50 protein-coding genes and 5 pseudogenes (2 of these 55 only partly in view) are annotated in these 55,611 nt (G+C 68.0%); 31 read left to right on the top strand and 24 right to left on the bottom strand.

Annotation, left to right across the window (positions count from 1 at the left end):
- Together BG90_RS27125 and BG90_RS27120 are read right to left on the bottom strand one after the other, a co-directional pair.
- Positions 1-105, bottom strand: partial view of a fumarylacetoacetate hydrolase family protein gene (locus BG90_RS27125; RefSeq protein ID WP_010118640.1) — the 5' end (the start) only. Its footprint begins 600 nt before the window's first position; the window shows 105 of its 705 coding nt (coding positions 1-105); its start codon is at positions 103-105; its stop codon lies beyond the left edge, outside the window.
- Positions 106-265: 160 nt separating this feature from the next.
- Positions 266-1,234 (bottom strand): helix-turn-helix transcriptional regulator, encoded by a 969-nt coding sequence (locus BG90_RS27120; RefSeq protein ID WP_025990219.1) that lies wholly within the window; start codon positions 1,232-1,234, stop codon positions 266-268.
- Between the two features lie 53 nt (positions 1,235-1,287).
- Between BG90_RS27120 and BG90_RS36545 the strand changes: the two genes are divergently transcribed.
- The 10 genes from BG90_RS36545 to BG90_RS27070 all read left to right on the top strand — a co-directional run bounded on the left by BG90_RS36545 (position 1,288) and on the right by BG90_RS27070 (position 10,169).
- Positions 1,288-1,620, top strand: coding sequence for a hypothetical protein (locus tag BG90_RS36545; protein WP_162486583.1), 333 nt, complete (start codon positions 1,288-1,290; stop codon positions 1,618-1,620).
- A 320-nt stretch (positions 1,621-1,940) separates the two neighbouring features.
- The gene (locus BG90_RS36885) at positions 1,941-2,093 is read left to right on the top strand and encodes a hypothetical protein (protein ID WP_010118645.1); all 153 of its coding nucleotides are present in this window, start codon (positions 1,941-1,943) and stop codon (positions 2,091-2,093) included.
- 14 nt (positions 2,094-2,107) lie between these two features.
- A complete protein-coding gene (locus BG90_RS27105) occupies positions 2,108-2,629 on the top strand; it encodes a sigma-70 family RNA polymerase sigma factor (RefSeq protein WP_010118648.1) in 522 nt (173 codons plus the stop codon).
- Positions 2,626-3,426 (top strand): anti-sigma factor family protein, encoded by an 801-nt coding sequence (locus BG90_RS27100; RefSeq protein ID WP_041282051.1) that lies wholly within the window; start codon positions 2,626-2,628, stop codon positions 3,424-3,426. The genes BG90_RS27105 and BG90_RS27100 overlap by 4 nt, the downstream gene beginning before the upstream one ends.
- A 42-nt stretch (positions 3,427-3,468) precedes the next feature.
- Entirely contained in the window at positions 3,469-4,266 is a 798-nt protein-coding gene (locus tag BG90_RS27095) for a YceI family protein (RefSeq protein WP_010118656.1), read from the top strand.
- Positions 4,267-4,303: 37 nt separating this feature from the next.
- Positions 4,304-4,663 (top strand): COG4315 family predicted lipoprotein, encoded by a 360-nt coding sequence (locus tag BG90_RS27090; RefSeq protein ID WP_010108897.1) that lies wholly within the window; start codon positions 4,304-4,306, stop codon positions 4,661-4,663.
- 429 nt (positions 4,664-5,092) lie between these two features.
- The gene (locus BG90_RS27085) at positions 5,093-5,602 is read left to right on the top strand and encodes a sigma-70 family RNA polymerase sigma factor (protein WP_010108899.1); all 510 of its coding nucleotides are present in this window, start codon (positions 5,093-5,095) and stop codon (positions 5,600-5,602) included.
- Positions 5,599-6,603, top strand: coding sequence for a FecR domain-containing protein (locus tag BG90_RS27080; protein WP_045568472.1), 1,005 nt, complete (start codon positions 5,599-5,601; stop codon positions 6,601-6,603). Before BG90_RS27085 ends, BG90_RS27080 begins: the two co-directional genes overlap by 4 nt.
- A 54-nt stretch (positions 6,604-6,657) precedes the next feature.
- Positions 6,658-9,288 (top strand): TonB-dependent siderophore receptor, encoded by a 2,631-nt coding sequence (locus BG90_RS27075; protein WP_045568471.1) that lies wholly within the window; start codon positions 6,658-6,660, stop codon positions 9,286-9,288.
- 92 nt (positions 9,289-9,380) lie between these two features.
- Positions 9,381-10,169, top strand: a complete 789-nt coding sequence (locus BG90_RS27070) for a hypothetical protein (protein WP_025990220.1) — start codon at positions 9,381-9,383, stop codon at positions 10,167-10,169.
- 326 nt (positions 10,170-10,495) lie between these two features.
- Here BG90_RS27070 and BG90_RS27060 read toward each other — a convergent pair whose 3' ends face one another.
- The 4 genes from BG90_RS27060 to BG90_RS27045 are packed head-to-tail and all read right to left on the bottom strand — an operon-like array spanning position 10,496 to position 15,264.
- Positions 10,496-11,467 carry an ABC transporter permease gene (locus tag BG90_RS27060; RefSeq protein WP_045568470.1) on the bottom strand — a complete coding sequence of 324 codons (972 nt, stop codon included), beginning with the start codon at positions 11,465-11,467 and terminating at the stop codon, positions 10,496-10,498.
- Positions 11,460-12,527 (bottom strand): ABC transporter permease, encoded by a 1,068-nt coding sequence (locus tag BG90_RS27055; RefSeq protein WP_010118676.1) that lies wholly within the window; start codon positions 12,525-12,527, stop codon positions 11,460-11,462. The genes BG90_RS27060 and BG90_RS27055 overlap by 8 nt, the downstream gene beginning before the upstream one ends.
- A 26-nt stretch (positions 12,528-12,553) precedes the next feature.
- A complete protein-coding gene (locus BG90_RS27050) occupies positions 12,554-14,233 on the bottom strand; it encodes a sugar ABC transporter ATP-binding protein (protein ID WP_045568469.1) in 1,680 nt (559 codons plus the stop codon).
- On the bottom strand, positions 14,230-15,264 hold the full coding sequence (locus BG90_RS27045) for a sugar ABC transporter substrate-binding protein (RefSeq protein ID WP_010118685.1): 1,035 nt from the start codon (positions 15,262-15,264) through the stop codon (positions 14,230-14,232). Before BG90_RS27045 ends, BG90_RS27050 begins: the two co-directional genes overlap by 4 nt.
- Positions 15,265-15,492: 228 nt before the next feature.
- On the opposite strand from BG90_RS27045, the gene BG90_RS35770 reads away from it, so the two are divergent.
- The 3 genes from BG90_RS35770 to BG90_RS34045 all read left to right on the top strand — a co-directional run bounded on the left by BG90_RS35770 (position 15,493) and on the right by BG90_RS34045 (position 17,245).
- Entirely contained in the window at positions 15,493-15,678 is a 186-nt protein-coding gene (locus BG90_RS35770) for a hypothetical protein (protein WP_124072338.1), read from the top strand.
- Between the two features lie 242 nt (positions 15,679-15,920).
- Entirely contained in the window at positions 15,921-16,613 is a 693-nt protein-coding gene (locus BG90_RS27040) for a methyltransferase family protein (RefSeq protein WP_010118688.1), read from the top strand.
- 308 nt (positions 16,614-16,921) lie between these two features.
- Complete coding sequence (locus BG90_RS34045) at positions 16,922-17,245, top strand: hypothetical protein (protein ID WP_010108917.1); 324 nt, start codon at positions 16,922-16,924, stop codon at positions 17,243-17,245.
- A gap of 84 nt (positions 17,246-17,329) precedes the next feature.
- Here the strand turns inward: BG90_RS34045 and BG90_RS27030 are convergent, their stop codons facing one another.
- From BG90_RS27030 to BG90_RS37600, 3 genes are all read right to left on the bottom strand, one after another.
- On the bottom strand, positions 17,330-18,583 hold the full coding sequence (locus tag BG90_RS27030) for an acyl-CoA dehydrogenase family protein (protein ID WP_010108918.1): 1,254 nt from the start codon (positions 18,581-18,583) through the stop codon (positions 17,330-17,332).
- Between the two features lie 424 nt (positions 18,584-19,007).
- Positions 19,008-20,483, bottom strand: a complete 1,476-nt coding sequence (locus BG90_RS27025) for an MFS transporter (RefSeq protein WP_010118692.1) — start codon at positions 20,481-20,483, stop codon at positions 19,008-19,010.
- 315 nt (positions 20,484-20,798) lie between these two features.
- Positions 20,799-21,047 carry a hypothetical protein gene (locus tag BG90_RS37600; RefSeq protein WP_010108920.1) on the bottom strand — a complete coding sequence of 83 codons (249 nt, stop codon included), beginning with the start codon at positions 21,045-21,047 and terminating at the stop codon, positions 20,799-20,801.
- Between BG90_RS37600 and BG90_RS36305 the strand changes: the two genes are divergently transcribed.
- Positions 21,013-21,420 (top strand): hypothetical protein, encoded by a 408-nt coding sequence (locus tag BG90_RS36305; RefSeq protein WP_158335922.1) that lies wholly within the window; start codon positions 21,013-21,015, stop codon positions 21,418-21,420. The genes BG90_RS37600 and BG90_RS36305 overlap by 35 nt on opposite strands.
- 283 nt (positions 21,421-21,703) lie before the next feature.
- Positions 21,704-21,973 (top strand): DUF4148 domain-containing protein, encoded by a 270-nt coding sequence (locus tag BG90_RS27015; protein WP_010108923.1) that lies wholly within the window; start codon positions 21,704-21,706, stop codon positions 21,971-21,973.
- 93 nt (positions 21,974-22,066) lie between these two features.
- Here the strand turns inward: BG90_RS27015 and irlS are convergent, their stop codons facing one another.
- The 6 genes from irlS to BG90_RS26985 form a co-directional block, all read right to left on the bottom strand.
- Complete coding sequence (gene irlS, locus BG90_RS27010) at positions 22,067-23,434, bottom strand: heavy metal sensor histidine kinase IrlS (RefSeq protein ID WP_010118694.1); 1,368 nt, start codon at positions 23,432-23,434, stop codon at positions 22,067-22,069.
- Complete coding sequence (gene irlR / locus BG90_RS27005) at positions 23,431-24,114, bottom strand: heavy metal response regulator transcription factor IrlR (protein WP_010108925.1); 684 nt, start codon at positions 24,112-24,114, stop codon at positions 23,431-23,433. The genes irlS and irlR overlap by 4 nt, the downstream gene beginning before the upstream one ends.
- Before the next feature lie 6 nt (positions 24,115-24,120).
- A complete protein-coding gene (locus BG90_RS27000) occupies positions 24,121-27,363 on the bottom strand; it encodes an efflux RND transporter permease subunit (protein WP_010118696.1) in 3,243 nt (1,080 codons plus the stop codon).
- Between the two features lie 67 nt (positions 27,364-27,430).
- Positions 27,431-28,897: an efflux RND transporter periplasmic adaptor subunit gene (locus BG90_RS26995; RefSeq protein WP_010118698.1), complete on the bottom strand. Its 1,467-nt coding sequence runs from the start codon at positions 28,895-28,897 to the stop codon at positions 27,431-27,433.
- Between the two features lie 10 nt (positions 28,898-28,907).
- Positions 28,908-30,266 (bottom strand): TolC family protein, encoded by a 1,359-nt coding sequence (locus tag BG90_RS26990; RefSeq protein WP_010118700.1) that lies wholly within the window; start codon positions 30,264-30,266, stop codon positions 28,908-28,910.
- 258 nt (positions 30,267-30,524) lie between these two features.
- Positions 30,525-30,809, bottom strand: a complete 285-nt coding sequence (locus BG90_RS26985) for a hypothetical protein (RefSeq protein ID WP_025990559.1) — start codon at positions 30,807-30,809, stop codon at positions 30,525-30,527.
- 241 nt (positions 30,810-31,050) lie between these two features.
- On the opposite strand from BG90_RS26985, the gene BG90_RS36540 reads away from it, so the two are divergent.
- Together BG90_RS36540 and lepB are read left to right on the top strand one after the other, a co-directional pair.
- A complete protein-coding gene (locus BG90_RS36540) occupies positions 31,051-31,377 on the top strand; it encodes a hypothetical protein (RefSeq protein ID WP_162486582.1) in 327 nt (108 codons plus the stop codon).
- 356 nt (positions 31,378-31,733) lie between these two features.
- Complete coding sequence (lepB, locus tag BG90_RS26975; protein WP_025990560.1) at positions 31,734-32,420, top strand: signal peptidase I; 687 nt, start codon at positions 31,734-31,736, stop codon at positions 32,418-32,420.
- Positions 32,421-32,550: 130 nt separating this feature from the next.
- On the opposite strand, the gene BG90_RS26970 is transcribed toward lepB, so the two are convergent.
- Positions 32,551-33,039 (bottom strand): adenosine-specific kinase, encoded by a 489-nt coding sequence (locus BG90_RS26970; RefSeq protein WP_010112690.1) that lies wholly within the window; start codon positions 33,037-33,039, stop codon positions 32,551-32,553.
- 196 nt (positions 33,040-33,235) lie between these two features.
- Between BG90_RS26970 and BG90_RS26965 the strand changes: the two genes are divergently transcribed.
- From BG90_RS26965 to BG90_RS26945, 5 genes are all read left to right on the top strand, one after another.
- The gene (locus BG90_RS26965) at positions 33,236-34,210 is read left to right on the top strand and encodes a cysteine synthase A (protein WP_010122559.1); all 975 of its coding nucleotides are present in this window, start codon (positions 33,236-33,238) and stop codon (positions 34,208-34,210) included.
- A gap of 99 nt (positions 34,211-34,309) precedes the next feature.
- Complete coding sequence (locus BG90_RS26960; RefSeq protein ID WP_010112694.1) at positions 34,310-34,795, top strand: aminoacyl-tRNA deacylase; 486 nt, start codon at positions 34,310-34,312, stop codon at positions 34,793-34,795.
- Positions 34,796-35,037: 242 nt separating this feature from the next.
- A complete protein-coding gene (locus BG90_RS37595) occupies positions 35,038-35,601 on the top strand; it encodes a helix-turn-helix transcriptional regulator (RefSeq protein WP_232289004.1) in 564 nt (187 codons plus the stop codon).
- Positions 35,602-35,649: 48 nt separating this feature from the next.
- Entirely contained in the window at positions 35,650-36,426 is a 777-nt protein-coding gene (locus BG90_RS26950; RefSeq protein WP_010122563.1) for a crotonase/enoyl-CoA hydratase family protein, read from the top strand.
- A 91-nt stretch (positions 36,427-36,517) separates the two neighbouring features.
- Positions 36,518-37,564, top strand: a complete 1,047-nt coding sequence (locus tag BG90_RS26945; RefSeq protein ID WP_010122565.1) for a Vgb family protein — start codon at positions 36,518-36,520, stop codon at positions 37,562-37,564.
- Between the two features lie 252 nt (positions 37,565-37,816).
- Here BG90_RS26945 and BG90_RS37590 read toward each other — a convergent pair.
- From BG90_RS37590 to BG90_RS26930, 4 genes and pseudogenes are all read right to left on the bottom strand, one after another.
- A pseudogene (locus BG90_RS37590) lies at positions 37,817-37,921 on the bottom strand (LysR family transcriptional regulator); the annotation flags it as partial.
- Positions 37,922-38,083: 162 nt separating this feature from the next.
- Positions 38,084-38,548 (bottom strand): YaiI/YqxD family protein, encoded by a 465-nt coding sequence (locus BG90_RS26940; protein ID WP_010122567.1) that lies wholly within the window; start codon positions 38,546-38,548, stop codon positions 38,084-38,086.
- 461 nt (positions 38,549-39,009) lie between these two features.
- Positions 39,010-39,480, bottom strand: a complete 471-nt coding sequence (locus BG90_RS26935; RefSeq protein WP_025990563.1) for a YbhB/YbcL family Raf kinase inhibitor-like protein — start codon at positions 39,478-39,480, stop codon at positions 39,010-39,012.
- Positions 39,481-40,132: 652 nt separating this feature from the next.
- Positions 40,133-40,552 carry a DUF1810 domain-containing protein gene (locus tag BG90_RS26930; RefSeq protein ID WP_025990564.1) on the bottom strand — a complete coding sequence of 140 codons (420 nt, stop codon included), beginning with the start codon at positions 40,550-40,552 and terminating at the stop codon, positions 40,133-40,135.
- Between the two features lie 313 nt (positions 40,553-40,865).
- Between BG90_RS26930 and BG90_RS26925 the strand changes: the two genes are divergently transcribed.
- Together BG90_RS26925 and BG90_RS37930 are read left to right on the top strand one after the other, a co-directional pair.
- Positions 40,866-43,634, top strand: a complete 2,769-nt coding sequence (locus BG90_RS26925; RefSeq protein ID WP_045568582.1) for a UPF0182 family membrane protein — start codon at positions 40,866-40,868, stop codon at positions 43,632-43,634.
- Between the two features lie 231 nt (positions 43,635-43,865).
- Positions 43,866-43,982, top strand: a pseudogene (locus BG90_RS37930) (non-ribosomal peptide synthetase); the annotation flags it as partial.
- 541 nt (positions 43,983-44,523) lie between these two features.
- On the opposite strand, the pseudogene BG90_RS34025 reads toward BG90_RS37930, so the two are convergent.
- Positions 44,524-44,961, bottom strand: a pseudogene (locus BG90_RS34025) (IS110 family RNA-guided transposase); the annotation flags it as partial.
- Positions 44,962-45,020: 59 nt separating this feature from the next.
- Between BG90_RS34025 and BG90_RS36300 the strand changes: the two are divergent.
- Both BG90_RS36300 and BG90_RS35755 read left to right on the top strand, forming a co-directional pair.
- Positions 45,021-45,188, top strand: a complete 168-nt coding sequence (locus BG90_RS36300) for a hypothetical protein (protein WP_158335920.1) — start codon at positions 45,021-45,023, stop codon at positions 45,186-45,188.
- 520 nt (positions 45,189-45,708) lie between these two features.
- The gene (locus tag BG90_RS35755; RefSeq protein WP_124072339.1) at positions 45,709-46,110 is read left to right on the top strand and encodes an activator protein; all 402 of its coding nucleotides are present in this window, start codon (positions 45,709-45,711) and stop codon (positions 46,108-46,110) included.
- A gap of 102 nt (positions 46,111-46,212) precedes the next feature.
- On the opposite strand, the pseudogene BG90_RS26920 reads toward BG90_RS35755, so the two are convergent.
- The 3 genes and pseudogenes from BG90_RS26920 to BG90_RS26910 all read right to left on the bottom strand — a co-directional run.
- Positions 46,213-46,548, bottom strand: a pseudogene (locus BG90_RS26920) (transposase domain-containing protein); the annotation flags it as partial.
- 273 nt (positions 46,549-46,821) lie between these two features.
- On the bottom strand, positions 46,822-47,151 hold the full coding sequence (locus BG90_RS26915) for an H-NS histone family protein (protein WP_010111305.1): 330 nt from the start codon (positions 47,149-47,151) through the stop codon (positions 46,822-46,824).
- A 15-nt stretch (positions 47,152-47,166) separates the two neighbouring features.
- Positions 47,167-47,678 (bottom strand): annotated as a pseudogene (locus BG90_RS26910) (ProQ/FinO family protein); the annotation flags it as partial.
- Positions 47,679-48,203: 525 nt separating this feature from the next.
- Between BG90_RS26910 and BG90_RS26905 the strand changes: the two are divergent.
- The 5 genes from BG90_RS26905 to BG90_RS26885 form a co-directional block, all read left to right on the top strand.
- Positions 48,204-48,977 carry a 2-keto-4-pentenoate hydratase gene (locus tag BG90_RS26905; protein ID WP_010118704.1) on the top strand — a complete coding sequence of 258 codons (774 nt, stop codon included), beginning with the start codon at positions 48,204-48,206 and terminating at the stop codon, positions 48,975-48,977.
- A 416-nt stretch (positions 48,978-49,393) separates the two neighbouring features.
- Entirely contained in the window at positions 49,394-49,969 is a 576-nt protein-coding gene (locus BG90_RS26900) for a DUF2760 domain-containing protein (RefSeq protein WP_010118706.1), read from the top strand.
- The gene (locus BG90_RS26895) at positions 49,966-51,813 is read left to right on the top strand and encodes an Hsp70 family protein (protein WP_010118708.1); all 1,848 of its coding nucleotides are present in this window, start codon (positions 49,966-49,968) and stop codon (positions 51,811-51,813) included. The genes BG90_RS26900 and BG90_RS26895 overlap by 4 nt, the downstream gene beginning before the upstream one ends.
- A 3-nt stretch (positions 51,814-51,816) precedes the next feature.
- The gene (locus tag BG90_RS26890; protein WP_010118710.1) at positions 51,817-54,597 is read left to right on the top strand and encodes an Hsp70 family protein; all 2,781 of its coding nucleotides are present in this window, start codon (positions 51,817-51,819) and stop codon (positions 54,595-54,597) included.
- 407 nt (positions 54,598-55,004) lie between these two features.
- On the top strand, positions 55,005-55,611 hold the 5' portion of the coding sequence (locus BG90_RS26885) for a hypothetical protein (protein ID WP_010118712.1). 707 nt of this gene lie beyond the right edge of the window; the window shows 607 of its 1,314 coding nt (coding positions 1-607); it begins with the start codon at positions 55,005-55,007; the stop codon falls past the right edge of the window.

The following is a 55,611-nucleotide window of genomic DNA, read 5'->3' as shown; positions in this document are numbered from 1 at the left end:
GTAGTTGCGGCCGACGCAGAACACGCGGCGCACCGGAAAGCGCGCGGCGGAGCCGGCGATCCCGACGGACGGAACGGCAGGCGGCGCGAAAACGTAATCGGTCATCTTCTGGTCTCTGAAAGGGTTTCGGAAAGCGAAAACGGAAGCTGCGGTCTTCGGAAGCGGGACGCCCGGCCGCGCATCGCGGCGGGCGTCGGCGACACGTCGACGATAGCAATGCGGCGCGCGCGCCGATGCGACGGATGTGTCGTCTTCATGGACAAAACTACGCGCGCGGCTTCGCGGCCGCCCGGACCGCGCCGTTTGCGCGGGCAGCGCCAGCGGCGTCCTTCGCATCCTCGGCGGCTGGCGCGACGGCGGCGTCGGGCGCGCCGTTCGCGTCGCGGTAGTCTTTCGGCGACACGCCGACGCACGCGCGAAAGCGCCGCGAGAAATAGCCTTCGTCGCGAAAGCCGACCGCGTGCGCGATGTCGGCGATCCGCCGTGTCGTGTGCGCGAGCAGCGACTGCGCGAGCGCGATCCGCCGCTCGGTGACGAGATCGGTGAACGTGCTGCCGGTTTCCTTGCGGATCAGGTGCGCGAGGTAGTTCGGCGACAGGAACGCCGCGCGCGCGGTGCCCGCGAGCGTCAGCTCTTCGTTCGTCAGGTTCGCGCGCACGTGGCGCAGCACGCGCGCGAACGCGTCGCGGCGGCCCGCGCGGTGCGCGCCGTTCTGCGCGAGCTTCGTGAGCGGCCCCGCATACCGCGTGCAGACGAGCCCGATCAGTTGCAGCAGGAAGCCGCGCAACAGCGGCGCCGAGCCGAACGTGCGCGCGCGGTCGGTTTCGAGCATCCGCTGCGCGAGGCGGCGCGCGTCGTCGAACGCCGCGCCCGTCAGGATGAAATCGAGGTGCTCCTGGAAGCGGAACGGCGCGAGCTCGGGCGCGCGCTGCGCGGACACGTCTTCGAGGTCGAGCGGATCGACATCGAGGTCGGCGCGCAGGAACGCCAGCGAAAAGTTGATCACGACGAAGTGTGCACCCGGCGGATGCGGAATCAGATGCTCGCGGTACGGCAGCACGAACGCGAGCGCGCCGCGCGGGAACGGACGCGTGACGCCGCCGATTTGCTGCTCGGTGTCGCCGCCCAGGTTGAACTGGATCTGAAAGTACGCGTGCCGGTGCGGCTCGGTGATCGCCCGGCGGGTGGCCTCGTCGCGGATATAGAAGTCGAGGCGGTCGCTGCGCTCGGGCATGCCGTACGTGCGCGGCTTGACGGTGGATGGCATGGGCGGTCGGGGCTGTCGTGATGCGTGTCTTGCAATCGGCCGCGCGCGGCGGCGCGGCGGGAAATCATCAGATTGTCGCTAAAAATGCGGGAGCGCGGGGGCGGGCCGGTTGCGGCGCGGCGTCCGCAGCCGACGCCGCTGCCGGCTGTCGCTTCGGCATGGCGGCTTGCGCCGCTTCCGCGCACGCGCGGGGCGGCGTCGCCGGGCCCAATGCGACGGGCGACGCAGTCGCGGAAACCGCCATGCTCGTCGATGGCCGGATCGGCGATTTTTGCCTTGCTTCCGGGGGCCGCTTGCATGCGGCCGACGAAACCGCCGCCGGAATCGGCATGCGTATCGCGCCGGGCGGATGATCGCGCGCCGCTATTTTGACAGACATCACAATGGCCGCCCGCAACGCGCAACGCGCAATCGGCAACCCGCTCGCCACCACTCGGCGGGCGCGCACCCGCGGCCAGGGGGGCGTCGACGCGTGCCGCCCGGCTCCCGAAACGGTTCCACCACGTTTTCCTGCACGTGTCCCCGCCACGATCCGGCCTATCTTTGTGGTTACGTACGTCCGGAGGCGGCGGAATAAAGCGCTCCCGACAAACGTTCTTGTACACATGGGCGCCGCACGCTGCGGCGTGCGAGCGGCGCCCGAACGCAACAGGCGCGCCGCCGGGAGGCGGAAATGAAATCGACACGGGTTCTTTCGGCCGTATTCGCGCTGCTCGCGCTGATGCTGTCCGCAGGCTGCGCGTCGTCGGACGACATGTCGTCGTCCGGCCATGCCGCGCCGACGAGCGGCTATGGCAGAGGCAGCGGCGGCGGTGGCGGCTATTGACGACGGCGCTGCGCGTGAGCTTCGAAACGGACGTCGTCGGCTGGCTGCCGCAGCTGCGCCGCTACGCGCGCGCGCTGACGGGCGATCCCGCGTGGGCCGACGACCTGGTGCAGGACACCGCCGAGCGCGCGCTCGCGCGGATGCGTGCGTTTCGCCCTGACAGCAACCTGCGCGCATGGCTGTTGACGATCCTGCGCCATCTGTACATCGACCAGTTGCGCGCGCGCCGCGAATTCGCCGTCGACGAAGACGACGGCCCGTGGCGCACGCTCGAGGCGCCGACCGGTCAGGTCGATGCGCTCGTGTTGCGCGACGTGCAGCGGATGCTGTACCGGCTGCCGCTCGAGCAGCGCGAAGTGCTGCTGCTCGTGTGCGTCGAGGAATTGAGCTATCAGGAGGCGTCGGCGGTGCTCGGCGTGCCGGTCGGCACGGTGATGTCGCGGCTGTCGCGCGCGCGGGAGCACATGCGCGCGCTTTTGACCGACGCGCCGCATCGACGACCGTTGTCCTTCACCGCAGCGAGAAATCAACGATGAGCGACGATCTCGATCCCACTGTCGCGCCGGAATCCGACGAACCGGGGCTGCTCGCGCTGTCGGCGTTCGTCGACGGCGAGCTGCCGGAAGCGGAGCGTCGCGCGGTCGCCGAGCGGCTCGCCGACGATGCGCACGCGGCGGACGTCGCGTCGCACTATCGCGCGCAGCGCGCGGCGTTGCGCGCGCTGTTCGCCGATCCCGCCGCGCAGAGCGGCGGCCCGTGCGTCGTGCTGCGCGTGCGCACGCCTTGGTGGCGGCGCGCCGCGTTCGCGGGCGGCGCGCTGGCGGCGGGCGTCGCGCTCGGGTGGCTGAGCGGCGCGGTCGCGCCGCAATTTGCGGCGCCCGCCGCCGCGCAGACGGCTTTCGCGCGCCAGGCGAATCTCGCATACGCGGTCTACGCGCCCGACGCGCGGCACCCGGTCGAGGTCGCCGCCGGCCGCGACGGCGCGCTCGCCGCGTGGCTGTCGGCGCGGATCGGCCGGCGAATCGTCGCGCCGTCGCTCGACGAATACGGCTTCGCGCTGCTCGGCGGCCGGCTGCTGCCGGGCGCGGCCGGCCCCGCCGCGCAGTTCATGTACGAGAGCCCGGCGGGGGGGCGGCTCGCGCTCTACGCGAGCGCGTCCGCGCAACGCGAGACGGCGGTCAAGCTGCTGCGCGACGGCGACCGGCGCACGTTCTACTGGGTCAGCGACCACACTGCGTACGCGCTGTCCGGCCAGCTCGCCGAAGACCGGCTGCGCGCGATCGCGGTCGACGTCTGCGGCGAGCTCGGCGGCCATCCTGAACGATGGCGGTAGGCGCGAGCCGGGGCGCGACGTCGATGCGGCGAAGAGGCGATCATGGATGCGGCCGGCTCATGCGGGAAAGCAGTCGCGACGCTCGCGTGCGTCGTGTGCGCGTGGCTCGCGCCGGGCGTGGGTGTGGGCGCGGGCGGCGCGGCAGGCGCAGCGGATGCCGAACCGGCCGTCGCGCTCGACGCGTCGCTGCAAGCGGCGCCGCGCTACCGGCTCGATCCGCGGCGCTCCGGCGTCACGTTCCGCGTCGACAATTTCTGGCACGCGCATCTGACGATGCGCTTCACGCGGATGCGCGCGGAGCTTGCCAGCGCCGACGACGATCTCGTCGCGAGCCGTGTCGACGTGACGATCGATGCGGCAAGCCTCGGCGCGAACGTGCCGTTCGTCGCCGCGCTCGTCAAGGGTTCGGCGATGCTCGACGTCGCCCGCTATCCGGAGATCCGCTTCGTCGGCACGCGCTTCGTGCGCACGGGCGCGGCGACGGGCCTCTTGACCGGCGACCTGACGATCCGCGCGACGACGCGGCCGATCACGCTTGCCGTCGCGTTCGACGCTGGTCCGCGCGACGCCAATCCGCACGACGCCGGGCAGCGCGACGCGGTTCGGCGGGACATCAGTCCGCGCGATGCCGTTCAGCGCGACGCTGATCCGCGCGACGCTAGTCCGCGCGACGCCAATCTACGCGACGCGACCCCGCGCGCCGCACACACGCTCGCGTTCGTCGCCGACGGCCACTTCAGCCGGACGGCGTTCGGGCTGTCGCGCTGGCTGCCCGCCGTCGGCGACGACGTGCGGATGCGGATCCAGGCCGAATTCGTCAGGGAGCGCGCGGATCCGTAACCGGCGCGCCCGTTTTCTTCGTTCAAGGAGAGTCATCATGATCAAGATCCTGCTGGTCGCGATCGCATGCGCGGTGCCGGCCGCGGCGCTCGCGGAGCCGCCGAAGGCGTCGAACGGCATCGTCGTCGACGACGACGGCATGACGCTTTACACATTCGACCGGGATACGATGCCCGGCAAGAGCGCGTGCATGGGCGGCTGCGCGGCGAACTGGCCGGCGGCGCTCGCCGATCCGTACGACAAGCCGGGCGGCGGCCTCGGCCTCATTGCCGCGGAGGGCGGCAAGCGTCAATGGACGTACAAGGGGCATCCGCTGTATCGCTTTTCGGGCGACAGGAAGCCGGGGCAGCACAACGGCGACGGCTTCGGCGGCATGTGGCATGTCGCGAAGCCTTGACGGGCGCGGCCCCATCGCCGGCAGGGCGGACGACGGCGGGTGAGCGCGTGCGCCGCGCGCTGCCCGGGACGGCTGGTCACGGCGGCGCGCGGTGAAAACGGGAGAAGTTGCAGCCGCGGCCGCTGGACAACGCCGATCGTTCGAGGCGCGAATGCGGTCGCGCTTGCGTTTGCGACCGTGACCGTGATCGTGACCGGAAGCGGCGGCCGCGAGCGAAGAGCCGTGCAGCGGGGCGAGCGAGCGCATCGGCGGACGCGCGTTCGGACGCTGCAGGCGGTCACGACGAGCGAAGACGAACGGAAAGTGGAAAGTGGCGGCCGCCCCACAGATCGCGACGACACGCTCGCAGCGCGGTTGCAAGCTTGTATATAATAATCATTCTCATTTACAAAATAGCATCCCGGCGCGACGGTCCGGGGGATCATGTCCATGCCGGCCAACACTCTGCCTTTGCAGCGGGAGATCGCTGCGCTCTACACCGGTCATCGCGGCTGGCTGCACGGCTGGCTGTCGAAGAAGCTCGGCTGCGGCGAACGCGCGGCCGATCTCGTCCACGACACGTTCATCCGCCTCCTCGCACGCGACGAGCCGATCGACGCGGCCGAGCCGCGCGCGTTCCTGACGACGGTCGCGCAGCGCGTGCTGTACAACCACTGGCGGCGCGAGCGGCTCGAGCGCGCATATCTCGACGCGCTTGCGCAATTGCCGGAGGCGGTCGCGCCTTCGCCGGAGACGCGCGCGATCCTGTTCGAGACGCTGCTCGAGATCGAGCGAATGCTCGACGGGCTGCCCGCCGCGGTCAAGCGCGCGTTCCTGCTCGCGCAGCTCGACGGGATGACGCACGCGCAGATCGCGGCCGAGCTGCGCGTGTCGCTCGCGACCGTCAAGCGCTACCTCGTGAAGGCGGGCGCGCAGTGCTACTTCGCGATTGCCGCATGAGCGGGGCGGAGCGCTTCGGCGGGCCGCCTGCGGTGCCCGCGGCCGTCGCGCGGCGCGCGGTCGAGTGGTGGATCGAGCTCGGCTCGGGCCGCGCGACCGACGCGATGCGCGCGCGCCTCGCGCGCTGGCGCGCGGAGGATCCGGCGCACGACGCCGCATGGCGGCACATCGAGGCGGTCAACGGACGGCTCGGCCGCGTCGCCGACACGCTGAGCGCGCAGGCGGCCCGCGCCGCGCTGCTGCCGTCGCGTTCGCGCGGGCGGCGCGCGGCGGTCAAGTCGCTCGCGGTCCTGCTGTTCGCGGGCGGCGCCGCGTGGACCGCCGGCATCTGTGCGCCATGGCGCGCGTGGGGCGCGGACGTGCGCACGGCGGTCGGCGAGCGGCGCACGGTCACGCTCGCGGACGGCACGACGGTCGTCCTCAACACCGACAGCGCGATCGACGTCCGCTTCGACGACACGACGCGCAGCGTGCGCCTGCTGCGCGGCGAGATCATGGTGACGAGCGGCCGCGACGCGGCGCGCGCGGTCGCGCGGCCGCTCGTGATCGCGACCGCGCACGGCGATGTGCGGCCGGTCGGCACACGCTTCTCGGTGCGCGAGCGCGGCGATGCGACGCGCGTCGACGTGTTCGAAGGCGCGGTGCGGGTCGCGCCGCTGCGCCCGGCCGGCGAGCCGCGCGTGATCGCGGCCGGGCAGGGCGCGGACTTCACGCGCGATGCGCTCGCCGGGCCGCCGCGCGCGATCGGCGGCGATGCGGGCGCGTGGGCCGACGGGATGCTCGTCGCGTCGAACCTGCGCCTGGCCGACCTGCTCGCCGAGATCGACCGCTACCGCCCGGGCCGCGTGCGCTGCGACGCGGCGGTCGCGAACCTCCGCGTGTCGGGCACGTACCCGCTCGACGACCCCGACCGCATCCTCGATACGCTGCGCGAGACGCTGCCCGTCGACGTCGAATACGTGACCCGCTACTGGGTGACGGTCGTCGCCGCGCGCGAATGAGCGCTTCGGAAAAAATCTTCGCTTGGCCTGAGCTGTTTTCGATGTTCGCGTGACATGGGGAATGAAGGCTGCACTCAACCCATCGTCAACGAGTCATCGATCATGGATTCATTCTGCAATCGCAATTCGCGCGGCAGCGCGTTCGCGGACCCGGCACGCTCGCCGGCCGAACCGGCGGCGCGCACCCGGCGCGCCGCGCGCGGGCACGGCCGACCGCCCGCAGTGCAAGACGGCCAAGCGCCCGCGCCGCAGTTCACACCGCGCCGCATCGTCACGCGTCTCGCCGCCGCCGCGCTGTTCTCGGCGTTCGCCGCGCCCGCGGTGTCGAACGCCGCGCAGCCCGCGGCCGCGACGCGCGCATACGACATCCCGGCCGGTCCGCTCGAAGCCGCGCTGAACCGCTTCGGCCGCGAGGCCGGCATCCTGCTGGCGTTTCCGGGCGAGCTGACCGCGGGCCTGCAAAGCCCCGGCCTGCACGGCCGCGCCGATACGGCCGCGGCGCTCGACCGGCTGCTGACGGGCACGGGCCTCGTCGCGGTCAGGCAGCCGAGCGGCGGCTACACGCTCGTCAGGCTGCCCGCGGCTGCGGCCGCGTCTGCCGCGACGGCGGGGCTCGCGACCGACACGACGCTGCCGACGGTCCCGGTGCGCGCGAGCGGCCTGCACGCGGACAGCTACCGGCCGCCGCGCGAGGCGGCGGGGCTGCGCAGCGATGCGCCGCTGTCGGAGGTGCCGCAGGCCGTCAACGTCGTGCCGCAGCAGGTGCTGCGCGATCAGCGTCCGCGCAACCTCGACGACGCGCTCGCGAACGTGAGCGGCATCACGCAGGGCAACACGCTCGGCAGCACGCAGGACACGGTGATGAAGCGCGGCTTCGGCGACAACCGCGACGGCTCGGTGATGCGCAACGGCATGCCGATCGTCCAGGGCCGCTCGCTGAACGCGACGACGGACAGCGTCGAAGTGCTGAAGGGGCCGGCGTCGCTGCTGTACGGGATCATGGACCCGGGCGGGGTGATCAACGTCGTCGCGAAGCAGCCGCGGCTCGCGCGCCACAACGCGATCTCGGTGCTCGGCTCGACCTACGGGCACGGCCGGAACGGCGGCGAAGTCACGTTCGACTCGACGGGTGCGATCGGCGACTCGCGGCTCGCGTACCGGCTGATCGTCGATCAGACAAGCGAGCAGTACTGGCGCAACTACGGCGAGCATCGCGAGACGCTCGTCGCGCCGTCGCTCGCGTGGTACGGCCGCGACACACAGGTCGTGCTGTCGTACGAGTATCGCCGGTTCCTGATGCCGTTCGATCGCGGCACCGCGCTCGACCCGCGCACGAAGGAGCCGCTCGCGATCCCGAGCCGCCGCCGCCTCGACGAGCCGTTCAACGACATGCGCGGCGAATCGAATCTCGCGCAACTGACGGTCGATCACCAGCTCGCGCCCGACTGGAAGGCGCACATCGGCTACAGCTACAACCGCGAGACCTACGATGCCAACCAGATTCGCATCACGGCGGTCGACCCGGTCAAGGGCACGCTCACGCGCAGCAACGACGCGACGCACGGCTCGCGCAGCACCGACAGCTACGGGATCGCATACGTCGACGGCCGCGTGACGCTCGCCGGGATGCGGCACGACGTGCAGTTCGGCGTCGACAGCGAATACCGGCAGGTCTATCGCGCGGACATGCTGCGCCAGGCGATCAAGACGCCGTTCAGCTATCTGGACCCGGCGTACGGGCTGATCCCGCCGTCGACGAGCGTGTCGGCGTCGGACAGCGACCAGAGCGACACGCTGCACACCGCGTCGGTGTTCTTCCAGGACAGCATCCACCTGACCGACAAGTGGATTCTCGTCGGCGGCGCGCGCTTCGTCCGCTACAGCCAGCTCGCGGGACGCGGCCGTCCGTTCCACGTCAACACGAGCCTGAACGGCACGAAATGGCTGCCGCGCGCGGGCATCGTCTACAAGTGGAACGACGCGCTGTCGCTGTACGGCAGCTACACGCAGTCGCTGAAGCCGACCTCGAAGATCGCGCCGATGACGGGCGGCTACGTGATCGACGGCTCGACGGCGCCCGAAGAGGGCACGTCGTGGGAGCTCGGCGCGAAGCTCGACATGCCGAGCGGGCTGACCGGCACGCTCGCGTTCTTCAACATCGACAAGAAGAACGTGCTCGTGTCGCAGTACGACGACGCGACGAACCAGACCGACTGGCGCACGTCCGGCCGCGCGCGCTCGCGCGGGATCGAGCTCGACGTGTCGGGACGGATCGGCGAGCGCTGGAACGTGATCGCGAGCTACGCGTACATCGACGCGAAGACGACCGACGATCCGCTTTACGCGGGCAACCGGTTGTGGAACGTCGCGCAGCACACGGCGTCGCTTGCGGCCGTCTACGACGCGGGTCCCGTGTTCGGCGGCGACGACCTGCGGATCGGCGCGGCGGGCCGCTACGTCGGCGCGCGGCCGGGCGATTCGGCGAACAGCTTCACGCTGCCCGCGTACGCGACCGCCGATGCGTTCGCGACCTACGACACGCGGATCGGCAAGCAGAAGCTGCAGTTCCAGCTGAACGTGAAGAATCTGTTCAACCGGACGTACTACCCGTCGAGCGTGAACCGGTACTTCGTGTCGGTCGGCGACGCGCGGCAGGTGTCGCTGCTGACGACGCTGCAGTTCTGAGCGGCGGCGCCGTTTTTCATTTTCCGATTTTCAAACCGATCAGGCGCGCGCCGTGTCGCGCCGCACACGGCGCGGGCGCGCGGGAGAAACCGATGAAGCAACGATTCGATCGTTTGATGCAGGCGCGCCGCCGCGTGCTGCGCGGGTTGGGCGGCGCGGCGCTCGCGTGCGGTCTTGCCGCGGCGGCGCCCGCCGTCGCGCATGCGGGCGCGTGCGCGCCTGCGGAGCAGCGCGCGTCCGGCGACGCGCCTCGACCGGCCGCCGGCAAGCGCATCGCGATGCTCGTCCAGCTGGGCGGGCCCAATCTGAAAACCGACGAGATGGCGAAAGCGCATCTGGCGTCGCGCGGCTACGCGGTGCGGTTCGTCGACGAAGCGCGGCCCGTCGAAGAAGCGGCCGACGCCGATCTCGTGATCGTGTCGTCGACGGTATCGAGCAAGCGCGTCGCGCGCGGCTGGCGCTCGCTCGCGAAGCCGCTGCTGACGTGGGAGAACGACCTGCTCGACGATTTCGCGATGACGGGCAAGCGCCACGACGTCGATTTCGGCGAGACGGGCAAGGAGCGTCATCTGTGGCTCGTCAACGCGCCGCATCCGATCGCCGCGGGGCTGCCGGCGGGGACGACGAACGTCTACGGCCGGCAGGCGGGCATGAGCTGGGGCAAGCCGGGGCTCGGCGCGAGCATCGTCGCGACCGTCTACGGCGAGCCGGACAGGGCCGCGATCTTCGCGTACGAAAAGGGCGCGACGATGGACTACGAAACGCTCGCGCCCGCGCGCCGCGTGATGTTCTTCCTGACCAACGACACGTTCGGCAATCTGTCGCCCGAAGGCGTCGCGCTGTTCGACGCGGCGGTCGACTGGGCGGCGGGCCTGCGCTGAGCGGAGCGCGCGCGGCGACGATCGTCGAAGTTGTCGAAGTTGTCGAAGTTGTCGAAGTTGTCGAAGTTGTCGAAGTTGTCGAAGTTGTCGAAGTTGTCGAAACCGTCGAAACCGTCGAAACCGTCGAAACCGTCGGCGATCGGTGAAAGCCGAGGCCGCGATCTGCGTCGCATCGATCGCGAGATCGCCGGGCCGTCGACGCCCGATCGGCCGGACGAAGCGGAGGGGCGAGCGGGCCGCGAAGGCGCAAGGACGGACACGGGCCGGGCCTCCGGGCTCGCGCGAAACAACGCATCGAACACGGCGTCCGGCTCGCAGTCGCCCGCCTAGCCGGCTTCCCGCGCGAGCCCGCCGCGCCCGACCCCCGAGCCGAGCACGAGCACCGCGAACACGAGCGCGCCGCTCGCCACTTGCTGCCAGTAGAAGTTCCAGCCGATCAGCAGCAGCCCGTTCGCGACGAAGCTGACGAGCAGCACGCCGATCAGCGTGCCCGCGACGTTCGGCCGGCGCGTCGCGGACAGCGTCGCGCCGATGAACGTCGCGCCGATCGCGTTCAGCAGATACGCGTTGCCCGCTTGCGGCGCGTACGACTTGACCGTCGACGACAGCACGAGCCCCGCGACGCCGTAGATCAGCGCGCTCGCGACGAACGCGCCCGCCGCGAGCGCGCCGACGCGCAGCCCCGAGTAGCGCGCGACGCCCGGCTGCGCGCCGAGCGCGCGCGCCTGCCGGCCGAGCGTCGAGTGCTCGAGCGCGAGATGCAGCGCGATCGCGAGCGCCGCGACGATCCACAGCGGCAGCGCGACGTTGACGAACGCGCCGTGTGCGAGCGCATCGAACGCGGGCGGCGGCGCGGCGCTCAGCAGATAGATCGGCTGCCCGCCGTCGGTCGCGAGCTGCTGGATCGTCTGGCCGATGAACAGCGTGCCGAGCGTCGCGAGAAACGGCGCGATCCCGAGCCGCGTGACGAGGAGCGCATTGCCCGCACCCACCGCGAGCGCCGCGCCGAGTCCCGCGAGCGCGGCGGGGGCGAAACCCGCGCGATGCGCGAGCGCCGCGACGAACGCGAGGCTCGCGACGTCGATCGCGGTGCCGAGCGACAGGTCGATCGCGCCGATCGACAGCGCGAGCGTCATCCCGAGCGCGGCGATCGCGAGCAGCGCGAAGGTGTTGACGAGCACATGCTCGACGTTCGCGAGCGTCGCGAAGCCCGGCGCTTCGACCGAGAAGAATGCGAGCACGGCGATGAGCGCGCCGACGGCGGCGAAGCGCCGCAGGCGGTCGAATGCGTCATGCATCGAACGACCCCTCCGACTGGCGGCGTCGCAGCAGCGCGACGGCTGCGACGACGAACAGGATCAGCGCGCCCTCGACGCCGCTCACCCAATAGCTCGACACGTTGTTCAACTGAAAACCGTTCGCGAGCATGCCGACGAACAGCACGGCGACGAGCGTGCCGGGAATCGTCGGCACGAGCCGCCGCGAGAACACGACGCCGAGCAGCACCGCCGCGACGACGGGCAGCAGGTTGTCGCCCGCGCCGGGCGCGCTGCCGCTCAGGAGCGCCGACGATGCGAGCGCCGCGAGCGCGGCGGCGAGGCCGCATGCGAGATAGCTCGACGCGACGTAGTGGCGCGCGTCGACGCCCGCGGCGAGCGCGGCCGCGCGATGCGCGCCGACCGCGTGCAGCCGCAGCCCGTAGCCGGTCCGGTGGACGAGCACGCCGAGCGCGGCCGCGACGCTCACGAGCGCGTATGCGAGCCACGGCGCGCCGAACGGGCCGGCGCCCACGAGCGCGCCGACGAGCGGGCTCGCGGACGGCACGGGCGTGTTTCCGGTCAGCACGAGCTCGAGGCCCGCGCAGATGTTCATCGTCGTCAGCGTCGCGAGGAGCGGCAGGATTCGCAGCCACGCGACCGCCCATGCGTTGAGCGCGCCGACCGCGACGCCGGCCGCGCAGGTCGCGGCGAACGCGATCGCGTCGCCCTGTCCGTCACGCGTGACGACCGCGAATACGGCCGCGCACAGGCCGAGATTCGCCGCGACCGACAGATCGAGCCCGCCTTTGATCGCGTCGGCGCCGCCGCCGATCATCACGATCGTCAGCCCGAACGCGAGCAGGCCGGTGACGGCGCTTTGCTGCAGCACGTTGCCGAGGTTCGCGAACGTCAGGAACAGCGGCGAGCTGACGGAAAAGCCCGCGATCACGAGCGCGAGCGCAAGCCATGCGCCGCCGCGCACGAGGAAGCGGCGGTCGATTGCGCGATGGCGCGCGTCCGCGCGTGACGCGGCCGGCGGGCTCGTTGTAGCCGACGTGGCCGCGTCCGCGCGGCCGAGATCGAATGCGCGGCCGCGCATGCCGCCCTTTCCGGCTGACAAAGACATCAGACGGCCTCCGCGGCGGGCGGCGCCGCGTTCGTATCGTGCGAAGCCTCCACCGGATTCGCCGCGGCGTGCGCGCCGGCGCCCGCATCGTCGCGCTGCGGTCCGCGCGCGAGCGTCGCCCATGCGAGCACGTCCTGCGTCGTCGTTCGCGCGGACGCGCGCGCCGCGACGATCTCGCCGCGCGCCATCACGTACACGCGGTCGGTCACGTCGAGCAGCTCGGTCAGGTCGCTCGTGAACAGCAGCACGGCGGCGCCCGAGCGGGCCAGTTCGTCGATCAGCCGGTAGATCTGCGCCTTCGCGCCGACGTCGACGCCGGCCGTCGGCTCGTCGAGCAGATAGACCGTCGACGCGCGCCCGAGCCACTTCGCGAGCGCGACTTTCTGCTGGTTGCCGCCCGACAGGAAGCGCACGGGCCAGTCCGCGCGCGCGGGGCGGATGTCGAGCCGGCGAATCAGCGCGTCGGCGGCGGCCGTTTCGCGGCGGCCGCGCACGAAGCCGAAGCGCGACACGCGCGCGAGGCTCGCGAGCACGATGTTCCCGCGCACCGACAGCGCGCCCGCGACGCCATGCGCCAAGCGGTTTTCCGGCACGAGCGCGATGCCGTGCGCGACCGCATCGCGCGGCCGGCGCACGCGCACGGCGCGGCCGTCGATCGAAATGTCGCCGCGCGTGCCGCGCGCGAGGCCGAAGAGGGCGCGGATCACGTCCTTGCCGCCGGAGCCGAGCACGCCCGTCAGCCCGACGACTTCGCCGCGCCGCACCGACAGCGACAGCGGCCCGAAGCGGCCGGGCAGCGCGAGCTCGCGGGCGTCGAGCGCGACCTCGCCCGGCGTGCGCGGCGCGGCGGGCCCGCTGCGCAGTGCGGCGTTCGCGTGCGGCGCGCCGATCATCGCGGCGACGAGCATGTCGCGCGACGCGGCGCGCGCGTCGAGATGCGCGACGTCGACGCCGTCGCGCAGCACGGTCACGCGATCGCACACGCGCGCGATCTCGTCCAGGTAATGCGATACGTAGAGGATCGTGTTGCCGTCGGCGCGCAGCCGCTCGATCGTTTGCAGCAGCCGGTCGACCTCGCTCGACACGAGCGCCGCGGTCGGCTCGTCGAATACGAGGATCTCGCTGTGCCGGATCAGCGCGCTCGTGATCTGCACGATCTGCTGCTCGGCGACGGAGAGCTCGCCGATCAGCCGATCGGGCGGCAGATCGACGCCGAATTGCTCGTGCAGCACCGCGCGGCAGTCGCGCCGCATCCGCCCGACGTCGAGCGGCAGCAGGCGGCCGAGCCGCGATGCGCCGCCGAGCGTCGGCGGCTGCGGGAAGAACAGCGCCTCGGCGACCGTGAACGTCGCGGGCAGCAGCCGTTCCTGGTGGATGAAGCCGATCCGGGCCGCCCGCTTGCGCGCGGAGCCTGCGCGTGCGCCGCCCGCCGCGAGCGGCGCGCCGCCGACCACGATCTCGCCTTCGTCCGGCGCGTGGAGGCCCGCGAGGAGCTTGATGAGCGTCGACTTGCCGGCGCCGTTCTGGCCGATCAGCCCGTGCACGGTGCCGCGCGGCACCGCGAGCGACGCGCCGCGCAGCGCCGCGACACCGTTGAAGCGCTTGACGACGCGCCGCACGTCGAGCGCGAGCGGCGCGTCGACGCCGGGCGTGACGGATGCCGCATGAGCCGCCGTCATCGCCGCGCGGCCTCGGCGTCGGCGGACGCCTGTCCGGGCGTACGCTGCGCGACGCCCGCGTTGTCCTTCGTGACGAGCACCGACGGCACGAACGTGTAAGCGGGCAGCGACCGGTCGCCCGCCAGATAGCGCGCGACGTTGCGCACCGCGGTCCGGCCGATCAGCGCCGGCTGCTGCGCGACGACGGCCGCCGCGCTCGACTTCGGATTCCTGACGAGCGCGACCGCCTCGGGGCTGCCGTCGACCGCGTACGTGCGTATTTCGGCGCGGCCGGCCGCGTCGACCGCCTGCGTCGCGCCGACCTGCGGGATGTCCCACGCGGCCCAGATCGCCGAGATCGATCCCTTCGGATATTTCTGCAATAGCTGGCTGATCTGCGCGTACGCGTTCTGCGCGGTGTTCGGGATCACGTCGCGCAGCTCGGGCTCGATGATCTTCACCTTCGGATACCACTTCAGCACGGCCTTCAACTGGTCGTAGCGGATCGCGCACACCGGCACGCCGTAAAAGCCGTTGAAGACGAGGATGTTGCCTTCGCCGCGAATGTCGTTGACGAGCTTGAGCGCGAGCTGCGAGCCGATCAGGAAGTTGTCGGACGTGACGACGTTCAGGCTCGACGGCGACGCGGTGTCGATCGTGAAGAGCGGGATGCCCGCCTGCCGGATCTTCCTTAACCACGGCTCGAGCACGGACGCGGTGCCGAGCTGCTCGATGATCGCGTCCGGCTTTTGCGCGATCAACGTCTGGATCTGCGCGATCTGGCGGCTGTCGTTGCGGCCCGCGTCGAGCGCGATCGGCGTGCCGCCGAGACGCTTCACTTCGTCGACGGCGCCCTGGTACGCCTGCAGATCCCAGTAATGATCGGTGCCGGCGACCGTGATGCCGATCCGCTTGCCGGCGAGCGACAGCGGCGCGCGATCCGGCTGCTCGGGCGGGGCGGCGTGGGCGGATGCGGCGGCGACGCCGGCCGCGAGCGCGGCGGCGAACAGCGTGGACAGCAGGCGAGCGAGCGGCGGGAGCGGACGTGACATGGTTCGTGGGCGTTCGGGCATGGGCGTTGAGACGAACGAACGATTCTGTGCAAGCGCGCCGGCAAAGGGAACGATGGATTCGTGCTTTGGTTATGGGATTCCGGCAAATGCGCGGGCCGCACAAGCAAAGATGCGATGCCGGAATCGGAGGCGGTCTGCGCGCGGCGACGCCATTGAATTCGGCGATCGGCGTTAACCCGTGATCGATATATCGATTTTGTCAGGCTAATGAAAAGTGGCATCGAGAACGACGCTAAATCGATTGGCGATCGTTTCGTCGAGCCAATGATCGGCGCGCAGGAAAGAGCGGGTAAATACCGTGGCGAGCAGAACGTCCCGACGAATGAAAAACCGCTCTGGCGTATTTTTAGCGCGGCGCGAGCGCACGCCGGATCCGCTGGAAAACCCGAATGAGCGATGCAGAAGCCGTGTTATTCCAAACGAAAATTGTGCGATCCGTTTTATCACAAACTATTTTCGCAAACGATTGCATTTGACCGAATCGGGAAAACCGTCATTTTTTTATCAGATGACTTAACCTAATTTTTAGATTCGACGTGCCGGCGCGCGGCGGCGCCGTGATAAGCTCGATCGGCAGAAAACAAGCATGAGACGAACGGGGGGTGTTCGCGATGGATCACGATATCCGACCGCCGATGGCCGCGAGAAGACACGGCGCGGCGAGTGCGTTGCCAGCGTCTGGCGGCCGTCCGTGCGCCGCGCACGACGCCGAGAGCTTCGTCGGCATCCTGATCGAAGTGTTCGTGCGCGTCGTCGCGGCGCTCGCGCTAGGGGTTTTCGCGTATGCGGCGTATACGCAGTGGCGGCTCGATCCGTCGCGGATCACGCTGATCCTGCTCGCGGTCTCGATGACCTTGACGGTTGGTCTGTCGCTGTTCGCCGAGCCGCCGAAAAAACGCGACTGGAGCCCGGTTGCGTTGCTCTTCTCGCTAGGCGGCACCTTCTACTACCTCGTCTTCCAGCTCACCGCGAGCCGCCAGGTGATTCCCGAGACGGTCGGCGCGGCGATCCAGTTGTTCGGGCTGTTCTGGCAGCTTTTCGCGAAGCTGTCGCTCAGGAAATCGTTCGGCATCCTGCCGGCCAACCGCGGCGTCGTGTCGCGCGGCGCGTACCGGTTCGTCCGGCATCCGATGTATCTCGGCTATCTGATCATCGATACGGGCTTCCTGCTGACGAACTTCAGCACGCGCAACCTGCTCGCGGTCGCGCTGCAGATCGGGCTGCAAGTCGGCCGGATCCATCGCGAGGAAAGGATCCTGTCCGAGGACGTCGCGTACCGCGCCTACAAGCGATCGGTTCGCTATCGGGTGCTTCCGGGCCTCTTCTGACCGCGTCGGCGCGCATCATCGGAGGGTCGATCGCGCCGAGCGGCGCCGTGCGGCCTCATCGTCTGCCTCGCATTCGACGACGCGAGTATTCGTCATCCGGATCAACATGCCGCGTTCGCGCGTTGCCGATGGGCGCACGTTGCGACGCCGCGCGCCGCGCGCGATTCGATCGGATACCTACCAAAAATGCTAGGTTCGCGTCGCGGACGATGACCTAGTATTGGAACTGGCTTCACGGGTTGGCGGGGCGCGCTCCGGCGGGCCGGCGCCGCCAGCCGCCGCTACCCGGTCCGCCTGGGAGATGCGACATGGCTTACAAGAATCTCGTCAATCAAAGTGGATTGCCGCTCAGCATCGAGCTGGTGACCCGCCAGGGCTCCGATCCCAGCCAATCCGGCGCGACGATCGCCGTCTCGCTGGCAGTCAACGGAAAGCAGACGGTCGAATACGGCAACAACCAGAATCCGTACCTGAATGCGCTCGTCATCTCGTCGTCGGCGAACGGCGCGTTTGCGAACGGCTCGCAGATCGTAACGACGCGCGGCAGCACGTGGGACAACGTGCTGAACACCAACAACACGCTGACGTTCAGCGGCGCGGGCGGCCTGAACGTCGTCGGCTCCAACACGTGACGGCGCCGCGCTAGCGGTTTGCCTGCCTGCCGACGCCGCAGGGCGCCAGGCGGGCATGCGCGGCGCATCGATTTGCCGCGCGGCTCACGCGGCCTTTTCTTCCTGTTTGCCGGGCCCGCTGCCGATTTGCCACACATACGGCGGCTCGGTTCCGTTGACGGCCCGATCTCCGACGATCCTCGCCTTGTAGACGAGCGGATTGTGCGACGCGACCGTGCGCGCGTTGCGCCAGTGACGGTCGAGCGCCTTCGTCGTGCTGATCGCCGATGCGCCGAGCGCATCGAACAGATGCGTCGCCGCGCGCAGCACGAGCTCCGACACGACCAGCTGGCCCTGCGCCGATTCGATTTCGGCCGCGACGTTCGCGTCGTGCTCGGCGGCGGTGTCCTTGCCGAAGCGCGCCTCGTACGCGCGCTGCGACGGCTGCGCGGCGCGCAGCGCGATCGCCTCGGCCGCATACGCCCATGCCGAGATTTCGCCGACGATCTGCAGGATCTGTGCGTCTTCGCTGACACGCGGCGCGTTGCCGTGGCTGTAGACCCGCTTTCGATCGCGCACGAGCGCGCTCGCGTCGCGCTCGACCGCGCGTCCGATGCCGGCGAGCGTCGCGAGGTGGAACAACTGATAGAACGCCGTCTGATACTTGAAGCGCTGCGCGAAATCGATGACGTGCTGTTCGTCGACGTGCGCGTCGACGAAGCGCGTCGTGCCGCTGCCCGTCGTCGCCTGGCCGAAGCCGTCCCAGTCGTCGTCGCGGATCACGCCCGCCTGATGCGTGGCGACCGCGGCGATCACCGGGCTGCCGTCGTCGGCGCGCTGCGCGTAGACGTCGATCCAGTCCGCGAAGATCGTCCCGGTGCTGTAGTACTTTTCGCCGTTCACGACCCAGCGGCCGTCTCGCCTCGATACTTTCGTCTTGACTTCGCCGAGCGCGACGTCGCCGATTTCGGTCCAAGCGTTGCCGACGAGCTGGCCGCTCGCGAAGCGGTCGAACCACGCTTGCCGTGCGGAGCCGGGCGGCGCATTCAGCCGGTCTTCGACGAACGCGAAGTGGCCGCGCAGCGCCTGCGGCAGATTCGAATCGGCGGCCGCGAGCTCGATCAGCAGTTGAAAGAGCTGCGGAATCGACGCACCCGCGCCGCCCGCTTGCACGGGCACGCGCACCGCGCCGAATCCGGCTTCCTTCAGCCAGCGGATCGGCTCGTGCGGCAGCGTGCGCGTGCGGTCGCGCTCGATCGCGCCTTCGGCGATGCGCGCGAAGATCGGCCGGAAGCGGGCCGCGAGCGGCGCGTAATCTGCGCCGGTCGAGATCGTTTGATCGGGGAGAGCGTGGGGCATGGCGGTGTCCTGTGGTGAGTGAACGAAAGGTGGATCGATGGTGCAGCGAACGCGGCGCGCGCCTCGCGCGCGGCAATCTCGGCTTGGGGCGAGTGGCGTAGGCAGCTTGCTCGGCGCTCGGTCATTCGAGCGTTCGGATGCGCGAGCGCTCGACTGACGTGACCGAACGCCATCGTGCGTCGACAAACAGCCTCCGATGCATCGCGCGCCGTTCGCCGCGTCACGATGCGGTGAACCGTTCGCGTATTGCCGCTGGAATGCCGGTGGCGACGTGCATCGCCGAACCGGGTCGGATCGCGCCGCGTCGCAACGGCATCGCGGCCAACGCGCGACCGCCGTCGCCTCGGCGCGCGTACGGCGGATGCCTCGCCGCGCCATCGCGTCGCGCGCCAACGGCCGAACCGTGCCGCCGCGGCAATTCCGCCTATGCCGCTTCGCGCGCGAGCGCACGGCCGTCATCGGCGTTTTCTTCGGCGTCGACGTCGCGCGCGGTCGGTTCGTAGCGGATCGCCGCGAGAAACGCGATCGGCACGCACGCCGCGATCGACACGATCCAGAACATGCCGGTGCCGAGGCGCGCGTTCAGGATCGGCAGCACGAACAGCGCGAATGCACTGCCGATGCCGGTCAGCGAGCGCCCGAAGCCGAGCCCCGTGCCGCGAATCGACGTCGGATACGACAGCGCCGGATAGATCATCATCTGCGCGCCCGGACCGAAGCCCTCGGCGAACAGCCACAGCCCGAGCATCAGCACCGCGACGCCGATCCCGAGCGCGGTCTGCGGATGACCGAGCAGCGCAAGCGCGGCGAGCGCGGCGAACTGCAGCGCGAAACCGGCGATCGCGACGCGTCGCGACGGCAGGCGGTACGCGAGCCGCATCCCGAGCAGCCCGCCCGTCAGCGCGAACAGCACGTTGAGCGCAAGCGTCGCGGCGATCGTCTCGAACACGCCCGCGCCGAGGAACTGCGACAGGATCGTCGGCAGGAAGAACGCGATCGCCGTGTATTCGAACGGGATGCACAGATTCATCGCGCTCGCGACGAGCGTGCGCTGCAGATACGGCCGCTTGAACAGCACGCGGAAGCTGACGGGCGGCTGCGTCGTAGCCGTCGTTGGCGTTGGCGTTGAGCGCGCAGCGTCGTCGGCCGCGTGTGCATGGATCCCGTACGATTCGCGCAGAATGCGCGCCGCGTCGTTCAGGTTGCCCTGGTTCGCGGCCCAGAGCGGCGACTCGTTCATGTAGCGGCTGCGCACCAGGATGATGACGAGCGCCGGCACCGCGCCGAAGATCAGCGACGCGCGCCACAGCCAGCCCGCGTGCGCCGCGGGCAGCAGGAAGTACAGTCCGAACACGATCAGGAAGCACACGGACGACGCCGCGTACCACATCGGGCACCACGCGGCGAGCCGCGACGCCTTGTTGCCGCGCCCGCTGAACTTCGAGAACTCGGACAGGAACGCCATCGCGACGGGCAGATCGATGCCGACGCCGAGCCCCATCACGAAGCGCGCGGCGATCAGCACCCACACGTTCGGCGCGAGGCCGGCCGCGATCGCCGCGACGACGAAGAACAGCATGTCGGCCATGAACACCTGGTAGCGGCCGATCTTGTCGGTGAACCAGCCGCCGATCAGGCTGCCGAGGATCGTGCCGATCATGATCGACGAACTGACGAGCCCGCTCAGCGCGGGCGTCAGATTGAACTCGCGGGTCACGTCCTGGATTCCGTACGACAGCGTCGTCAGATCGTAGGCGTCGAGGAACACGCCGCCGAGCGCGAGCAGGACGATCACGCGCGCATGGCCGGAGCGCGCGCCCGACGTGTTGATGAGCCGCGAGACGTCGCTCGCGGAACGGATCGGCGTCGAGATCGGCGCATCGAGGTCGAGTGTGCTCAAGGGAAGCTCTTCGGTTGGGTCGGTTCGAACGGCAAGTCGCAGTTATACGAAGCGGCCCGGTAAAACACAAAGAAGCAGTTCGCGATTCGTTATGAAGCGCGCGGCGATAAGCAATCGACGGAGTGGGGCGGGAAAAGGCGGGCTGTGAAAGGGGCGGCACGTTGCGGGCCGCCGTGTGCGCGAAACGGCATGATTGCGAGTCGCGCGGAGCGGTGTGTGACGTGTGACGTGTGATCGACGATCGGCAATCGGCACGGCGATCGACTCACACGTTGCGCGGTGCGGACGCGCCGCGCGCCGGGAAGAACCTGCGGCTCAGCGCTGCAGCCGCGGAAAGATGCATGGATGCATCTTCACGTACAGGGTTTGATTCACGCACGGGCGTCCGGCGTAGTCGACGACTTCTCCCGTCGAGCGCCGCGGCTCGCTCTTCCGGTTGCCGTCTGCGCTTGCGTTCGACGATGCGACGGAAGGCCCCGCTTCGCCGGATCGAGGATCCTGGCGAAGCGGAGCGCAGGCTGCCAGCGCGATGCCGAACGCGACTGCGATGATCGGCGCTTTCATGATGTCCCTCTTGTTTCGTGTCGTTCGAGTCGACGTCGACGCTCGCCTTCGAATCGATGCGTCGCTTGCCGATTGCGCCGGCATGCGAATCGCCGCATGCGCATTGCGTCGGTCGATGTGGCGACATGGTGCGCGAGCGTCGCTGCGCGGACGTGATCCGAACATGACAAAGTTGTCGACGAAGCGCGAAGCGTTCGATGTCGACGCATCGGCGGATGATGCGCGAGCGATGCGGGTGCGGAGCGCGGCTCGCGCAGGCATTCGCCGAAAGCGCTGCCGACCGCTTCGTCGCAGCGCCGATCAAAAGATGCTCAACACGCCCGCACCAAAAAAAATGCCGGACAGGGGGGACTGTCCGGCAAAAGTGCGATAGCACCTGCTGGTGCCAATGCGCCTCGCGTGCTCGAGGGGAACCAAGCAGCTCGGTCCAATTTCGTCTGATCGGCGATCTTGGAATTCAGATGCTAAAGGATCGACGCAGCGCCATGCTGACGCGAACATGAAATTCCCGTCATGCGCGGCGGGCGAATGCCGCCGATTCCAAGCCGCGCGCAGATGACGAATTTGTCATCGAACGCTCATGGCCGCGTATCGTCCGGCGCTCAAAGTAGAGGCTACTGTCGCTCGACAGTGATCAACTCGATGGAGCGCTAACGATGAACACGAAAAAACGCATGATATGGGCCGCCGCCGCATTGGCGACGCTGGCATCCGCGCAGGCCGCATTCGCGCAAGGCAAGACGCGCGCCGAAGTCGCGCAGGAACTGGTTCGGGCCCAGCACGAAGGCATCGTGCCCGCGGGCAAGAACGACTATCCGCCGAGCGCGGCGCTGATCGCCCGCAACAAGACGCTGCATGCGATCTCGGTTCACGGCGGCAACGCCGATCGATCGCTCGATCAGCATGATCAAGCCGTCGCGCGCTGACGCTGCCGCCGTCGGCGCACGCGCGACGCCCCCTGCGCGGGCAGCGCGCTCGATCGAGCGCGCGCGCTGCGCCGCCTCCCGCGACGCGCTCGATCAAGCCGAGTTCGCGGGAAATTTCAGCCAGAACGTCGTGCGCACGTGCGGCTCGCTGTCGACGCCGCACGCGCCGCCGTGGTTTTCCATGATCGACCGGACGATCGCCAGGCCGAGCCCGGTGCCGAACGCCGAGTTGTGCCGCGCCGGATCGACGCGGTAGAACCGCTCGAAAATCCGCTCGCGATGCTGCGGCTCGATTCCGCGGCCCGTATCCGATACGCCGATCGTCGTCGCGCCGTCGGTTTGCCGGCATTCGACGGTGATCGTCGAGCCGCGCGGCGCATGATTGAGCGCGTTGCTGACCAGGTTGCTGAGCGCGCGCTGATAGAGCAGCGCATCCGCCTGCACGGCGGCCTGCCCACGCACGACGATATTCACTTCCGCATCTTCGGCCATCGGCTCGTAATAGCCCGCGACGCGCTCGGCTTCCGCCGCCGCGTCGAGCGTGCGGATCGCCAGATGGCTTTCCGCGTTGTCCGAGCGCGCGAGGAACAGCATGTCTTCGATCATTCGCGACAGGCGCTGATATTCGTCGATGCTCGATTCGATCACGTCGCGGTACTCGTCGGCCGTGCGCGGCTTCGACAGCGCGACCTGTGCTTCGGCGAGCAGGTTCGTGAGCGGCGTGCGCATGTCGTGCGCGAGATTCGACGAGAACTGGCTCAGGCGTACGAACGATTCGTCGAGGCGCTTGAGCATGCCGTTGAACGCATGCTCCATCTCCTTCAGCTCGCCCGACGTGTCGAGCTCAGGCAGCGGATGCGCGAGCCGGCTCGACGACATCTGCTCGGCGCGCGCGACGAGCCGGCGCAGCGGACTCAGGCCGAGCATCGCGATCCCGTATGCGAGCGCCGCCGTCAGCACGACGGCGAGCACCTCGATCAGCACGACCGTGTACGCATACGCGCGCAGCAGCGCGCGATCGTTCTTGCCGTCGTACTGCACGACGACGCGCACGCGCTGGCCCGTCGCGGCGTGCAGCGGCGCATCGCCGGCGAGATAGCCGAACGCCGAGCCGCCGGACGCCGCGGCGAGCGCGGGCGGCGACGCGGCGAAGCCGCGCGTCGCGAACAGCAAGCGGCCGTCGGCGCCGAAAATCGCCAGATCCAGATTCTGATGGCCGTGCAACTGGTCGACCCACAGGTCGGTCTTGCGCGGAATCTCGTCGACGCTGCGGACGTTCGCGAGGTGCGTGCGCATCGCCGCGAGCGTCGCCGTCCTTTCGTACGACGACGTGCTTTCGAGCCGGTTGCGCAGCGCGCCGTAGAGCGCGATGCCGCTCAGCGCGAGCGTCACCGCCGTCGACAGGATGATCAGCGCCGTCAGGCGGGCGCGCAGCGTGCGCGGCAACATGCGTTTGATCATCGGTTCGCGGCGCTCCTGACTTCGAGCACGTAGCCCATCCCGCGCACCGTGTGGATCAGCTTCGGCTCGTACGCGTCGTCGATCTTCGAGCGCAGCCGGCGGATCGCCGCGTCGACGACGTTCGTGTCGCTGTTGAAATTCATGTCCCACACCTGCGACGCGATTGTCGCGCGCGGCAGGATCTCGCCCTCGCGGCGCATCAGCAGCCACAGCAGCGCGAACTCCTTCGCGGTCAGCAGCACGACGTCGCCCTGGCGGGTCGCCTTGCGCCGCGTCAGGTCGAGCTCGAGATCGGCGACCCGCAGGATCGACGATTCGCGCGCCTGCCCGCGGCGCAGGATCGAGCGCACGCGCGCAACCAGTTCGACGAAATCGAACGGCTTGACGACGTAGTCGTCGGCGCCGAGCTCGAGCCCCTTCACGCGGTCGCCGACGTCGTCGCGCGCGGTCAGGAACAGCACCGGCGTCGAGCGCTCGCGGCGCAGCCGCTCGAGCACGGTCCAGCCGTCGTGGCCGGGCAGCATCACGTCGAGGATGATCAGGTCGTAGTCCTCGGTCTCGGCCTGATGGAGGCCCGTCACGCCGTCCTCGACCCAATCCGCGATGAAGCCCGCTTCCGTCAGCCCCTTGCGCAGATACATGCCGGTTTTCGGCTCGTCTTCCACTATCAGTATTCGCATCAGAATTCACCTCGATGATTCGCGTCGCCGGCGCAGGGCGGCCGCGGGCGCGAGCTTCGCGAGCCGTCCGGCAAGCCTTCCGGCGAGCGCCGCGCGCAGCGACGCCGAGTGCGCCACCCGATAGAGTACCGGCAAAACGAGCAGCGTCAGCGCGGTCGACGACAGGATGCCGCCGATCACGACCGTCGCGAGCGGACGCTGGACCTCGGCGCCCGTGCCCGTCGCGAACGCCATCGGCAGGAATCCCAGCGACGCGACGAGCGCCGTCATCAGCACCGGCCGCAGGCGCGTGAGCGCGCCTTCGCGCACGGCGGCGTCGAGCGCGACGCCTTGCTCGCGCAGATTGCGGATGAACGAGATCATCACGAGGCCGTTCAGCACCGCGACGCCCGACAGCGCGATGAAGCCGACCGCGGCCGTGATCGACAGCGGGATTCCGCGCAGCCACAGCGACACGACGCCGCCCGTCAGCGCGAACGGGATGCCGGTGAACACGAGCAGGCCGTCCTTCGCGTTGTTGAACATCACGAACAGCAGCACGAACACCATCGACAGCGCGAGCGGCACGACGATCTTCAGCCGCTCGCTCGCGCTCTGCAACTGCTCGAACTGGCCGCCCCACGACAGCCAGTAGCCGGCCGGCACCCGCACGTCCGCCGCGATCCGCTCGCGCGCGTCGGCGACGAACGAGCCGACGTCGCGCCCGCGCACGTTCGCGCTGACGACGACGCGGCGCTTGCCGTCCTCGCGGCTGATCTGGTTCGGCCCCGGCGACGCGTCGACCGTCGCGAGCTCGGCGAGCGGCACGTACGGCGCCTGGACGACGGGGCCGTTCTGGCCGTTCGCACCCGTCGATGCCGGGAACGGCAGCGCGATCGGCAGCCGCTTGATCGCCTCGACGTCGGTGCGCAGCTCGTCGGGCAGCCGTACGACGATGTCGAAGCGGCGATCGCCCTGGAACAGCAGACCGGCCTTCCGGCCGCCGACCGCCGCGGCGACCGTGTCCTGCACGTCGCCGACCGTCACGCCGTAGCGCGCGAGCTTGTCGCGATCGAGGTTGACGGTCAGCACGGGCAGGCCCGTCGTCTGCTCGACCTTCACCTCGGACGCGCCCGGCACCTTCTGCAGCGCGGCCGCGATCCGTTCGCCCGTTGCGTTGAGCACCGCCATGTCGTCGCCGAAGACCTTGACCGCGACGTCGCTGCGCACGCCGGAGATCAGCTCGTTGAAGCGCAGCTGGATCGGCTGCGAGAACTCGTACGCGTTGCCGGGCAGCTCGGCCAGCACCGCCTCGATTTCCTGGCGCAGCGTGTCGCGCGACTTGCGCGGATTCGGCCACTGGCCGACGGGCTTCAGCATGATGTAGCCGTCGGACAGGTTCGGCGGCATCGGATCGGCGGCGATCTCGGCCGTGCCGGTGCGCGCGAACACGCGTTCGATCTCGGGGAAGCGCGCCTTCAGCGTCTTCTCGATCGATTGCTGCATCGCGACGGACTGCGACAGGCTCGTGCCCGGGATGCGCAGCGCGGACACCGCGAGGTCGCCTTCGTTCAGGCTCGGGATGAACTCGCTGCCGAGCCGCGTCGCGAGCACGAGCGTCAGCGCGACGACGGCGGCCGCGCCCGCGAGCACCGGCCTCGGCCGCGCGACGAACGCGTCGAGCACGGGCGCGTACAGGTGCTTCGCGGCGCTCATCAGCCGGTTTTCCTTTTCCTCGACGCGCCGGCCGATGAAGAGCGCGACCGCGGCCGGAATGAACGTGACGGTGAGCGCCATCGCGGCCGCGAGCGCCATCACGACGGTGATCGCCATCGGATGGAACATCTTGCCTTCGACGCCCGTCAGCGCAAAGATCGGCAGATAGACGACCATGATGATCAGTTGCCCGAAGATCAGCGCGCGGCGCGCTTCCTGCGACGCGGCGAACACTTCGGCGAAGCGCTCGTCGCGCGTGAGCGCACGGCCGGCCGCGCGTTGCGCGTGCGCGAGCCGGCGGATGCAGTTCTCGACGATCACGACCGCGCCGTCGACGATGATGCCGAAGTCGAGCGCGCCGAGGCTCATCAGGTTCGCGCTGACCTTCGCGTTGACCATCCCGGTGAACGTCATCAGCATCGACAGCGGGATCACGAGCGCGGTGATCACCGCCGCGCGGATGTTGCCGAGGAACAGGAAGAGGATCGCGATCACGAGCACCGCGCCTTCGAGCAGATTCTTCTTGACCGTCCGCACGGCCTTCTCGACGAGCACCGTGCGGTCGTAGACGGGGATCGCGCGCACGCCGGCGGGCAGCGTGCGGTTCACGTCGGCCATCTTCGCGGCGACCGCCTTCGCGACGGTCCGGCTGTTCTCGCCCATCAGCATGAACACGGTGCCGAGCACGACTTCGTCGCCGTTCGACGTCGCGGCGCCCGTGCGCAGCTCGCGGCCGATGTCGACCTGGCCGACGTCCTTCATCCGCACCGGCACGCCGCCGACGTTCGTCAGCACGATGTTCGCGATGTCGTCGACCGAGCGCGCCTGGCCCGGCACGCGCACGAGGTACTGCTCGCCGCGCTTCTCGATGTAGCCGGCGCCGACGTTGTCGTTGTTGCGCTCGAGCGCGCGCACGACGTCGGCGAGCGTGAGCCCGTACGACATCAGCTTGGCCGGATTCGGCGCGACGCGGTATTCCTTCACGTAGCCGCCGATCGAGTTCACCTCGGTGACGCCCGGCACGTTGCGCAGCTGCGGCCGGACGACCCAGTCCTGCAGCTCGCGCAGATCGGCGCTCGTGTAGCGCGCGCCGTCCGGCTTGCGCGCGGCGGCGTCGGCCTCGACGGTCCACAGGTAGATTTCGCCGAGGCCCGTCGACGTCGGTCCCATCGCGGGCGCGACGCCGGGCGGCAGCTTGTCCTTCGCTTCCTGGATCCGCTCGTTGACGAGCTGGCGCGCGAAATAGATGTCGGTGCCGTCCTTGAAGATCACGGTGACCTGCGACAGCCCGTAGCGCGAGATCGACCGCGTCTGCTCGAGATTCGGCAGGCCGGCCATTGCGGTCTCGACGGGATAGGTGATCCGCTGCTCGGCTTCGAGCGGCGAGTAGCCGGGCGCGGACGTGTTGATCTGCACCTGCACGTTCGTGATGTCGGGCACCGCGTCGATCGGCAGTTTCTGGTAACTGTAGACGCCGAGCGACGCGGCCGCGGCGATCGCGAGCATCACGAGCCAGCGGTGCGCGATCGCAAAGCGGATCAGGCGCTCAAACATGGTGGCGGTCCTCTGGAATGCGGAGAAAAACGATGCGCGCCGCAGCGGGGCGCGAGCCGCGCGACGCTCAGTGCTCGTCGGCGACGCCCTTGCCGAGCTCCGCCTTCAGCACGAAGCTGTTCGCGGCGACATAGGTCTGGCCGGGCGCGAGGCCCTTCACGACCTCGACGGTCTTCGCGTCGCGCCGGCCCGTCTCGATCTCCTGCGCGACGAATCCCTTCGGCGTCCGCATGAACACGGCCGGCGCGCCGTCGACGTCCTGCAGCGCGTCGCTCGCGACCGCGACGGAGACGTTCTGCGTGCCGGCGTCGACAGTTACGTTGACGAACATTCCGGGCCGCCAAGCGCCGTCGGGGTTCGGCAGCACGACGCGCGCGGGCGCGGTGCGGGTCTGCTCGCCGAGCAGCGCGCCGACGTACGCGATCGGCCCGCTCGACGTCGAATCGAACGCGGCCGCGTTGACCGTCGCGTGGCGGCCGACGCGCACGTCGTTCAGGCGCTGCGCGGGCACGGCCATCTCCGCCCAGACCGACGACAGATCGGAGACGACGAACACGTTCGCGTCGGCCGCGATCGCCTCGCCGGGCGCGATGTGCTTTTCGACGATCGTGCCCGTGAACGGCGCGCGCAGTTCGTAGCGATTGAGCGCGCCGGACGCGGCCGACGCGTTCAGCGCGGCGAGCTTCTGGCGCGCGTTCGTCGCGGCGATTTCCGCCTCGCGCAGTTGCACCTGCGCCTGCAGATAATCCTGCTCGGCGGAGATCCGCTCTTCCCACAGGGTTTTTTCGCGCGCGTACGACGTGCGGGCCGCCTGCAGCCGGCGCTCGGCCGTCAGCAGCTCGCTGCGCCGGTCGGCGAGGTCCGTGCTCGCGATCACGGCGAGCAGCTGACCCTGCTTGACGTTCTCGCCGATCGACACCGCGACGCGTTCGACGATCCCCGCGACGCGCGGCACGACGTGCGCGGTGCGATCCTCGTTGAACTTGATCTCGCCGGGGAACTGGAAGCTCGTGACGATCTGCGCGGGGCCCGCGCGCGCGACGCCGATCTTCGCCGCGCCGACCTGCTCATTGGTCAGCGCGACCGCGCCGTCGGCGCGCGAGAACGGGAACGATGCGCTGCGCGCGCCGATCTTCACGTCGATCGACGCGTCGAAGACGTGCGGCTTCGCGATCGGCTGCGTCGACGTGTACTTCGCGCCGTCCGCCGAGAACGGCAGCGCGACGCGGCTGCCGTCGTAGCGGGTCAGCGTGGCGGAGACGCTCGCGCCTTTCGCAGCCGGCTTGCCGTCGACGAACGGGTAGACGATGAGGCGCGCATCGCCCGGCTTCTCCGACAGCACGATCTCGACGGACAGTGCGCCTTGCGCGAGCACGGTGCCGCCGTGCTGTCCGGCGGCGCCCGATGCGGCGTCGGCCCCGGATGCGGCCGGCGTGGAGACGGCCGGCGTGGACGGCGCGCGCGCGACCGCCAGCGCGATGACGAGAACGCCGGCTGCGGCCGCCCCGGCGAGGATCAGTTTCTTGCGTTGCATGGCGAGTTCTTCAGCGAAGTTGGGCGAGGGGGCGGGACGCGTCGCGCGACGGCGTGCCGACGAGGCGCTCGATGTCCGCATACGACTGATGCGCATCGGCGAGCGCCAGCACGTAGCGCGACTGCGCGTCGAACAGCGTGCGCTGCGCGTCGAGCACGTCGAGGAAACTGAACTTGCCGAGCTGGTAGCCGCGCGACATCGCATCGAGCGATTGCCGCGCGGCCGGCAGCACGTCGGCCTTCAAGCGGCGCGCTTCGCTGGCCGATCGCTCGTAGTTCGCGTAGGCCTGCGTCACGTCGAGCCGCAGGCGCGCGCGCTCCGCGTCGAAATCGGCGTTCGCCTTCGCGGCCTTGTGCACGGCTTCGAGGATCGCGCCTTGATTCGTGTCGAAGAGCGGCAGCGGAATCGACACGCCGACGACCGCCTGGTTGTCCGGCGCGCCGCCCGTGACGACGTGCTTGACGCCCGCGCTGACCGTGATGTCCGGCACGCGCTTCGCGCGCTCGATCGCGATCTGCGCGTTCGTGCGCAGCATGTCGGCCTTCGCCGCGCGCGCGAGCGGCGCGTCGTCGAGCCGGCCGAGCAATTGCGACAGCGGCTCGACGCCCGGCAACGCATCGAGATCGCCCGACGCGATGCGGCCGCGCACGTCGGCGCTGCCCGTCACGTTGGCGAGCCGCGCGAGCGCCGCCGACACGCGCGTCCGTGCGTTCGACAGCTCGATCTGCGCGGCCGTCTGAGCGACGCGCGCCTTCGTCGCCTCGACGGGCGACACCTTGCCGGCGCGCGCGCGCTTGTCCGCCATGTCGGCGGAGCGCGCGGCGATCGCGGCCGATTCCTCGGCGACCTGCGACTGCCGCTGCGCAGCGAGCAGGCCGTAGAACGCGCTCGACACGTCGGCGCGCAACGCGGCCGCGCGGCCGTCGAGCGACGCGAGCGCGAACTCGCGGCCGTACGACGCGGCTTCGACGCGCGAGCGCCGCTTGCCGCCCAGCTCGATCGTCTGGTTGAGCAGACCGGTCGTCGTCCGTTCCTGCCGGTCGAAGCCTTCCTGCAGGAGCGACACGGTCGGGTTCGGACGCGCGCCCGCCTGGACGAGCGCGCCGACGGACGCGTCGGCGCCGGACTGCGCGCTCTTCAGCAGCGGGTTGTTCGCGGCGGCGAGATTCAGCGCGTCGTCGAGCGACAGCGCGGGCGACGCGGCAAAAGACGCGGAAGACGCGGGCGAGGCGGGAGGCGCGACGGCGCCGGACGGCATGGCGGGCGACGGGTCGGGCGCGACGGCGGGCAGGGCGGACTGGGCTTGCGCCTGCACCGCCGACGCCGCGATCGCGGCCGACACGAGTGCGGCGAGGATACGCTTGGGCATGGATGATCGAGTCTGGGTGAAACGCGATCGATGCTACGGTCGTGCCGCAATGCAAACATGAGGCGAACATGACATTTTTGTCACGTTCGCGCGGGCGGGAGGGCCGGGCGCGCTTGACGCGGCGGGCGCGTCAGCGCGCCGGGTGAATCAAGCGGCCCCAGTGCGCCGGACGCGCCGACGCGCGAGCCATGCCGGACGTGCCGGACGCGCCGCGACGGCGCGCGAGCGCGCGCCGGAACGAGGGGAAGCGCACGCCGATCAGCCGCCGGTGACGGCCGAACGCACGCCGGCGGCGGTTTCGACGTCGACGGCAGGCCGGTTCGCGCCCGACGCGCCGCCGCCTCGTTGCGTGAGTTTCGCGCCGGCGCGGCACTCGGGCGCGCAATCGGGCGAAGGCGCGTCGCGATGCGGCTGCTGCTGGGGTGTTTCGGCGCGAATCGGCTTGCGTTCCTTGAACACGCGCTCGGGCATCCCGTGCGCGAATGCGGATGGTGCGGCGACGGCGAAGATCGCCGCGACGGCCATGAAAGTTGCTCGTTTCATCGAATGTCTCGCTCGGTGGTGTCGCCGGAACGGCGGGGACCCGTTCAGTGTGACGACGGCGCGGAGCGTGGCGATGACTGCGAGGTGACAAGTCTGTCAGGAACCGGCCGCGGGCCGATGGTCGTGCGGCTGTCCGTGGTCGAGCGAACGTCTTTCGTCGTTGCCGATGTGCGCGCCGGCCGCCTGGCGTTGCGTGCCGGAGTCGCGGGGCCGCGCATGCGTGGCCCCGCGACGCGTCGCGATGACGCACGCGGATCGGGACAGCGAACCTTCGGTCAAACGCAAACCCGGATTCGACATCCGCTCGGCCAGGAGCGAGCTTGCCGTCCGCGTGCGCCTGCATCGTCCGATCGTGGCGCCGTCAGCATCCACCGCGGCCGTCGGCGACGCCGAACGCGATGAGATTGCCGGCTATTTCGCGCAGCAGATGCTGCGTGAGCGCGCCGGCGCCGCCTTGGGCGAGGCGAAGCAATTCGATGAGATCTTGGGCAGCGACGCTCATGTTGGTCTCCTTCACCGCGGCGCCAATCGAGCGCCGCCGCAGAGCATGAAAATCTTTTTGTTGTGACGAAAGTATCGTCCACGGCTCGCGCCGATCCAATCAGCCGGCGACGAACTTCGCGTCATCCGGCGGAGCGGTTTGTCGGCGGTTTCCTACGCCATGCGCGGCGGAAGTCGTCGGGGTGGCGGCCGCGCGGCGCGCGTGGGAAGGGCGCCGCGAATGAAAGCGGTTCCGGAAGGGCGGCCCGCGCGGGCCGGCGCGAAATCGACGCGCCGAGCGACGCGAGCGCCGAGCCGATCGCCCGACGCGGCGATCACGGCGCACGCCCGCGCCCGAACCGGCCCGTGCGGGGCCGTTTATCCGACGCGCAGGATATAGTTCCAGCTTCCGGGGCTACGGCCCCATCGCTCCGGTCATACGGCATGCGTACCGTTTCGAAGTTGTGGAATGAGAACAGGAAATTGATCGCCTTCCTGTTCTTCATGGCGATCTTTCGCAGCGCGGTGGCCGACTGGAACGTCGTGCCGAGCGGTTCGATGCTGCCGACCATCCGGCTCGGGGACCGCATCGTCGTCGACAAGATCGCCTATGACCTGCGCGTTCCGTTCACGCACATCAGGGTCGCGCATCTGAGCGACCCGCGACGCGGCGATATCGTGACCGTCGATTCGTCGGCTGCGCACGAATTGCTCGTCAAGCGCGTGATCGGCCTGCCGGGCGACGTCGTCGAGATGCGGGACAACGTGCTTTACATCAACGGCGCGCGGGTGAGCTACCGGCCGCTCGGCAACGATCCGCTGTCGAGCGACGCAGGCGCGCGCGGCGAATATCTGGCCGAACGGCTGGCCGGGGCGGCGCATGTCGTCCGGCTTTCTCCCGATGCGCCGAGCCCGCGCAGTTCGTTCGGGCCGGCGGTCGTGCCAAAGGGCGCATACCTGATGCTCGGCGACAACCGCGACGACAGCGCGGACTCCCGCTATTACGGCTTCTTTCCGCGCGACGAAATCATGGGGCGCACGCGTCGCGTGGCGTTTTCGCTCGATCCGTCGCGGTTCCATATGCCGCGAGTCGACCGGTTCGGGGCGCGCCTCGACGGCGCGCCCGGTTGAGCGGGAATCGAATCGCCGGCGGGTCGGGCGTCGGATGCGGCCACGCCCTCGACGCGCGGGAACGCCGGCGAACGCGCGTCGAGCCCGCGCCGCGCGCGATCGACCGGAATCGCCGCCCGATCGCGCCCGGCTATGCCTTGTAGCCGATGTTGCGCAGCAACTCCTTCCGCCAGCGCACGTCCTCGTCGTTTTCGACGCCGAGCGGCGGGAATCCGTCGACCACGCCGAGAATGCTGCGCCCTTGATCGGTCTGCGCGACGACGATCTCGGTCGGGTTCGCGGTCGCGCAGAAAATCCGGCAGACCTCGGGCACCGCCTTGATCGCATTCAGCACGTTGACCGGATAGAAACCGTCGCCGAGAAAGACGACAAAGCAGTGACCGGCGCCGATCGCGGTCGCGTTCCTGCACGCGAGCTCGGTCAGCGCGGCATCGGTGCCGGAGCGGCGCACGAGGCGCTTGCCGGACGCTTCGCAGAACGCGATGCCGAACTTGATGCCGGGCACGGTGCCGACGAGCGCCTCGTGGATGTCCTCGACCGACTTGATGAAATGCGTCTGGCCGAGAATGAAATTCATCGTCTCGGGCTTGTCGATCGCAACGCAAAGCAATTGAAGCATGTCGCACCTCGTCTCGTGATGACGCGAATGCATCGACGCGCATGAACGGCGCGGATCGGATCGCTTTCCAGCTTAGTACGCGGTTTCGGGCGGTGAAAGCGCGGTGCCGGCCGGCGTCGTCATCTATCCTTGTGGTAGGCCGGGCTGCCGGCAGTGCAGAGCGGCCGGCGCGAGGTGGCGAAGAAGGGGGAAGATCATGAACGTGCGACAGGGTTTCGTCGACTGCGTGGGACGTACGCCGCTGATCCGCCTGGCGAAGCTCAGCGCGGAGACGGGCTGCGAGATGCTCGGCAAGGCCGAGTTCATGAACCCGGGCGGATCGGTCAAGGATCGCGCGGCGCGCTACATCATCGAAGACGCCGAACGGCGCGGCACGCTCAAGGCGGGCGGCACCGTCGTCGAGGGCACGGCCGGCAACACGGGCATCGGACTCGCGCACATCTGCGCGGCGCGCGGCTATCGCTGCGTGATCGTGATTCCGGAAACGCAATCGCCGGAGAAAATGGAAGTGCTGCGCACGCTCGGCGCGGACGTGCGCCCGGTGCCGGCCGCGCCGTACAAGGACCCGAACAACTATCAGAAGATAGCCGGGCGGCTCGCGGCCGAGCTCGACAACGCAATTTGGGCCAACCAGTTCGACAACCTCGTCAACCGCCAGGCCCACTACGAGACGACCGGGCCGGAGATCTGGCGCGATACCGCGGGCACGGTCGATGCGTTCGTCTGCGCGACGGGAACGGGCGGCACGCTCGCCGGCGTGAGCCGCTATCTGAAGGAACAGAATCCGCAGATCCGGATCGTGCTTGCGGATCCGCACGGCAGCGGGCTCTACAGCTTCGTGAAAACGGGCGAAATCAAGGTGGAGGGCAACTCGATCACGGAAGGCATCGGATCGAGCCGCGTGACGGCCAATCTCGAGGGCGCGTCGATCGACGACGCGGTGCGCATCGACGACCGCCTCTGCGTGACGATGGTCTACCGGCTGCTGCGCGAAGAGGGCCTGTACGTCGGCGGATCGAGCGGGATCAACGTCGCGGCGGCCGTCCGGCTCGCGCAGCAGATGGGGCCGGGCCATACGATCGTGACGCTGCTTTGCGACCGCGGCGACATCTATCGCACACGGCTCTTCAACCGCGAATGGCTGCGGGAAAGGGGGCTCGAGCCGTCATAGGAGCGGCGATGCCGCATTGTTCGGACGAGCGAAGGCGACCTATTCTAGAAAGACCCTGCCAACCGGCGGCGATCAACGTTTGTTAGACGGAGGTGTGCCATGTCGATGTCCGTCACCCTGCAGGACTGCCTGCGCCAGAAGGCTTCGCGATACGAAGTCATTCATCATCCGTACAGCCACTCGAACATGGAGGCCGCCGCGGCGGCGCACATTCCGGGCGATCGACTCGCGAAGACGGTGCTGCTCGAAGACGCGCAGGGCTACGTCGCGGCCGTGCTGCCGACGACGCACGCCGTGCGGCTATCCGAGCTTTGGGCCCAGACCGGGCGCCATCTCGTGCTCGCGAAGGAAGTCGAGCTGCGCGAACTGTTCAAGGATTGCGACGTGGGGGCGCTGCCGCCCGTCTGCATGGCCTACGGGATGCAAACTTTCCTCGACGAAAGCCTTGCGCAGCAGCCGGACGTGTATTTCGAGGCCGGCGATCACGAGGAACTGGTCCACATGGATCGCGACGAGTTTCTTTCGCTGATGGACAAGGCCGAACGGGCGAGCTTCTCGCACAAGATTCAGGGGGTGGTGTCTTGACGAGCGCCGTGTGCCGCTGAATCCGTCGGAGAGCGGCCATCCCCGATGCTCGGTGAACGCTGCGGGAAACGCGGCGCGATTCGTGCGTGTTTCGCATGCCGAATCGTCCGGTTCGCGCGGGGCATCGAGCAATGCGCGCGGCGGCGTCGCGTCGCCGGTCAGTTCATGGCCGCGCCGCGACGGGCGGGATGCGTGTCGGCGGAGCAACGTATCCGGATCAGCGGTCGCCGCCTCGATTGCGCGTGACGATCGAGCCACGTGCTGTCGTTCGTCCATTCGATGAACGCGCCCCCATCACGCAATGCGTTAAATTCGCGCCGACCCGTCCGGCAAGGCGCTCGATCGCCGTGTCGCCGTCGACCGTCGATCTCCCCGGCAAGGCGGATTTTCGACTTCCTCGACGAGAAGGCTTCGCCAATTGCACCGTCGATCAGCGCGGTCGATCAGCACGGTCGTTCAAGGCGGTATTTCAACCCACTTGCAAGCATCCAGCGGATCAGTGGCGATTCGACATGGTTGCTGGCCGTCACTTCTGGCGCGCCCAGATTGCCTCTGCCGCAATGCAGGCGCTCTCGTCGTCGGCGGCGCCGGAGCCTGCCGTGACGCTATCGCCGCGCGAGCGTCAGGTGCTCAATCGGGTGGTCCGGGGCCGCACGAGCGCCCGCATCGCCGAGTGGTTGCACCTGTCGGTCGAGACCGTGGAGACGTATCGCCCGCGCCTGATGCGCAAGCTCGGCGTCGGCGACATCACCGGTCTCATGCGGCTTGCCTCCAACGAAGGGATGCCCGACACCGGGAACGGCTGACAGCTTTCCTCGGTATTCCAGTGAATGCCTGCTCTCGAGGAGGAAATGATGGACGAAGTCCTGTTCGCTACGGATGACGCGATCTGCACGATCACCCTCAACCGGCCGGCGCACCGCAACGCCGTCGACGGTCCGACCGCTTCGCGGCTGAGCGAGGCGTTCGAGCGGTTCGAGGCCGATGCCGCGCTCGGGGTCGCCATCCTGACGGGCGCCGGAGGCAACTTTTGCGCTGGCGCCGACCTGAAGGCGGCCGGCGATCCCGCGCGGCGCAACGCGCTCGACGCGACAGGAGGCGGTTCGGGGCCGATGGGACCGAGCCGCATGGCGCTGTCGAAGCCTCTCGTCGCCGCGGTATCCGGCTACGCGGTCGCGGGCGGGCTGGAGCTCGCGCTGCTGGCCGACATCCGCGTCGCGGAGGAGGGCGCCATCTTCGGCGTGTTCTGTCGGCGCTGGGGCGTACCGCTGATTGACGGCGGAACGGTCAGATTGCCGCGCATCGTCGGCATGGGACATGCGATGGACATGATTCTGACCGGACGTCCTGTCGACGCATCGGAAGCCAAGGGCATGGGGCTCGCCAACTATGTCGTGCCGAAGGGCGAAGGGCTGTCGCACGCGACACGCATCGCCCGACAGATTGCCCGATTTCCTCGGCAGTGCATGCTGACAGACCGGCGCTCCGCATACGATCAATGGAATTTGTCTCTGGCGGAAGCGCTGCGCGAGGAGGGGGCGAGGGGCGCGCCGATCGTTCTTGCGGAAGGCGTGGCCGGTGCCGAGCGCTTTAGCGCCGGAGAAGGGCGTCACGGAACATTTTTCGACTGAAGCGCTTCACCGCCCGTGGTCGAAGCAAGTGCGGCAACGGGACCGTCGGCGCGCTTTGAAGTTCATCCATGAGAATGCTGGGGAGGCGGACATGCCGAAGACCGCGATGGACAGCGTGGTGGCCGCAGTGAACGGAATTCTCGGAGCCGGGCTGGCGTCGGCATTGGCGGCGCTCCTGGCGAGCGCCACGTTCGCCATGGGGCCGGCGCGGGCGCAGCCTCCGTCGTTCGAGACGTTCGCCGTCCCGGCCGGCAGCGCGCCGCACGACGTCGCACCGGCGCCCGACGGCACCGTGTGGTACACCGCGCAGGCGCGGGGCGCGGCCGGACGGTTGGATCCGCGTGGCGGCAAGACCGACTGGGTCCCGCTGGGTGACGGCGCCGCGCCGCACGGCGTGATCGTCGGCCCGGATCGGGCGGCGTGGATCACGGACGGCGGCCAGAACGCGATCGTCCGCGTCGACCCGAAGACACTCGCCGTCACGCGTTTCCCGTTGCCGAAGGACCGGGCGAACGCCAATCTGAACACGGCGGTCTTCGACAAGCGCGGGCATCTGTGGTTTACCGGACAAAGCGGCATCTACGGCGAGCTCGACCCGGCGAGCGCCAAAATGCGCGTCTTCGATGCGCCGCGCGGGCGCGGGCCTTACGGCATCTGCGTGACCCCTGACGGCAGCGTGTACTTCGCGTCGCTGGCCGGCGGCTATCTCGGCCGTATCGATCCCGCGAGCGGCGCGGCGCAGATCATCGATCCGCCGACACCGGATCAGGGCGCACGCCGCGTATGGTCCGATTCGAAAGGGCGGGTCTGGGTCAGCGAGTGGAACGCGGGGAAAGTCGGCGTGTTCGATCCGGCGACGCATCGATGGCGCGAATGGCGGCTGCCTGGCCAGGATCCGCATGCGTACGCGATATTCGTCGACGACCGCGACATCGTCTGGCTCAGCGAATGGAGCGCCAACGCGCTCGTGCGCTTCGACCCGCAAGCGGAGCAATTCGAAGTGTTGACGCTGCCGCGCCCGCACGCGAACGTACGCCAGATGATGGGCCGACACGGGGAAGTCTGGTTGTCCGAATCCGGCACCGATCATCTGCTGCGCTACCGGTCTCGCGCGGCGGATGCCGGCAGCCGCCGATGACGCACGGAGACGGAGATATTTTCCGATGTAGCGAAACGCCATGAGCCCGCGAGGGCCATTTCAGATGAATCGGAGTGCAGCGGCCGCCGGAATGAGGCGACGGCCGGTGAATCGCCGGCCGAAGGAACACGCGGGCGCCGGTGCCTGCCGGGGTTTCGCAGCGGCCAGTGAGCCGCCCTGAGGCATGCATTCGACCACCATCAGGCCATCAGGCGATCGTGCTGGATGTGCGGATGACCGCATCTGCCCGGGCTACTGCCCCAAGCGCTCCCGAAGGAACTCGATGAAGCGCCGGGTCTTCGCTGGAAGCAAACGCGTTTCGGTGATCGCGTAGACGGGTACCGGCGCGCCTTGCCACTCACCGACCGGCGCCGGACGGTCGCCCGCCGACCTGACAGGGCGGGCGAATCGACCCCGGAGCTGTCCTTCACTGGCCGCACTGCGCATCGAACGACTGCCGGGTCAGCGGGCGCGCCCCCGATCCTGCCTGCGCTTGCGGCGCCGCAGCGCCGACAGAAATCAAACGGCCGTACCTGGAGCGCCGCGACGCGCGAGGAATCGGTCCAGTTGTCCCGCGAACGCCTTGCTGTCGCGTGGACTGTATGGCGCCGGACCACCCGTGTCGATGCCCGTGCTGCGCAATTGATCCATCATCGCGCGCATCGTCAGACGCTCCTCGATATTTTCACGGCTGAACCAGCTTCCGCGCGGGTCGAGCACATAAGCGCCCCGATCGAGGGCAGCGGAAGCGAGCGGTATGTCCGCGGTTATCACCAAATCGCCAGCCGTCACCAGTTCGACGATGCGGGCATCGGCGGCATCGAAGCCCGCCGGCACTTGCAGCGCCTTGATAAAGCGCGAGGGCGGCGTGCGTAAATATTGGTTCGCGACCAGCGTCACGCACACTTCGGCACGTCGCGCGGCCCGAAACAACATGTCCTTGATGACGACCGGGCAGGCGTCTGCGTCAACCAGCATTTGCATTGCAGTCTTTCCGATACATGAGATGCACGATCCTACATCACAGTCGGCGCGCATCCTGTCGTGGACGAGAGGGGCAGATCCCCAGGCGGTCGAGCGCCGACGCCTATCTCGGCCGCCATCCCGGCCGGCGAAACCTGTCGCGCGCGCCGGCGCAATCGGTTCGAACGTTCGCTATCGGGCAGCCCGTTCATTCACCCGAATGCCTGCATCGAAACCTTCCGCGACGATATCGGCGCGCCTCGAAGCCGCGATGCATTCGACGTGACTATCCGGATATCGCGCCAGAAATGCGGGCAGCACATCGCATCGCGCACAAGCGGTTTCGCCGCGCTCCGGGGCGCACCGATCCGGACCGTTGCGCAAGGGCGGATTGGCGATCAAGCGAAGCGCGCGGGGCGGATGTCTTTTCAAAGCGACCGGGTTGGCGCGAATGTCTTGCGTCGGGCGTCGACGTTTGCGCGTTACTTCTGGAATGTGCCGAGCAGCTCGGCGTGCGCCACCACATGGCCTTGCATCGCCTTCTCCAACGCGGCCTTGGTGGGCTTGTGAAGATCGGGCAGCACCGTGTCGAGCGCGTACAGCTTGTGGAAATAGCGGTGACGGCCAACCGGCGGGCAGGGGCCGCCATACGCGGTGCGCTGGAAGTCGTTGGTGCCCTGAAGCGTGCCCGCCGGAAGTGCGTTCGCGGCGACGCCCTCCTGCAAACCGGGAGCCGTCGGCGGGATGTTGTAGAGCACCCAGTGGACCCATGTCATTCGCGGCGCGGCCGGGTCGGGCGCGTCGGGGTCGTCGACGATCAGCGCGAGGCTTTTCGCATGGGCGGGCACCCCGGACCACGCGAGCGGCGGCGACACGTCCGCGCCCTTGCAGGTGTGGCGCCCGGGAATCTCGCCTCCCTGATGGAAGGCTTGCGAGGTGAGAGTCAAGGCCATCGTGCGCTCCTCTGCGTCGGTCTGCGCCGCCAGTCCGGCGGCGCAGATCAGCAAGATCAGAATCGATGCTGCGCGACTGCGCATCGCATGTGCTCCATCGGGTTCATCTGCGGCGATCGCGAGCGGCGATCGCGAAGCGCGAGAGCGGTCGGATATTCCGCGCCAACGCTCTTCGATCCGCGTTTGTCCGGGCGTCGCAGCATCATTCGGGCATCTAAAAAGCTAGTGCAGGTTGGGGCCCAAATCAACTGGCGCGCCGTGCTCCAGCAATGAGGCGGAAATGTGCTCCCGTCGGACAAATGGCAAAGCAAGCGATGTGTTGACCGATTTTCCGCGCTGATCGACCGCGCCCCCTACGTTTGTCATCAAGCAACGAAGCAACCGGCATGCCTTCATCGCGAGCGACGCGGTCAACGTCGATCCGATGACTGCTCCGACCGATCTCCCGCCGGCCGCGACCATGGAACGAACGCCGGTTGAACTTTGGACGCTGCCATCCACGCGACATCGTGCCGGACGACGGGAGCAGGGTGCCGCCAAGCCTGTGATTCACGCGGAGCGGCCATCCGGTGCGACCGTTCGGCGGGCGACGGAAACCGTCCGGGCCCGGGAAGTTCCCGCACCGCGCTCGAATATCCGCGGCAAACACCGCCTAGAGTCGCTCCAGCGTGTTGTGATCCGCTTCTCCGCCGAAGTACTTCTCCAGCGCTTCCACGAATACCGCGTTGTCCGGAGTTGCATGCGCGAACAACGTGACCGACGACCTGAACTTCAGGTCATCCGGATATCCGAAAATCGCCTGGATCGAATGGTCTTCGACATCGTTGACGAGCCGTGTGCATTCGCGCAGCCGTGCGCCGAGCAGCGGATGCCGTAGATACGCCGCGGCTTCGTCCAGCGTCGAGATCGCATACCGTTGTGCGATCGCGCTGTCTCCGAGTCCTTCGATCTGCGGGAACACGAACCACATCCAGTGACTTCGCTTGTGCCCGTTCCTGAGCTCGTCGCATACCTGCGCATATACGGGGCCCTGTGCGTCGACAAAGCGCTGAAGATCATAGGGGGCGTCCATGTCGCCCTCCGTCCTTTCCGGCGCGGCAAGCCGCGCGAACGATCATTGTGGGCGTTGCGTCGATGGCGCGCAAACGCGCGCCACGGCCGCGAGCGCGCTCGATTTCGCTTCGCGCCCCGGAAAACATGAGCGAACGAATGCGTCGCGCTGCGATCGTTCGCCGGGCGCGAACGCGCGCACGCCGTCGTATGGCCGCGCGCCGGCTACGGGCGTAGCATTGAGACTCAGGCCAGCCGCGATCCTCGCGGATCGGCGGTGCGCCATGGTCCCGTCGCGGCCGGCCATGCGCAAGTGGGCTGGCAAAGGAGTGTCGATGCGCTCGCAAGCGACGTCCGTCTCGCGTCTAAGGCGCTATGCAATCACGGCTGCGGTCGTCGTCGCCAGCCTGATCGTCATCGGGCGCATCACCGGCGTCCTGGTCGACTGGCTATGGTTTTCCTCGATCGGCTATGTTGCCGTTTTCTGGACGATCCTGTCCGCCAGGGTGCTGCTGTTTGTCGTCGTGCTCGCCGCGTCGGCGGCCGCGATCGGCGCGTCGGGGTTCCTGGCGCATCGTTACGCGACGCGCCTCGATATCTGGCAAGTGGAAGTCGGATCGTCGACGCGTACGGAGGAGGCCGTCAGAGCGCTGGCGGGACAGGTCGCGTCGCGCATTCCCTGGCGCGCCGTCATCGCCGGCAGCGCTGTCCTCCTTGGGCTGGCCATCGCCGGCAACGCAATGTCGAGCTGGGACATCGCGCTTCGCTTTCTTCATCAGGTGCCGTTCGGCGAGCGCGATCCGATCTTCGGCAAGGACATCGGCTTCTATCTGTTCTCGCTGCCCGTCTGGATCGTGCTCAAGAATGGGCTGCTGCAACTGGTCTTCTGCTGCGCGGTCGTCGCAGGCGGAGTCTACTGGCTGCGCGGCGACGTCATGTTCCGGCCGCGGAAGGGGCTTTCGTCCGCGGCTGCCGCCCACGGTTCGGCGCTGCTGGCACTGTTCTTCTTGCTGAAAGCGTGGTCCTGGTGGCTCGACCGCTTTTTGCTGCTCTACGACAACAACGGCGTCGTGGTCGGCGCCGGCTATACCGATGTCCACGTCGTGCTGCCCGTGCTGTGGCTGCTCGTCGGCCTTGCCGCGGTCTCGGCCGTCGCCTTGTCGGTCAACGCGCGCCGGCCCGGCTATCGGCTGCCCGCCGCCTCGGTGCTGTTGGTGTTCGGCAGTTCGTTCGTGCTCGGCCTCATCTATCCCGCGCTGTTTCAGCGCTTCTACGTCAAACCGAGCGAGCTGCAGCTGGAGACGCCCTACATCGAACGCAACATCGCGCTGACGAGGCTGGCCTACGGTCTCGCGCAGATCGCGGTCAAACCGTTTGCGGCCGAGGAGGGCTTGAATCTCGCGTCGCTGCAAGCCAATCGCGCGACCATCGACAACATCCGCCTTTGGGATGTGCGGCCGCTGATGGATACCTACGCGCAGTTGCAGGAGATCAGGACTTACTACAAGTTTTTCTCCGTGGATATCGACCGCTACCCGCTTGACTCCGGTTACCGGCAGGTCATGCTGTCGGCACGCGAACTGGAGCCAGCGATGCTTCCGGGGAACGCCCGGACCTGGGTCAACCTGCATCTCCTGTTCACTCACGGCAACGGCGTCGTGATGTCGCCCGTCACCGAGAAATCCGCGGAAGGTCTGCCTTCGCTCTATCTGCGGGATATTCCGCCCGTCGCCGACGGCGGGCCGGCGATCCGCGAGCCGCGCCTCTACTTCGGAGAAGGCGAGCAGGGCTATGTCATCGTGAAGGGCAGCGTGCCCGAATTCGACTACCCCAAAGGAGACAGCAACGTCTACACCGCTTACAGCGGGCGCGACGGCGTCGCCATCGGCAGCATCGCGCGACGCAGCCTATTCGCGTGGCAGCTCGACGATCCCAATATCCTCCTGACCCGCTACGTCACGGGCGAGAGCAGGATCCTGCTTCATCGCGACATTCGGGACCGGATACGCACGATCGCGCCGTTTCTCACCCTCGACCATGACCCGTATCTCGTTGCGAGCAACGGACGCCTTTTCTGGATGCAGGACGCCTATACCACCAGCCGATGGTTTCCGTACGCCCCGCCGGGTACCGGCGACGGCGGCAATTACATTCGCAACGCGGTCAAGGTGGTGGTCGATGCGTACAACGGCACGGTCGATTTCTACGTCAGCGATCCTGCCGATCCGCTCGTGCGGACTTACCAGCGCATCTTCCCCGGCATGTTCAAGCCGCTCGAGGCGATGCCGCAGAATCTTCGGCAGCATATCCGCTACCCGGAAGACCTGTTTCTGATCCAGGCGAATCTCTACCGTGCATACCATATGGATGCACCGGAAGTCTTCTACAACCGCGAGGATCTCTGGCAGTTTCCTCGGGAACTGGCCGATATCGACGGTGGAGACGCCGCCGGCACGCGGATGGCGCCGTACTACATGATCATGCGATTGCCTGGAGACGCGCGCGCCGAGTTCGTTCTCATGCTGCCGATGGTCCCGAGCCAGCGCGAGAACATGATCGCCTGGCTGGCGGCGCGTTGCGATCCGCCCGGGTACGGCAAGCTGATCGTCTATACCTTCCCCAAGGACAAGCTGGTCTACGGGCCATTTCAGATCGAGGCCCGCATTCAGCAGAATACCGAGATCTCGCAGCAGATCTCGCTGTGGAATCAGATGGGCTCACGCGTCATCCGCGGCCATCTCGTGGTTGTGCCGATCGAGAACTCGATCCTCTATGTCTCTCCGCTTTATCTGCGCGCGGCGTCCGGTCAGCTCCCCGAGTTGAAGCGCGTGATCGCCGCCTACGGCGACCGTGTCGTGATGGAAGAAACCCTGAGCGAGGCCCTCGCGGCGCTCTTCAAGGAGACGGCTCCGATGGCAGCGCCGGCCCGGGGCGCGACGGATGCGCGCGCTCGCGAAGCCCTTGCGCATTATGACCGTGCCATCGAGCGGCTGAAGGCGGGGGACTGGGCAGGCTTCGGTTCGGAACTCGAGGCCCTCCGGCCGCTGCTCGAGGAGCTGGGCGCCGACCATGCCGGGAATCAGAAGGGAGTGAGGGGGGAATGAAAGGGCGCCTGTTCGATCCGATGGGTTGGCGGTGCGTTTTCGTTTTTTGTATCGCAGCCAGCGACGGCGTTCGGCGGCGATTCAGCGACGACACGGGGACAGCAACGGGCTTACGGACTTTCGCCCGCAGACTTCGAGCGACACTGTTTTTCAACTCGCTCGCTAGTGCCTCGGGATTCGGGGCGATTCAAAATTTGCTGCGTCGGATAGAGGACGAATGAGCCGGTTACGCTGGCGTTCGCCAAGGTAGCCGGATCAATCCAGTTCGCTCCGTGGGCCACAGGTGCCTTGGTCCGTTTCGCCGGACTCTTCGGCGCGCATGGTGACGAAAGCATTGAGGACGTTTACGAGGCGTTCACCACGCAAAGCGACGGCGCGTCTACTACAAGATTGCCGAGCATAAAAAACGCCTGCTCGAGGCAGGCGTGTCGAGGGAGATGGTTTTGGGCTTGCTACGCAGTTGCCGAGCGCGTCACTGTCAGGGACAGGGCTGCTTTGGTTGCCCGGAGCGTCGCAAGCAATCTGCTCAAGAAATTTGACATAAGGTAAATTATCGACATTTCTGGTGTGTAGAGGCTAGATAGAGATGTCCGCTTTTGGCTACATAGAAATGTCCGTACATGGACGCTCCCGGCTTGCCAAGCATTCAGTTCATGACGACATGAAGGTAGATTGCAACCGTACATTCGGACTTTGGTTGCGGCGATGCCGCTGTTCCTGATGGGTTCCGCTGGTCGGTTCCCCGTCGCTTTGGCGCACTCGCAGGTGCTCGGACATTTTCGGGTTCTACCGACCACGGTCTGACCTGTTTGCCATCACGTCATGACTGCCTGAGCAATCGGTGGTTGGTTTTCCTGCCGTACTTCCTGTACCGAATCGGCCGGACTGGTTACGCAGCAGCACCAGCGGATGGATAACCGGCCCGGTATTCTCTGTCGTGCGCCCAGAGCGCCCATACGGTCCGGGCGATTTTGTTTGCCAACGCAACGGCGGCCACATTGTGGTTACGGCGGCGGATCAGCTCGTGCACCCAGCCCTCACAATTGCCTTTTCGTCTGGAAGCAAAAATCACCGAACGCGCGCAGTGAATCAGCAATGTTCGCAAATAGGAATCGCCTCGCTTGCTGATGCCCAGCAGGTTTTGTTTCCCGCCACTCGAGTGCTGTCGCGGCACCAATCCGAGCCACGCCGCAAGCTGCCGTCCGTTCTCGAAGTGTTTGGCGTCACCGATGGTGGCCACCAGCGCGGTGGCCGTAACTGGACCGATGCCAGGTATCTTTTCCAACTTTTTCGCCAGATCTCTATTGCGATGCCACGCCTTGATTTGAGCGCTTTTCGGGCCGCGTAAGCTGTCCGGCCGCCGGGTGTCCGGCGCCGGAGGCTGCGATGGCTGCAACGGAGCGGATCACGATGACGATGCGCGAGCTGGACAGGTTCAAGGTCATTCAGGACGTAGCCGACGGCAAGCTCAAGCCATGGCGTCGGTCTGCAAAAGCGGGTGAACCAAACGTGAGCGCCCTGCCCGTTCAGGCACCGACCTTCGACACCGTGTAACGGTCAAAACGAGGAAAGAGACGCAGCAAACCCAACCTTAAAACCGCACATCTTTATCTTCATCGAGTTCCCCCTGCCTCTCGGATAAAAGAGAACTCACATGTCGAATGGCTACACAATCCGTCTCAGGTCAGGGATACATTTACTGCGAGAATATTCGAGATGCGAAACTATAGGGAAGTGCATTTTCTATATTTAAATTAATAATTTGATTTGTTTGTTATAAATCAGTTGCTCGATGCTAATTCCCCGTGATTTTAGATTTATTCACGCAGAATCCGTACTGCGCCCTTGGTTCGCTAATCGCCCTCCATTTTGCGCACTATCTCTTCAGCAAACCGCCGGCAGAATGAATGTGACTATCCGTCGTGCATGGTGCTGAATTCTCGAACGATATCGACGACCAGGAATTATGGAACTCAAAAGAATGCTCTCAACCGCCACGGCCTGCGTGGCGCTACTCTCTGCTTCGGTCGCGCAAGCCGTGATCATAAGTCCTCCTGGTAGTGGAGGAGCGCCGATGCCATTTACCGCAAGCGGGCCCGCCACAGTCAGTAAAGCAGGGATACCGATTGGATGTACGGTCGTATTCACTGGCACTATCGATGGCGCCGGTAAACTCCTCATCACCAGTGCAAGTTTCAGTGGCTCGGCGCTTTGCAAGGTCATCAAGGCCAACGCAAGCGTCACGTCGCCCTGGAGTGGTCAAGTCGATAGCCCAATTCAATTGACGCTCGACAACGTGTCGGTCAACGTTAGCGCGCCGTTTGTGGGGGGGCAATGCGGTCCCAGCAAAGTAACGGCGCAAATACGCGAGTCCGATGGCGAAACCATAATTGGTCTGAATAGCATCACTCTGTCTGGCGGTTGCAGCATGACGGGCGCGTTAACGACGAGTCCGTACATGCACATTTCGCCATAATTGACCAGCACGACTTTTCGCTGAACGTCACGATTGAAACCAACACGCCCGTCATTGTGGCGGGCGGTCTGTAATCGGTCACTCCCCGACGTTCTTGCGATCTCAGGCGATCTGATACAGAGGCGAGCGCAGCGGATTGTCGGCGAAGCCTTGTTTCCAGATGCGCGGCGTGAGTTCATGCACGCGCGAAGCCGGATGCTGGCGCACGCGCTGCAGCATGTCGACCAGATAATCGTAGGGATCGATATCGTGCAGTTTGCACGTCACCAACAGGCTTTGCGCGATGCCGATCTGCTTGGCGCCGAGCTCGGTCCAGTAGAACATCCAGTTCTTCCTGCCCATCGGAATGGCACGCAACGCGCGCTCCAATGAACTCGTATCGATCTCGACATCTGGATCGTCCAGATACAGCGACAGGCCGTCGCGACGCTCGCGCACGCAGGGCCCGCGCTTTCGTGAACGATCGAAGCAAGCGACCGGACATCGATCGTCACGTCAGCGAACAAAACCAGTGCAGAATTTCGGAGGCCTTGTCGGTCGCCACCGAGCCTCACACTATCGCACGAACGTGCGCACGCGTACCGCCGCACGCCGTCGAACCGACGGCATTCCGGGGCGGCAAGCCCGTGGCTTGTCGATAACGCGAGGATTTTCACGGCAGTACCGTGGCCCACGGCGGCGACTGACGTCTCGTCGTCCCGCCGCGCCCGTCTACGCGCTCTCCCCCGGCCACCAAGGCTCCGGCGCGGACCGGATCAGATAATCGTCCAGGTTCTTGCCCTCCAGCCATTTCGGGCAGGCGCCGCGGCCCGTCCACGATTTGCCCGATGACGGGTCGTAGTACTTGGCCGGCAGCTTCTTCGGCTTGTCCTTCACAAAGCCCGCGGCCCTCAGCAGCTCCAGCTCCGTGATGCCGTATTCCTTCACCTGTTCCCGAATGGCGGCCAGCACCTCCGCCTTCTCTTTCTTCCTGGCTTCCTCTAGAAGCAAGTTGACGTGGCCGAGCTGCTTCTGCAGCGAGTGAATTTTGCTGGTTGTCACGTGATGTGTGTCTTTATCGATACGCTGCCCGCGCTCCGACGGGCATGCGGATTTCTGTCCTATTGCGGAGCCTGCTCGGACTTTGCCGATTGTGACGGCGCCTTTGCCGGGCGACGCGCCTTCAGCATTCGCGCGCGCTTCGCATCGGCCGGCGATACCCGCCCCGCTTCGCCGCCCGTCAAATCGATGCGTACGGCGCCGTCGACGAGGCACGTCCAGTAACGGTTGCCGCGGCACCAGGTCTTCATCGCGTCCCGCAACTCCGCCTCGTTCGAGCCGAGCTCTTGCGCACGATTGATCAAGTCCTCGAGAATGCCGACCTTGAGCGGCACCTTGGGCGCCGGATTTCTCGGGAAAGCCACGGGAAACCGCTTCTGGAGTTTCGCGATCGTCAACAGCACCGGATCCGTCGAGCTCGGCGAAGTCGCCTGCTTGGCATCCCGCTTCCGCGGTTTCTTCGCCGCCCGTTCCCGTTCGGCGTCTCTCGCAAGTTGATCGCGCAACGACGCAAGTTGCTCAAAGCCCATAACTTCCAGCCCACTGAAAAATAAGCCGAGATTGTAGCAGTCGACGGCGCGGCGTTCTCGTAACCCTATTGGCGAGCGTCTGTATCGACGTTGGCGACCGCCTTCGATGAGAATCGTCCGAAGACGAACTGGCAACGCCGCCGCCAGAATGCGTAATGCTCACACCGCATATCGCCGTCATCATCCGACTTTCCGCACCCAAACCAAAAACAGCATAGCGAAGAACCGCAGCAAGCGCTGCCGTGCCTCGCCGCCGTCGCCCGTGCATCGCGCGGCCTGACGGCTGCGGACTGCACGCCCGAGGATCGCGCGGCCATACGGCGATACATTAGCAGGCATGCGAGATGCTCGGTGCGCCGCGCGTGCCGCATCGCCCGCCACGCCGCTCGACGCGCGGATCGTCGACGCCGCGCGGTCGCCGCGTGATGAAATCACGATGAAAACGCTATTATCGCGTCCTTTGCGTCCATTCGTGCGCGCGTCCGCAGGCCGCCCTTCCATTCCACAAAACGATACGACAACGACATGACAAACACTTTCGAACGCGTGGATGGCGCCGCGCGGCATCTGGTTGCGGCCCGTCGCGCCGGCGTCGCCGGCGCGCTTCTGCCGGACGCCTGCCGGCCCGACGACATCGAGACGGCCCTCGCGATCCAAAAACGCGTCGTCGAATTGCTGGGCGAGTCGGTCGGCGGATGGAAATGCGCGCTGCCGCCGCCGGGGCGCGTCGTCGTCGCGCCGATCTTGTCGTCGACGATCCATATGGCCCACACGTCGGCCGAACCGTTCCGGGGCGTCGCCGGTACGCCGACCGTCCGGATCGAACCGGAAATCGCCTTCGTGCTCGACCGGGATTTGCCGCCGCTCGGCCGGCCATACAGCGAAGACGAAGTGCGCGGCGCGATCCGCGAGACGCGTCTTGCGATCGAAGTGCTCGGCTGCCGCTATGCGGATCCGGCGCGCGCGACCGTGTTTGAATTGCTCGCGGACGGGCAGTTCAACCAGGGCTTGTGTGTCGGGCCGGTCGTGTCCGACGGCCTGCACGCCGCGCTCGACGCCATTGCGCTCGAGTTTCGAGGCGGGCTGACCCGGTCGATCGATGGCCGCCATCCGGACGGACATCCGTTCAAGCCGCTGCGGTGGCTCGTCAATTTTCTCGCGGCGCGCGGCGAATCCGTTCGGGCGGGCCAGATCGTGACGACCGGATCGTATGCCGTCGCGATCGACGTGCCGCTTGGCCAAGGGCTGACGGTGCGATTCGGCCAACTCGGCGGCCTATCGGTGGAACTGGTCGCCTGAGCCGCAAGCCGGGCGCGAAAGCGGCGCGCCGGTGAAGCGTTCGGCCGCCGCAACGGTCTTCAGGCGTTTGCGGACGCGTCGCGCCAATCACTGGCGGACGGCGCGCGCGTCGCCCGCCGCCCGCGCAGTATGGCGCCGCGCTCCGGTCAACGATCCGCCCGCGCACGCACACCGCGTGCCCGACCATTGCGCCGCATGGCCTCCGACGCGCGATCGGCCGACAAAATTCGCAAAAAACGACCGCTCGCACGCGTACGTTGACCGGCTCCGGATCAGATCAAGGCAAAATACGGGTTTTGCGCCCGTCGGGCTCAGATACGTGATGCCTGAACAGGACCTTCGACGCCCGCATGCGGCTCGTCCTGCGTCCGGCAGGACAGCTCGCCGTTCAGGCGGGCCCATTGGAGCTTTTCCCCATGACCGAACCGAACATTTCATTCGCCGGCAGGCTTTCGCTTGCCTTCGGCCTATTCTTCTCCGTGCTCGGCGACCGCGAGCTCGCGAGCCGCGCACGCCGGCTGCGTGAAGTCGATGCCCCACCGGCGCCGGCCGCGGCCCCCGTCGCGCCGCCCCAACCCGCCGCGGCGCCCGCGCCCGAAATCATCAAGGAAGCGAGCCCGGACGCGGCGCTTCAGCTGCTCGGGCTGCTCCAGCGCGACGCGCGCCTGATCGACTTCGTCGAGGAGGACATCGCCGGCTACTCCGATGCGGACATCGGCGCCGCCGCGCGTCTCGTGCATGACGGCTGTCGCGCGACGCTGCGCGAGCATTTCACGATCCGCCCGGTGCGCGACGAGGCCGAAGGCACCCGCGTGACGATCGGCGACGGCTTCGACGCCACCGCGATCCGTCTCACGGGCAACGTCGTCGGCAAGCCGCCGTTCAACGGCAGCATCAGCCATCGGGGCTGGCGCGTCGACGCGGTGCGGCTGCCGAAGCTGAACAAGGGGCACGACGCGACGATCGTCGCGCCGGCCGAGGTGGAGCTATGAGCGAGCCGCGCTATTCGATCGGCATCGATCTGGGCACCACGCATTGCGCGCTGTCGTACGTGGATCTCGCGGCCAGCGACGGCGAGAAAACGAACCTCGGCGTGCTGCCGGTCGCGCAGCTCACCGCGCCGGGCGCGATCGAATCGCCCGATCTGCTGCCGTCCTTTCTCTACCTGCCGCACCCGAACGAGCTCGCGCCGGGCGATCTCGCATTGCCGTGGGCGGCCGAGCGCGATTTCGCGGTCGGCGAACTGGCGCGCAGCCGCGGCGCGGGCACGCCGATTCGTCTGGTGTCGAGCGCGAAGAGCTGGCTGTGCCATCCGGGCGTGGACCGTCGCGCCGCCATCCTGCCGAGCGACGCGCCGCCGGAAGTCGCGCGCGTGTCGCCGCTCGAAAGCGCGGTGCGCTATCTGACCCACCTGCGCGAAGCATGGAACCACGCGCATCCCGACGCGCCGTTCGATCAGCAGGACATCACCGTCACGATTCCCGCTTCGTTCGATCCGGCCGCGCGCGAACTGACCGCCGAGGCCGCGCAGGCGGCGGGCTACGCGCGCATGACGCTGCTCGAGGAGCCGCAGGCGGCGCTCTATAGCTGGATCGAGAAAAGCAGCGGCGCGTGGCGCAAGGAAGTGAAGGTCGGCGACATCATCCTGGTCGTCGACGTCGGCGGCGGGACGACCGACCTGTCGCTGATCGCGGTCGTCGAACGCGACGGCAACCTCGAGCTGCATCGCGTCGCGGTCGGCGAGCACATCCTGCTCGGCGGCGACAACATGGACCTGGCGCTCGCCCACGTCGTCGCGCGCAAGCTCGCCGCGCAGGGCACGCAGGCGGATCCGTGGCAGTTGCGCGCCCTCACCTACGCGTGCCGCAGCGCGAAGGAAACGCTCTTGAGCGATCCGGCGACGGACGCGGTGCCGCTCGTCGTGCCGAGCCGCGGCTCGAAGCTGATCGGCGGCTCGGTCCGAACCGAGCTGACTCGCGCCGAACTGACGCAGACGATCCTCGAAGGCTTCTTCCCGCAAGTCGACGCGTCGGCGCGGCCCGTGAGCCGCACGCGCGCCGGCCTGACGCAGCTCGGCCTGCCCTATGCGCAGGACGCCGGCATCACGCGGCATCTCGCGGCGTTCCTCGGCCGGCAGGTCGCCGCGCTCGCGGAGCTCGACGGCCTGCAGCGCGCGCAAGACGACGCGGCGAGCTTCCTGCATCCGACCGCGGTGCTGTTCAACGGCGGCGTGTTCAAGTCGCCGCTGCTCGTCGAGCGCATTCTCGGCACGCTGAACGGCTGGCTCGCCGCCGACGGCGCGGCGCCCGCCCGTCTGTTGGGCGGCGCCGATCTCGACCTCGCGGTGGCCCGCGGCGCCGCGTATTACGGCTACGTGAAGCGCGGCAAGGGCGTGCGCATTCGCGGCGGCACGGCCCGCGCGTATTACATCGCGATCGAGTCGGCGATGCCGGCCGTGCCGGGCCTCGAGCCGCCGATCCAGGCGCTGTGCGTCGCGCCGTTCGGCATGGAGGAAGGCACGGACGCCGCATTGCCGCCGCAGGAATTCGGCCTCGTGGTCGGCGAGCCGGTGCACTTCCGCTTCTTCGGCTCGTCGGTGCGCCGCCAGGACCAGGTCGGCACGCTGCTCGACTTCTGGTCGCCGGACGAGTTGCAGGAACTCGAGGAGATCGAGGCCACGCTGCCGCCCGAGGGACGCACGCCCGGTGAAATCGTGCCGGTGAAGCTGCACGCGCGCGTGACGGAGGCCGGCACGCTGGAACTCGAAGCGGTGCAAAGCGGCGCGAACGAGCGCTGGAAGGTGGAGTTCGACGTGCGCGGCGGCGCGAATGCCTGACCGATGAAACCGTTCATCGTCGGCATCGATCTCGGGACGAGCAATACCGTCGTCGCGTACGTCGAGACGGGCGGCGATGCGATCCGCGTGTTCGACGTCGACCAGCTCGTCGCGCCCGGCGAGGTCGGCGCGCGGCCGCTGCTGCCGTCCGCGCGCTACCACCCGGCGCCGGGCGAATTCGCGCCCGGCGATCTGCGGCTGCCGTGGCGCGACGCCGAAGGCAGCAACGCCGGCGACGCGCCGCCCGCCGTGATCGGAACGCTCGCGCGCTCGCTGGGCGCGCAGGTGCCGGGCCGGCTCGTGGCGAGCGCGAAAAGCTGGCTGTCGCATGCGTCGGTCGATCGACTCGCGCCGATCCTGCCGTGGGGCGCGGCCGACGCCGACGGCAAGGTGTCGCCGGTGGCCGCGAGCGCCAGCTATCTGGCGCACGTGCGCGCCGCGTGGAACAGCCGTTTTCCGGATGCGCGGCTCGAAGATCAGGACGTGGTGCTCACCGTGCCGGCGTCGTTCGACGACGGCGCGCGCGCGCTCACGCTCGAAGCCGCGCGGATCGCGCAACTGCCCGCGCTGCGCCTGCTCGAAGAGCCGCAGGCCGCGTTCTACGACTGGCTGTTCCATCATCGGGCGACGTTGCGCGAATCGCTCGCGCAAACGCGGCTCGTGCTGGTGTGCGACGTCGGCGGCGGGACGACCGACCTCACGCTGATCAAGGTGCACGTCGAGGACGGCGAGCCGCAGTTGACGCGCATCGGCGTCGGCGATCACCTGATGCTCGGCGGCGACAACATGGATCTCGCGCTCGCGCGCCTCGCCGAAACGCGTCTCACGCAGGACGACGCGCGTCTGTCGGCGGCGAGCCTGTCCCAGCTCGTCGAGCGGTGCCGAACGGCGAAGGAGCGCTTGCTCGATGCGGCCCCGCCCGACACGGTCGGCGTCACGCTGCTCGGCGCGGGCGCCCGGCTCGTCGGCGGCGCGCGCAAGACGGAACTGAGCCGCGAAGAGGTCGAGCGGATCGTCGTCGATGGGTTCTTTCCCGCCGGCGGCCCGGACGACCTGCCGCGCAAGTCGCGGGCCGCGCTCGTCGAGTTCGGCCTGCCCTACGCCGCCGACCCGGCCGTCACGCGGCACATCGCGGCGTTCCTGCATCGGCTCGCCGCGCAGTCGCGCGACGCGCTCGGCGCGCCGGAAGCGGCCGGTCCGGCGCTGCCGATACCCGACACGCTGCTGCTCAACGGCGGCGTGTTCCGCTCGAAGGTGCTCGCCGATCGCCTCGCGGGCGTGCTCGGCGACTGGCGCCGGCAGCCGTTGCACGTCTTGCACAACGATCATCCGGACGTGGCCGTGGCGCGCGGCGCGGTCGCATACGGACTCGCGCGCGCCGGGCAGGCGCCGCGAATCGGCGGCGGCTCGCCGCGCAGCTACTTTCTCGTCGTCGACGACGATGCGGGGGCGTCGCGGGGCGTGTGCGTGTTGCCGCGCGGCACCGCGGAGGGTCACGAGGTGCATCTCGACGACCGCGTGTTCGCGTTGCGCCTCGGGCATCCGGTGCGCTTCCATCTCGCGTCGACCGTCGCCGACGATGCATGGCGCCCGGGCGAGCTCGCGGACCTCGCAGCGGGCGACTTCGTCCGCCTGCCGCCCGTGGCGACCGTCGTTCAGCAGCAGGACGCGGGCGGATCGCGCGAGCGGCTGGTCAAGCTGACGACGTCGCTCACGGAGGTCGGCACGCTGGACATGCACTGCATCGCGACGGACGATCCGTCGCAACGGTGGCTGCTCGAATTCCAGCTACGGCGTGAGCGTGCCGAAGACGGCGCGGCCGACGCGCCGCGTCATCCGTCGCTCGACAAGGCGATCGAACTGGTCGACCGCTCGTTCGGCGCGCGCCTCGCGAACGTCGATCCGAAGGAGGTCCGGCGTCTGCGCGCGCAGCTCGAGCAACTGCTCGGCCCGCGCGAGAACTGGGACATCGCCCTCCTGCGCGAACTGTTCGGCGCGCTGTGGGAGCGTGTCGGCCGGCGACGGCGCTCGGCGGATCATGAGCGCGTCTGGCTGAACCTCGCCGGCTATTGCGTGCGGCCGGGGTTCGGCTACCCGCTCGACGATTGGCGCGTCGCGCAGCTCTGGACGCTGTTCGACGACGGCATTCAGTACGTGAACGAAGGGCAAGTCTGGTCGGAATGGTGGACGCTGTGGCGTCGCGCGGCGGGCGGGCTCGACGAGGACGCGCAGTTGCAGGCGCTCGACGCGATGGCGTGGCTGCAGGAGGCCGCCGGCGCGAAGCGGCCGAAGCTGCCGTTCGATCCCGCGAAGATCGGCGACATGGACATGGTTCGCGTCGCGGCATCGCTGGAGCGCGTCGCCGTCGATCGCAAGATCGAGCTCGGGGAGCGGTTGCTCGCCCGGCTGCGGCGGCCGGCGGAGAATCACCAGTGCTGGTGGGCGATCGGGCGCATCGGCGCGCGGCGGCCGCTGTACGGCAGTGCGCACGGCGTCGTGCCGCCCGACGTGGCGAGCCGCTGGCTGGACGCGATCCTCGCGGTCGACTGGAAGAAGGTCGAGCCGGCCGCATTTGCCGCGGTGCAGATCGCGCGCATGACGGGCGACCGGTCGAACGACCTGGCGCTCGACGTACGCGACAAGGTCGTGCGCCGGCTCGCGTCCGTGAATGCGCCGGCTGCGTGGAGTCAGATGGTGCGCGAGGTCGTGACGCTGGACAACGCGGATACCGGGCGCGCATTCGGGGAATCGCTGCCGGCCGGGTTGAAGCTGGTCGCGGGCTGATCGGACGGGCGCGGGCCGCTCGACGTGCGTTCCGGGCGTCGGCCGGGGCCGGCCCGCTCGCGGATCCGCGGTGCGCTCGGGACGCGGATGTTCACGGACGTTTCGCGCGGAAGTTGCACGAGTAAGCGGCTCCGTGTGCGGCGGGGGCAACGCCCGTGTCGTCAAACGTCCCCTTTTACATCTGCACCCGCCGCCATTCCCTATTGAGTAACGTGTCGCCGATCCGTGTCCATGAAACCGGATTCGTGCACGGAACGAGAAAAATCTGGCAGCATGTCGATTCGGCCTCGATGCGCCAAAAAAGAAGACAGACTTATTCCGTTAAATATCCTGATTGTCGGCAACAAATGAAACGTCGCCGGTTTTCGGCGATATGTCGATAACGTCCCCAGTCGATAAAGTGGCCCATGTTCGAACCATTCAATCAAGACGTGATTGCGGCGTTCATTGGAAACAAACGCAAGATCGCGGAAAATGGGGCCGCTCGGCGGGTACGGGCGCTGCTGGATGAGGTTGGCGCGACGGCGTTCAACCTGCTGCCCCATCCGTTCCTGTTCCCAGCCGACGACTTCGACAGGCTCGCCCGGATCGTGCGCGATCTGCTGTCCGCCCAAAACAAAATCGTGCGCCATCTGTGCCGACAGCGCTCGCGGGCGGACATTCTGGAGCAGTTTTCGCTCGATGAGGCCCTGGCGCCTTATGTCGACTGGGAAGAACTGGAGGCGGGCCGCCGCCGCGTGGCCCGCGTCGACATATTGCCCTTGCCCGAGGGCTATGCGGTTTGCGAGTTGAATTTCTCGGCAGCGGTCGGGGGAGCCGAGCTGTTCGACTGCTATCGCCAGTTCATGCAGGCGGCGGGCTGGCCGGCTGGCGAGCGCAACCGCTCCCCCTATGCCAATCTGCGCGCGCTATATGAGGACAGTATCCAATCTTTGGGAATCGATCGACTCGTCCTCCTGGATTGGAGCTCGCACGCCGCCCGTGGATATGCTTCGCCCGAGCTCGCCCGCCGAT

It is taken from the genome of Burkholderia oklahomensis C6786, assembly GCF_000959365.1.
Classification (GTDB): domain Bacteria; phylum Pseudomonadota; class Gammaproteobacteria; order Burkholderiales; family Burkholderiaceae; genus Burkholderia; species Burkholderia oklahomensis.
Note: the sequence above shows the minus strand (reverse complement) of the source record. Positions and strands in the feature narration are given on the sequence as shown.

What these genes read in the sequence shown, in the direction of transcription:
- BG90_RS27055 (WP_010118676.1), bottom strand. Translation starts at nt 12,527, where the DNA reads ATGCGCGGCCGCGCATTCGATCTCGGCCGCGCGGACGCGGCCACGTCG.
- BG90_RS27015 (WP_010108923.1), top strand. Translation starts at nt 21,704, where the DNA reads ATGAACACGAAAAAACGCATGATATGGGCCGCCGCCGCATTGGCGACG.
- BG90_RS27045 (WP_010118685.1), bottom strand. Translation starts at nt 15,264, where the DNA reads ATGTCACGTCCGCTCCCGCCGCTCGCTCGCCTGCTGTCCACGCTGTTC.
- BG90_RS26945 (WP_010122565.1), top strand. Translation starts at nt 36,518, where the DNA reads ATGCCGAAGACCGCGATGGACAGCGTGGTGGCCGCAGTGAACGGAATT.
- BG90_RS27075 (WP_045568471.1), top strand. Translation starts at nt 6,658, where the DNA reads ATGGGGAATGAAGGCTGCACTCAACCCATCGTCAACGAGTCATCGATC.
- BG90_RS34045 (WP_010108917.1), top strand. Translation starts at nt 16,922, where the DNA reads ATGGCTTACAAGAATCTCGTCAATCAAAGTGGATTGCCGCTCAGCATC.
- BG90_RS26935 (WP_025990563.1), bottom strand. Translation starts at nt 39,480, where the DNA reads ATGGCCTTGACTCTCACCTCGCAAGCCTTCCATCAGGGAGGCGAGATT.
- BG90_RS26970 (WP_010112690.1), bottom strand. Translation starts at nt 33,039, where the DNA reads ATGCTTCAATTGCTTTGCGTTGCGATCGACAAGCCCGAGACGATGAAT.
- irlS (WP_010118694.1), bottom strand. Translation starts at nt 23,434, where the DNA reads ATGATCAAACGCATGTTGCCGCGCACGCTGCGCGCCCGCCTGACGGCG.
- BG90_RS36885 (WP_010118645.1), top strand. Translation starts at nt 1,941, where the DNA reads ATGAAATCGACACGGGTTCTTTCGGCCGTATTCGCGCTGCTCGCGCTG.
- BG90_RS26925 (WP_045568582.1), top strand. Translation starts at nt 40,866, where the DNA reads ATGCGCTCGCAAGCGACGTCCGTCTCGCGTCTAAGGCGCTATGCAATC.
- BG90_RS26940 (WP_010122567.1), bottom strand. Translation starts at nt 38,548, where the DNA reads ATGCAAATGCTGGTTGACGCAGACGCCTGCCCGGTCGTCATCAAGGAC.
- BG90_RS27095 (WP_010118656.1), top strand. Translation starts at nt 3,469, where the DNA reads ATGGATGCGGCCGGCTCATGCGGGAAAGCAGTCGCGACGCTCGCGTGC.
- BG90_RS26960 (WP_010112694.1), top strand. Translation starts at nt 34,310, where the DNA reads ATGTCGATGTCCGTCACCCTGCAGGACTGCCTGCGCCAGAAGGCTTCG.
- BG90_RS27080 (WP_045568472.1), top strand. Translation starts at nt 5,599, where the DNA reads ATGAGCGGGGCGGAGCGCTTCGGCGGGCCGCCTGCGGTGCCCGCGGCC.
- BG90_RS27040 (WP_010118688.1), top strand. Translation starts at nt 15,921, where the DNA reads ATGGCCGCGAGAAGACACGGCGCGGCGAGTGCGTTGCCAGCGTCTGGC.
- BG90_RS26965 (WP_010122559.1), top strand. Translation starts at nt 33,236, where the DNA reads ATGAACGTGCGACAGGGTTTCGTCGACTGCGTGGGACGTACGCCGCTG.
- BG90_RS26950 (WP_010122563.1), top strand. Translation starts at nt 35,650, where the DNA reads ATGGACGAAGTCCTGTTCGCTACGGATGACGCGATCTGCACGATCACC.
- BG90_RS26905 (WP_010118704.1), top strand. Translation starts at nt 48,204, where the DNA reads ATGACAAACACTTTCGAACGCGTGGATGGCGCCGCGCGGCATCTGGTT.
- BG90_RS35755 (WP_124072339.1), top strand. Translation starts at nt 45,709, where the DNA reads ATGCCATTTACCGCAAGCGGGCCCGCCACAGTCAGTAAAGCAGGGATA.
- BG90_RS27120 (WP_025990219.1), bottom strand. Translation starts at nt 1,234, where the DNA reads ATGCCCGAGCGCAGCGACCGCCTCGACTTCTATATCCGCGACGAGGCC.
- BG90_RS27030 (WP_010108918.1), bottom strand. Translation starts at nt 18,583, where the DNA reads ATGCCCCACGCTCTCCCCGATCAAACGATCTCGACCGGCGCAGATTAC.
- BG90_RS26985 (WP_025990559.1), bottom strand. Translation starts at nt 30,809, where the DNA reads ATGAAACGAGCAACTTTCATGGCCGTCGCGGCGATCTTCGCCGTCGCC.
- BG90_RS27000 (WP_010118696.1), bottom strand. Translation starts at nt 27,363, where the DNA reads ATGTTTGAGCGCCTGATCCGCTTTGCGATCGCGCACCGCTGGCTCGTG.
- BG90_RS27060 (WP_045568470.1), bottom strand. Translation starts at nt 11,467, where the DNA reads ATGCATGACGCATTCGACCGCCTGCGGCGCTTCGCCGCCGTCGGCGCG.
- BG90_RS26900 (WP_010118706.1), top strand. Translation starts at nt 49,394, where the DNA reads ATGACCGAACCGAACATTTCATTCGCCGGCAGGCTTTCGCTTGCCTTC.
- BG90_RS26990 (WP_010118700.1), bottom strand. Translation starts at nt 30,266, where the DNA reads ATGCCCAAGCGTATCCTCGCCGCACTCGTGTCGGCCGCGATCGCGGCG.
- BG90_RS27050 (WP_045568469.1), bottom strand. Translation starts at nt 14,233, where the DNA reads ATGACGGCGGCTCATGCGGCATCCGTCACGCCCGGCGTCGACGCGCCG.
- BG90_RS36300 (WP_158335920.1), top strand. Translation starts at nt 45,021, where the DNA reads ATGGCTGCAACGGAGCGGATCACGATGACGATGCGCGAGCTGGACAGG.
- BG90_RS27090 (WP_010108897.1), top strand. Translation starts at nt 4,304, where the DNA reads ATGATCAAGATCCTGCTGGTCGCGATCGCATGCGCGGTGCCGGCCGCG.
- BG90_RS26995 (WP_010118698.1), bottom strand. Translation starts at nt 28,897, where the DNA reads ATGCAACGCAAGAAACTGATCCTCGCCGGGGCGGCCGCAGCCGGCGTT.
- irlR (WP_010108925.1), bottom strand. Translation starts at nt 24,114, where the DNA reads ATGCGAATACTGATAGTGGAAGACGAGCCGAAAACCGGCATGTATCTG.
- BG90_RS26930 (WP_025990564.1), bottom strand. Translation starts at nt 40,552, where the DNA reads ATGGACGCCCCCTATGATCTTCAGCGCTTTGTCGACGCACAGGGCCCC.
- BG90_RS36540 (WP_162486582.1), top strand. Translation starts at nt 31,051, where the DNA reads ATGACGCACGCGGATCGGGACAGCGAACCTTCGGTCAAACGCAAACCC.
- BG90_RS36305 (WP_158335922.1), top strand. Translation starts at nt 21,013, where the DNA reads ATGCCGAACGCGACTGCGATGATCGGCGCTTTCATGATGTCCCTCTTG.
- BG90_RS37600 (WP_010108920.1), bottom strand. Translation starts at nt 21,047, where the DNA reads ATGAAAGCGCCGATCATCGCAGTCGCGTTCGGCATCGCGCTGGCAGCC.
- BG90_RS26890 (WP_010118710.1), top strand. Translation starts at nt 51,817, where the DNA reads ATGAAACCGTTCATCGTCGGCATCGATCTCGGGACGAGCAATACCGTC.
- BG90_RS35770 (WP_124072338.1), top strand. Translation starts at nt 15,493, where the DNA reads ATGAAAAGTGGCATCGAGAACGACGCTAAATCGATTGGCGATCGTTTC.
- BG90_RS27100 (WP_041282051.1), top strand. Translation starts at nt 2,626, where the DNA reads ATGAGCGACGATCTCGATCCCACTGTCGCGCCGGAATCCGACGAACCG.
- BG90_RS27085 (WP_010108899.1), top strand. Translation starts at nt 5,093, where the DNA reads ATGCCGGCCAACACTCTGCCTTTGCAGCGGGAGATCGCTGCGCTCTAC.
- BG90_RS26895 (WP_010118708.1), top strand. Translation starts at nt 49,966, where the DNA reads ATGAGCGAGCCGCGCTATTCGATCGGCATCGATCTGGGCACCACGCAT.
- lepB (WP_025990560.1), top strand. Translation starts at nt 31,734, where the DNA reads ATGCGTACCGTTTCGAAGTTGTGGAATGAGAACAGGAAATTGATCGCC.
- BG90_RS27070 (WP_025990220.1), top strand. Translation starts at nt 9,381, where the DNA reads ATGAAGCAACGATTCGATCGTTTGATGCAGGCGCGCCGCCGCGTGCTG.
- BG90_RS36545 (WP_162486583.1), top strand. Translation starts at nt 1,288, where the DNA reads ATGCGTGTCTTGCAATCGGCCGCGCGCGGCGGCGCGGCGGGAAATCAT.